The organism is Staphylococcus lutrae, assembly GCF_002101335.1.
Lineage (GTDB): Bacteria > Bacillota > Bacilli > Staphylococcales > Staphylococcaceae > Staphylococcus > Staphylococcus lutrae.
This window is the reverse complement of the sequence record NZ_CP020773.1, coordinates 2,363,116-2,420,786: the sequence shown is the minus strand read 5'-3', so window position 1 is coordinate 2,420,786 and position 57,671 is coordinate 2,363,116. Positions and strand designations below refer to the sequence as shown.

The 57,671-nt window shown below is 37.1% G+C and carries 45 protein-coding genes, 2 pseudogenes and 1 riboswitch (2 of these 48 only partly in view); of the genes and pseudogenes, 22 read left to right on the top strand and 25 right to left on the bottom strand.

Annotated features, from left to right (window positions below; genetic code table 11):
- From B5P37_RS11205 to brnQ3, 13 genes are all read left to right on the top strand, one after another.
- Window positions 1-408 carry the final stretch of a S41 family peptidase gene (locus tag B5P37_RS11205; RefSeq protein WP_240622389.1) on the top strand. 1,020 nt of this gene lie to the left of the window's left edge, so 408 of the gene's 1,428 nt are visible here — the last part of the coding sequence; its start codon lies off the left edge, out of view; it ends in the stop codon at window positions 406-408.
- A gap of 5 nt (window positions 409-413) precedes the next feature.
- A complete protein-coding gene (locus B5P37_RS11200; RefSeq protein ID WP_085238289.1) occupies window positions 414-923 on the top strand; it encodes a GNAT family N-acetyltransferase in 510 nt (169 codons plus the stop codon).
- A 9-nt stretch (window positions 924-932) separates the two neighbouring features.
- Window positions 933-2,003 carry an undecaprenyldiphospho-muramoylpentapeptide beta-N-acetylglucosaminyltransferase gene (locus B5P37_RS11195; protein WP_085238288.1) on the top strand — a complete coding sequence of 357 codons (1,071 nt, stop codon included), beginning with the start codon at window positions 933-935 and terminating at the stop codon, window positions 2,001-2,003.
- An 11-nt stretch (window positions 2,004-2,014) separates the two neighbouring features.
- Window positions 2,015-2,632 carry a phosphatase PAP2 family protein gene (locus B5P37_RS11190; RefSeq protein WP_085238287.1) on the top strand — a complete coding sequence of 206 codons (618 nt, stop codon included), beginning with the start codon at window positions 2,015-2,017 and terminating at the stop codon, window positions 2,630-2,632.
- A gap of 367 nt (window positions 2,633-2,999) precedes the next feature.
- Window positions 3,000-3,677, top strand: a complete 678-nt coding sequence (locus B5P37_RS11185; protein ID WP_085238286.1) for a response regulator transcription factor — start codon at window positions 3,000-3,002, stop codon at window positions 3,675-3,677.
- Window positions 3,674-5,041, top strand: a complete 1,368-nt coding sequence (locus tag B5P37_RS11180) for a HAMP domain-containing sensor histidine kinase (RefSeq protein ID WP_085238285.1) — start codon at window positions 3,674-3,676, stop codon at window positions 5,039-5,041. Before B5P37_RS11185 ends, B5P37_RS11180 begins: the two co-directional genes overlap by 4 nt.
- Window positions 5,042-5,132: 91 nt before the next feature.
- Window positions 5,133-7,922, top strand: coding sequence for a 2-oxoglutarate dehydrogenase E1 component (locus B5P37_RS11175; protein ID WP_103322047.1), 2,790 nt, complete (start codon window positions 5,133-5,135; stop codon window positions 7,920-7,922).
- A gap of 14 nt (window positions 7,923-7,936) precedes the next feature.
- Window positions 7,937-9,190, top strand: a complete 1,254-nt coding sequence (sucB, locus tag B5P37_RS11170; RefSeq protein WP_085238283.1) for a dihydrolipoyllysine-residue succinyltransferase — start codon at window positions 7,937-7,939, stop codon at window positions 9,188-9,190.
- Window positions 9,191-9,369: 179 nt separating this feature from the next.
- Window positions 9,370-10,197 carry a VOC family protein gene (locus B5P37_RS11165; protein ID WP_085238282.1) on the top strand — a complete coding sequence of 276 codons (828 nt, stop codon included), beginning with the start codon at window positions 9,370-9,372 and terminating at the stop codon, window positions 10,195-10,197.
- 3 nt (window positions 10,198-10,200) lie between these two features.
- Window positions 10,201-10,404, top strand: coding sequence for a DUF6501 family protein (locus tag B5P37_RS11160; protein WP_085238281.1), 204 nt, complete (start codon window positions 10,201-10,203; stop codon window positions 10,402-10,404).
- Window positions 10,405-10,496: 92 nt separating this feature from the next.
- Entirely contained in the window at window positions 10,497-11,294 is a 798-nt protein-coding gene (locus B5P37_RS11155) for an ATP-binding protein (RefSeq protein WP_103322046.1), read from the top strand.
- 11 nt (window positions 11,295-11,305) lie between these two features.
- A complete protein-coding gene (locus B5P37_RS11150; protein WP_085238279.1) occupies window positions 11,306-13,198 on the top strand; it encodes a vWA domain-containing protein in 1,893 nt (630 codons plus the stop codon).
- A 117-nt stretch (window positions 13,199-13,315) separates the two neighbouring features.
- Complete coding sequence (brnQ3, locus tag B5P37_RS11145) at window positions 13,316-14,662, top strand: branched-chain amino acid-like transporter carrier protein BrnQ3 (RefSeq protein ID WP_085238278.1); 1,347 nt, start codon at window positions 13,316-13,318, stop codon at window positions 14,660-14,662.
- Between the two features lie 94 nt (window positions 14,663-14,756).
- Here brnQ3 and B5P37_RS11140 read toward each other — a convergent pair whose 3' ends face one another.
- From B5P37_RS11140 to B5P37_RS11130, 3 genes are read right to left on the bottom strand one after another with little or no spacing between them, the layout of a single operon-like run.
- Window positions 14,757-15,905, bottom strand: a complete 1,149-nt coding sequence (locus B5P37_RS11140) for a toxic anion resistance protein (protein ID WP_085238277.1) — start codon at window positions 15,903-15,905, stop codon at window positions 14,757-14,759.
- Window positions 15,902-16,543, bottom strand: coding sequence for a 5-bromo-4-chloroindolyl phosphate hydrolysis family protein (locus B5P37_RS11135; protein ID WP_085238276.1), 642 nt, complete (start codon window positions 16,541-16,543; stop codon window positions 15,902-15,904). Before B5P37_RS11135 ends, B5P37_RS11140 begins: the two co-directional genes overlap by 4 nt.
- Window positions 16,544-16,555: 12 nt before the next feature.
- Entirely contained in the window at window positions 16,556-16,828 is a 273-nt protein-coding gene (locus B5P37_RS11130; protein WP_085238275.1) for an acylphosphatase, read from the bottom strand.
- Window positions 16,829-16,985: 157 nt separating this feature from the next.
- Between B5P37_RS11130 and msaA the strand changes: the two genes are divergently transcribed.
- Together msaA and cspA are read left to right on the top strand one after the other, a co-directional pair.
- A complete protein-coding gene (gene msaA, locus B5P37_RS11125) occupies window positions 16,986-17,294 on the top strand; it encodes a regulatory protein MsaA (RefSeq protein WP_085238274.1) in 309 nt (102 codons plus the stop codon).
- Window positions 17,295-17,483: 189 nt separating this feature from the next.
- Window positions 17,484-17,684 (top strand): cold shock protein CspA, encoded by a 201-nt coding sequence (cspA, locus tag B5P37_RS11120; protein ID WP_014613945.1) that lies wholly within the window; start codon window positions 17,484-17,486, stop codon window positions 17,682-17,684.
- A gap of 293 nt (window positions 17,685-17,977) precedes the next feature.
- Here the strand turns inward: cspA and lysA are convergent, their stop codons facing one another.
- The 8 genes and pseudogenes from lysA to B5P37_RS11080 all read right to left on the bottom strand — a co-directional run bounded on the left by lysA (window position 17,978) and on the right by B5P37_RS11080 (window position 27,137).
- Window positions 17,978-19,243: a diaminopimelate decarboxylase gene (lysA, locus tag B5P37_RS11115; protein ID WP_085238273.1), complete on the bottom strand. Its 1,266-nt coding sequence runs from the start codon at window positions 19,241-19,243 to the stop codon at window positions 17,978-17,980.
- A pseudogene (locus B5P37_RS11110) lies at window positions 19,227-20,320 on the bottom strand (alanine racemase). The gene lysA and the pseudogene B5P37_RS11110 overlap by 17 nt, the downstream one beginning before the upstream one ends.
- The gene (locus B5P37_RS11105; protein WP_085238271.1) at window positions 20,317-21,471 is read right to left on the bottom strand and encodes a M20 metallopeptidase family protein; all 1,155 of its coding nucleotides are present in this window, start codon (window positions 21,469-21,471) and stop codon (window positions 20,317-20,319) included. Before B5P37_RS11105 ends, B5P37_RS11110 begins: the two are co-directional and overlap by 4 nt.
- 67 nt (window positions 21,472-21,538) lie before the next feature.
- A complete protein-coding gene (gene dapD / locus B5P37_RS11100; protein WP_085238270.1) occupies window positions 21,539-22,258 on the bottom strand; it encodes a 2,3,4,5-tetrahydropyridine-2,6-dicarboxylate N-acetyltransferase in 720 nt (239 codons plus the stop codon).
- 17 nt (window positions 22,259-22,275) lie between these two features.
- A complete protein-coding gene (gene dapB, locus B5P37_RS11095) occupies window positions 22,276-22,998 on the bottom strand; it encodes a 4-hydroxy-tetrahydrodipicolinate reductase (protein WP_085238269.1) in 723 nt (240 codons plus the stop codon).
- Window positions 22,995-23,873 carry a 4-hydroxy-tetrahydrodipicolinate synthase gene (gene dapA, locus B5P37_RS11090; protein WP_085238268.1) on the bottom strand — a complete coding sequence of 293 codons (879 nt, stop codon included), beginning with the start codon at window positions 23,871-23,873 and terminating at the stop codon, window positions 22,995-22,997. Before dapA ends, dapB begins: the two co-directional genes overlap by 4 nt.
- A gap of 7 nt (window positions 23,874-23,880) precedes the next feature.
- Window positions 23,881-24,864, bottom strand: a complete 984-nt coding sequence (locus tag B5P37_RS11085) for an aspartate-semialdehyde dehydrogenase (protein ID WP_085238267.1) — start codon at window positions 24,862-24,864, stop codon at window positions 23,881-23,883.
- Window positions 24,865-25,060: 196 nt separating this feature from the next.
- A riboswitch (Lysine riboswitch) is annotated at window positions 25,061-25,240 on the bottom strand.
- Between the two features lie 286 nt (window positions 25,241-25,526).
- Entirely contained in the window at window positions 25,527-27,137 is a 1,611-nt protein-coding gene (locus B5P37_RS11080) for an ABC-F family ATP-binding cassette domain-containing protein (protein ID WP_085238266.1), read from the bottom strand.
- Between the two features lie 253 nt (window positions 27,138-27,390).
- On the opposite strand from B5P37_RS11080, the gene B5P37_RS11075 reads away from it, so the two are divergent.
- Together B5P37_RS11075 and B5P37_RS11070 are read left to right on the top strand one after the other, a co-directional pair.
- Window positions 27,391-28,293, top strand: a complete 903-nt coding sequence (locus B5P37_RS11075; RefSeq protein ID WP_085238265.1) for a CvfB family protein — start codon at window positions 27,391-27,393, stop codon at window positions 28,291-28,293.
- A gap of 275 nt (window positions 28,294-28,568) precedes the next feature.
- Complete coding sequence (locus tag B5P37_RS11070; RefSeq protein WP_085238264.1) at window positions 28,569-31,331, top strand: SdrD B-like domain-containing protein; 2,763 nt, start codon at window positions 28,569-28,571, stop codon at window positions 31,329-31,331.
- A 74-nt stretch (window positions 31,332-31,405) separates the two neighbouring features.
- Here B5P37_RS11070 and pepF read toward each other — a convergent pair whose 3' ends face one another.
- On the bottom strand, window positions 31,406-33,205 hold the full coding sequence (gene pepF, locus B5P37_RS11065) for an oligoendopeptidase F (RefSeq protein ID WP_085238263.1): 1,800 nt from the start codon (window positions 33,203-33,205) through the stop codon (window positions 31,406-31,408).
- Window positions 33,206-33,333: 128 nt separating this feature from the next.
- On the opposite strand from pepF, the gene B5P37_RS11060 reads away from it, so the two are divergent.
- Window positions 33,334-33,654 (top strand): hypothetical protein, encoded by a 321-nt coding sequence (locus tag B5P37_RS11060; protein ID WP_085238262.1) that lies wholly within the window; start codon window positions 33,334-33,336, stop codon window positions 33,652-33,654.
- A 479-nt stretch (window positions 33,655-34,133) separates the two neighbouring features.
- On the opposite strand, the gene B5P37_RS11055 is transcribed toward B5P37_RS11060, so the two are convergent.
- The 3 genes from B5P37_RS11055 to B5P37_RS11045 form a co-directional block, all read right to left on the bottom strand.
- Window positions 34,134-35,393, bottom strand: a complete 1,260-nt coding sequence (locus B5P37_RS11055) for an aminoacyltransferase (RefSeq protein ID WP_085238261.1) — start codon at window positions 35,391-35,393, stop codon at window positions 34,134-34,136.
- Window positions 35,394-35,423: 30 nt separating this feature from the next.
- Window positions 35,424-36,689 carry an aminoacyltransferase gene (locus tag B5P37_RS11050; protein ID WP_085238260.1) on the bottom strand — a complete coding sequence of 422 codons (1,266 nt, stop codon included), beginning with the start codon at window positions 36,687-36,689 and terminating at the stop codon, window positions 35,424-35,426.
- 175 nt (window positions 36,690-36,864) lie between these two features.
- Window positions 36,865-37,899, bottom strand: coding sequence for a M42 family metallopeptidase (locus B5P37_RS11045; RefSeq protein ID WP_085238259.1), 1,035 nt, complete (start codon window positions 37,897-37,899; stop codon window positions 36,865-36,867).
- A 134-nt stretch (window positions 37,900-38,033) separates the two neighbouring features.
- Between B5P37_RS11045 and B5P37_RS11040 the strand changes: the two are divergent.
- A pseudogene (locus B5P37_RS11040) lies at window positions 38,034-39,124 on the top strand (prephenate dehydrogenase).
- 147 nt (window positions 39,125-39,271) lie between these two features.
- On the opposite strand, the gene B5P37_RS11035 reads toward B5P37_RS11040, so the two are convergent.
- Complete coding sequence (locus B5P37_RS11035; protein ID WP_085238258.1) at window positions 39,272-40,534, bottom strand: Y-family DNA polymerase; 1,263 nt, start codon at window positions 40,532-40,534, stop codon at window positions 39,272-39,274.
- Window positions 40,535-40,686: 152 nt separating this feature from the next.
- Window positions 40,687-41,094 (bottom strand): sporulation protein, encoded by a 408-nt coding sequence (locus B5P37_RS11030; RefSeq protein WP_085238257.1) that lies wholly within the window; start codon window positions 41,092-41,094, stop codon window positions 40,687-40,689.
- A 112-nt stretch (window positions 41,095-41,206) separates the two neighbouring features.
- Here B5P37_RS11030 and B5P37_RS11025 point away from each other — a divergent pair, with 112 nt between their 5' ends.
- A complete protein-coding gene (locus tag B5P37_RS11025; RefSeq protein WP_085238256.1) occupies window positions 41,207-41,392 on the top strand; it encodes a 2-hydroxymuconate tautomerase in 186 nt (61 codons plus the stop codon).
- Between the two features lie 253 nt (window positions 41,393-41,645).
- On the opposite strand, the gene B5P37_RS11020 is transcribed toward B5P37_RS11025, so the two are convergent.
- Complete coding sequence (locus tag B5P37_RS11020; RefSeq protein ID WP_085238255.1) at window positions 41,646-42,617, bottom strand: LCP family protein; 972 nt, start codon at window positions 42,615-42,617, stop codon at window positions 41,646-41,648.
- Window positions 42,618-42,755: 138 nt separating this feature from the next.
- Here B5P37_RS11020 and msrA point away from each other — a divergent pair, with 138 nt between their 5' ends.
- Window positions 42,756-43,274 carry a peptide-methionine (S)-S-oxide reductase MsrA gene (gene msrA, locus B5P37_RS11015; RefSeq protein ID WP_085238254.1) on the top strand — a complete coding sequence of 173 codons (519 nt, stop codon included), beginning with the start codon at window positions 42,756-42,758 and terminating at the stop codon, window positions 43,272-43,274.
- Between the two features lie 265 nt (window positions 43,275-43,539).
- Here the strand turns inward: msrA and mprF are convergent, their stop codons facing one another.
- From mprF to parE, 7 genes are all read right to left on the bottom strand, one after another.
- Window positions 43,540-46,056, bottom strand: a complete 2,517-nt coding sequence (gene mprF / locus B5P37_RS11010) for a bifunctional lysylphosphatidylglycerol flippase/synthetase MprF (protein ID WP_085238253.1) — start codon at window positions 46,054-46,056, stop codon at window positions 43,540-43,542.
- Window positions 46,057-46,155: 99 nt separating this feature from the next.
- Window positions 46,156-47,346 carry an AI-2E family transporter gene (locus B5P37_RS11005; protein ID WP_085238252.1) on the bottom strand — a complete coding sequence of 397 codons (1,191 nt, stop codon included), beginning with the start codon at window positions 47,344-47,346 and terminating at the stop codon, window positions 46,156-46,158.
- Between the two features lie 272 nt (window positions 47,347-47,618).
- Entirely contained in the window at window positions 47,619-49,658 is a 2,040-nt protein-coding gene (gene ptsG / locus B5P37_RS11000) for a glucose-specific PTS transporter subunit IIBC (RefSeq protein ID WP_085238251.1), read from the bottom strand.
- 111 nt (window positions 49,659-49,769) lie between these two features.
- Complete coding sequence (gene glcT, locus B5P37_RS10995) at window positions 49,770-50,621, bottom strand: glucose PTS transporter transcription antiterminator GlcT (protein WP_085238250.1); 852 nt, start codon at window positions 50,619-50,621, stop codon at window positions 49,770-49,772.
- Between the two features lie 313 nt (window positions 50,622-50,934).
- Window positions 50,935-52,392, bottom strand: coding sequence for a glutamine transporter AlsT (gene alsT / locus B5P37_RS10990; RefSeq protein ID WP_085238249.1), 1,458 nt, complete (start codon window positions 52,390-52,392; stop codon window positions 50,935-50,937).
- Window positions 52,393-52,496: 104 nt separating this feature from the next.
- A complete protein-coding gene (gene parC / locus B5P37_RS10985; RefSeq protein WP_085238248.1) occupies window positions 52,497-54,908 on the bottom strand; it encodes a DNA topoisomerase IV subunit A in 2,412 nt (803 codons plus the stop codon).
- Window positions 54,908-56,905, bottom strand: coding sequence for a DNA topoisomerase IV subunit B (parE, locus tag B5P37_RS10980; RefSeq protein ID WP_085238247.1), 1,998 nt, complete (start codon window positions 56,903-56,905; stop codon window positions 54,908-54,910). Before parE ends, parC begins: the two co-directional genes overlap by 1 nt.
- A gap of 290 nt (window positions 56,906-57,195) precedes the next feature.
- On the opposite strand from parE, the gene plsY reads away from it, so the two are divergent.
- Window positions 57,196-57,671, top strand: the 5' portion of a protein-coding gene (gene plsY / locus B5P37_RS10975) for a glycerol-3-phosphate 1-O-acyltransferase PlsY (protein ID WP_085238246.1). Its footprint extends 106 nt past the window's final position; only the first 476 of its 582 coding nucleotides appear in the window; it begins with the start codon at window positions 57,196-57,198; its stop codon lies off the right edge, out of view.

The following is a 57,671-nucleotide window of genomic DNA, read 5'->3' as shown; positions in this document are numbered from 1 at the left end:
TTTGATGATGGGTCATTACTGAAATTTACAGAAATGAAATGGCTCACACCTAAAAACCACTACATTCACGGCAAAGGGATTCAACCGGATATCGAAGTGAAGGGGGCAGATTACGAAAATATTTCAGCCATACCTACAAACCAAACTTACCATGAAGGTCAACAAGATAAAATGATTCAATCAATTAAAATTGGACTTAAAGCTTTAGGATACAATGTGGGCGTCGTAGATTCACATTTCGACGCACAATTAACTGAAGCGATTAAACAATTTCAACATCACTATCAACTGACTGAAGAGGGTACATTTAATAAAGAAACAAATCGGGTCTTCACAGAAAAACTAGTCGAAAAAGCATCATCTGATGATCCAATGTTGGAAAAAACATTATCGAAAATACAGGAGTGAGCAGTATGATTAGAAAAGCTTCATTTCAAGATCTCGATATCATTGTAAGTTTAACTGAAGAAGCGAAACAACTCATGATGAAGGATAATCACCTACAATGGGATCACCGATATCCGTTAAGAGAACATTTTATCACGGACCTTGAATCAGGCCATCTCTTTGTCTATGATGAAAATGATACGATAAAAGGATTTATTGTCATTGACCAACTGGCGCCAGATTGGTACGATACATTCAAGTGGCCTGTAGAGAAAGAGAAGGCTTTTGTCATACATCGTTTAGTCGCTTCACCTCAATATCGAGGGATCTCCCATGCTTTGATGCGTTTCGCCATTGCGTATGCTCAGCAGCACAAAATTGATTTATTATTAACTGATACATTCTCACAAAACCAACGTGCTCAAGGGTTGTTTCGTAAATATCACTTTATCAAAGCGGGTGAAATGACGAGTACAGAATTTCCTTTTGATAAGGGTAAACCTTTTTATGCATATTATAAAAAAATAACAGAATAGAGGGTTCTTATGGTAAAAATTGCGTTTACAGGTGGCGGTACTGTTGGACATGTATCGGTGAATTTAAGTTTAATTCCTACAGCAATAGAGCAAGGACATGAAGCTTTTTATATCGGTTCCAAACAAGGAATAGAACGAGAAATGGTGACGTCTCAACTTCCAGAGATTTCTTATTATCCGATTTCAAGTGGTAAATTACGTCGCTATCTTTCTTTTGAAAACGTTAAAGATATTTTTAAAGTGCTTAAAGGCATTGCAGATGCACGAAAAGTGTTAAAACGTGAACGTCCAGATATTGTTTTTTCAAAAGGCGGATTCGTTTCTGTTCCAGTTATTCTTGCAGCCAAAACATTAAAAATTCCAACGATTGTTCATGAATCGGATTTAACACCCGGTTTAGCTAATAAGATTGCCATTAAATTTGCTCAACGGTTATATACGACATTCGAAGACACATTAAAATATGTGCCAAAAGAAAAATCAGATTTTATAGGTGCAACGATACGTGAAGATTTAAAACATGGTGATCGACAAAAAGGATTTGAACTCACTGGTTTCTCTCCAAAGAAAAAGGTGCTGCTCGTCATGGGCGGAAGCATGGGGAGTTTAAAAATAAATGAAGCCATTCGTCGCCATTTAACTGAATTACTAGAGACATACCAAATCATCCATCTCACTGGAAAACACTTACAAGATCAGACGATTCAACATGAGGGATATGTCCAATTTGAATTTGTAAAAGAGGAACTTACACATTTATTAGCGATAACTGATACGGTTGTTTCTAGAGCGGGGGCCAATGCGATATACGAGTTTCTAACTTTACACATTCCAATGTTATTAATTCCGCTTGGTCTTGATCAATCTCGTGGTGATCAGATTGATAACGCTCGATATTTCGAAAAACAAGGTTATGCTAAAATGCTCAACGAATCAGAATTAACTCAAGAATCGTTGATGCTTGCATTGCAAGAAATCGAACAAAACAGACGCCAATATGTTAAAAATATGGCATGTTTTACCGAAAGTTTCACACGTCAAGATTTACTTGAAAAAGTGATAAAGGATGCACTGCATTAGGGGGATGATGTATGTCACATTGGAAAAGAATATCACTATTATTAGTTTTTACACTCATTTTTTCGATAATAGCGATGTTTCATGAATCTCGGATCGGCAAATGGATTGATAACGAAGTATACAATTTTATTTATTCATCGGAAAGTTTCATTAGCACTTCAATCTTTTTTGGTGCGACTCAAATTGGTGAAGTGTGGGCAATGATTACCTTATCTTTAATCATGGTTGCACTTTTGTTGCTCTATCGATATAAAGTCGAAGCACTGTTTCTGGCTTTAACAATGATACTCTCCGGTGTCTCTAATCCCATTTTAAAAAATATCTTTGATCGTGAAAGACCAACATTATTACGTTTAATCGATATTTCAGGGTTTAGTTTTCCGAGTGGTCACGCAATGGGCTCTACTGCCTTTTTCGGTAGTTTGATTTACATTGCACACCGAATTTTAAAAGGCAAATCCAAAACAGTTGTAATGACTTTATGCGTGGTATTCATTATTTTAATTTCTAGCTCGCGTGTATATCTTGGTGTCCATTATCCGACTGACATAATCGCTGGAATAATAGGCGGACTGTTTTGTATTGTACTTACGCAACTTATCTTGCGTCGTCCACTCGGATTAGAATAAAAGCGGAACACCTTTATTCAAGTGTTTTATCTTGAAATGTAGGATTTTGAGGCCATGTCTACTGATACATTCCTGTTACATCGATTTTGAATCCGCAATACGAATAGCGAAAAGCCGCCGCAATGATGCGACGGCTTTTATTTAACGTTTAATATCAACGAATTTTTATACGGGCATATAAAAGGGGATATTCTTGAAAATGACTCAATCATGTTAACGAATTGTAGTGGGGGGTCGTTGGGATTGATAATCATTTTCAATTACATTATAACGTATTGAGAATTATTGTCAATTAAAAACAGGAAATTTTTTAAAAAACTTTCGTGTTTTTAATTTTTATCATATGATTATGACTGAGGTGGCAAATATGAAAAAAGTACTCATAATAGAAGATGAACAAAACTTAGCACGTTTTATCGAACTTGAATTTAAACATGAAAATTATGATGTTGAAGTCAGATATGATGGCATCACAGGTTTAAATCGTGCATTACAACATGATTTCGATCTCATTTTACTTGATTTAATGTTGCCTGAAATGGATGGTTTAGAAGTATGTAAACGATTGCGAACGCAAAAAGATACACCCATTATTATGATTACAGCGAAAGGAGAAATCTATGACAAGGTCACGGGTTTAGATAATGGCGCAGATGATTATATTGTTAAACCTTTTGAAATTGAAGAACTTTTAGCAAGAAGTCGCGCATTAATTCGCCGCTATACAGATGAACATGCCGCTCTCGCTAATGTTGTTGAAATAGATGGCATAAAAATTGATAAAAATGCATTCAATGTCACATATCAAAATGATACTTTGGAGTTAACTAAAACCGAATTTGATTTATTATTATTACTTGCTGAAAATAAAAACCGTGTTTTACACAGAGAGCAAATACTCGACCACGTATGGGGATACGAGTCAGAAGTGGAAACAAATGTCGTTGATGTTTACATTCGATATTTACGCAATAAATTGAAGCGCATCGACAAACAAAAACTGATTGAAACTGTCCGTGGCGTAGGTTATGTGATTCGCCAATGAAACAATCAACATTAAAAACAAAGTGGACTTTTGTAACCACTTTAATTACTTTTTTAATCATTTTCATCTTTTGTTTACTCATTATTTATGCAATTAGTAGCTTGTTAAAGCAAAATGAATTTGAAAAAGCAGAACGCAGCGCTGACGATTTGTATAATTTGCTTGAAACCAAGCCAGTCAAACATATTACAGCGCTTGAATTCAGTTCAGTCATTGACAATTATCAAAAAGTGATTTTATACGACGAAAAAGGCTCTAAAATCTTTGAAAACGTTAACACCACTAATTTAAAGTATACACCACCCTTTCATGCATACGAGACACGTAATATCAAAATACTTCGCACAGATTCCGGATCATTTATTATCGTCTCTAGTCCTGTCAACACCCCTTATTTTAAGGGATATGCTACCGTAGTCCATTCATTAGATGTTTACGACGATTTGCTTAACTTTATTACGTATCTTGCACTGACATTTGGATTGATTGCCTTATTTGTTACTGCGTCACTCAGCTATTTCTTTTCTTCTCAAATTACACAGCCCATTAATATCATTACTGAAAAAATGACCCAGATTCGACGTAATGGCTTCCAAGAAAAACTCGAAGTGCCAACAAATTATGAAGAAACGGATGCCCTCATTGATACGTTTAATAACATGATGGTTAAACTTGAAAATTCATTCAACCAACAACGTCAATTTGTTGAAGATGCATCCCATGAATTACGGACACCTTTACAAATTATTCAAGGTCATTTAAACCTCATTCATCGATGGGGGAAGAAAGATCCTGATATTTTAGAAGAATCTCTTAACATTTCAATTGAAGAGATGAACCGAATCACAAAACTTGTTGAAGAGTTGTTACTTCTAACAAAAGATGATTCTAGAACAACTGAAAATCAAACTGAAAAAGTGAATGTAAATGAGGAAATTAAAAATCGTATTCATGCGTTACAACAGATTCATCCGGACTATCATTTTGATTTTTCCACAAATCAAAATTGTATCAACTTAGTTATTAATTCATTTCATTTGGAACAAATATTATTAATCTTTCTAGACAATGCAATTAAATACGATACGCAAAACAAACACATCACGATTACGACCAAGTTGATTAATAATCAAGTCATCATTACCATTACGGATCAAGGTATGGGCATTCCACAAGCTGACCAAGAACATATTTTTGACCGCTTCTATCGAGTCGATAAATCTCGTTCACGACAACAAGGCGGAAATGGACTCGGTCTGTCCATCGCACATAAAATCGTAAAACTCTATCATGGTCGGATTTCAGTTGAAAGTGAAGTCGGACATTTTACAACTTTCACAATCAGCTTTGATTCCACTTTGTGACTAGAAATATCTCGCTTTTTGCCTTTAAATGTTCACATTTTAATGCTATTATTGACCTGTAAGCGTTTTTATTTTTTTCTGTGGAGGGTGGATTATGAAGAACGATAAACAGGTGACAGAGGCACCTGTAAATTTCGGCACAAACTTAGGATTAATCTTAGAACTATATGATCAATATTTAGAAGATCCGAGTTCAGTGACCAAAGATTTACAAGTACTCTTTAGTACAATTAAAAATGATAAAGCGACGACATCATCAACGACTGAAACGCGCACAGGAGACAGTACGATTAAACGTGTGATGCGTTTGATAGATAATATTAGACAATACGGCCATTTAGAAGCTGATATTTATCCTGTCAATGCGCCACAAAGAACAAATATTCCTAAATTAAATTTAGAAGACTTTAATTTAGATCAAGCAATATTAGAAAACATTTCATCTGAAATTGTCTCTGATCATTTTAAAGATATATACGACAATGCATATGAAGCCATTATCAGAATGGAACAGCGATATAAAGGACCTATCGCTTTTGAATACACGCACATCAACAATAATAAAGAGCGTGTCTGGCTTAAGCGTCGTATTGAAACACCATATAAAGCCAGTTTAAACAAGGAAGAAAAGATAAAATTATTTAAACTTCTGGCACATGTTGAAGGCTTTGAGAAATACCTTCACAAGAACTTTGTAGGTGCAAAGCGATTCTCAATCCAAGGTGTTAATACCCTCGTACCTATGATTACTCAAACAGTCAAACGTGCTGCCGAAGAGCATATAAAAAACATTCAAATTGGAATGGCACATCGTGGTCGTCTCAATGTCTTAACACATGTTCTTAAAAAACCATATGAAATGATGCTTTCTGAATTTATGCACACCAATCCATTAAAATTTTTACCAGAAGATGATAGCTTAAAAATCACTTCCGGTTGGACAGGTGACGTTAAATACCATCTCGGTGGTGTAAAAACGATTAATGATTATGGTTTCGAACAAAAAATTACATTAGCAAACAACCCTAGTCATCTTGAAGTGGTTGCGCCTGTTGTCACAGGACGTACGAGAGCCGCACAAGACCAAACAAACTACTCAGGTAAAGTTCAGACAGATTTCACAAATGCAATGCCGATTATTGTTCATGGAGATGCAGCATATCCAGGTCAAGGCGTTAACTTTGAAACAATGAATTTAGGTAACCTTGATGGTTTTTCTACTGGTGGTACGTTACACATCATCACAAATAATCGTATCGGCTTTACGACTGACCCACAAGATGCACGTTCTACGACCTATGCAACAGATGTAGCCAAAGGTTATGATGTCCCAATCATGCATGTAAATGCGGATCATGTTGAAGCAACCATTGAAGCCATTGATATCGCAATGGAGTTCAGAAAGCATTTCCACAAAGATGTCGTGATTGATTTAGTCGGCTATCGTCGGTTTGGACATAACGAGATGGATGAGCCAACAATGACCAATCCACTTCCATATAAAGCCATTAAAAAGCACGAAACGTCTGAAGTCATTTACGGCAATCAACTCGTTAAAGAAGGCATCATCACTCAAGAAGAAATGGATGCAGTCATTGATGGCGTACAAAAAGAAATGCGTGCAGCGCATGACAAAATCGACAAATCAGATAAAAATAACAACACGGACATGGATATTCCTGAAAGCATTGCACAACCACTGGCGAGCAATGATTCTGAACTTTCTTTTGATCGCTTAAAGAAAATTAACGATGCGATGTTTAATTATCCTGAAGGGTTCAATGTCTATAAAAAATTGAATCGTATTTTGGAACAACGTAAGCAACCATTTGAAAGTGACGAAGGCCTTGTGGATTGGGCACATGCAGAACAGCTCGCTTTCGCAACTGTCATGCAGGAAGGCACACCGATTCGTTTAACAGGTCAAGATTCAGAACGCGGTACGTTTAGTCATCGTCACGCAGTCTTGCATGATCAAGAAAATGGAGATACTTTTACACCTTTACAACACGTACCTGAACAAAAAGCAACGTTTGACATTCATAACTCACCCCTTTCTGAAGCAGCCGTCGTGGGGTTTGAATATGGATATAATGTTGAACATCCGTCATCCTTTAATATCTGGGAAGCACAATTTGGCGACTTCTCAAATATGGCACAAATGTATTTTGATAACTTTATTTTCTCAAGCAGAGCAAAATGGGGGGAATCTTCAGGTTTAACATTCTTGCTCCCGCATGCCTTTGAAGGACAAGGACCCGAACATTCATCGGCGCGCTTAGAACGTTTCTTACAATTGGCCGCAGAAAATAATATGACTGTTTGTAACTTGTCGAGCTCAGCCAATTATTTCCACTTATTACGTGCACAAGCAGCCAGTATAGGCACAGAGGCGATGCGACCTTTAGTCGTCATGTCTCCTAAAGGATTATTGCGTAATAAAACGGTAGCGCAACCTATCAAAGCATTTACTTCTGGTGGCTTTGAGCCTATTTTGCCAGAAGCACATGACAGTGAAAAAATTAAAAAAGTTATTCTTGCATCTGGTAAAATGTTCATTGACTTGAAAGAACAGCTTTCAGAGTCACCAAATGAAGCTATTTTACTCATTGCAGTCGAACGACTTTATCCATTCCCAGAAGAAGAGATTCAATCGATTCTCAAATCTCTTCCGAACCTTGAAACAGTGGCTTGGGTCCAAGAAGAGCCTCAAAATCAAGGGGCATGGCATTATGCCTACCCAATGCTTAAAGACATTGTAGGTGAACAATACACACTTACGTATCATGGCAGAAAACACAGAGCTGCACCTGCTGAAGGTGACGCTGAAATACACAAATTAGTCCAAAAAATGATTATTGAAAATAGTTTAAATATTTAGGGGGCATATAAATAATGGCAGAGGTCAAAGTTCCAGAATTAGCAGAATCTATTACAGAAGGTACCATTGCAGAATGGTTAAAACAAGTGGGTGACACTGTTGAAAAAGGTGAAGCAATCCTTGAATTAGAAACTGACAAGGTAAACGTAGAAGTTGTTTCAGAAGAAGAAGGAACAATTCAAGAATTACTTGCCGAAGAAGGGGACACTGTTGAAGTCGGTCAAGCCATTGCAGTCATAGGTGAAGGAAGTGCAACGACACCTTCAAATGATAACAAAAACTCAAGTGATTCAAAAAAATCTGATGCGTCAAATGTTCAAGAAGAAAAAGAGGCGGATCAAAGCGAAAAAGCGAGTGAGCGTCCTTCATCTAATGAGCGTATTAATGCGACACCTTCAGCGCGTCGTGCTGCTCGTGAAAAAGGAATTAGCTTGAGCGATGTGAGCGCTAAATCAAACGATGTGCTACGCAAAGAAGATATTGAACGTCGCCCACAACAAAAAGAAACATCAGCAAAACAGTCAAATGACAAAGACACACCGAAAGCACCTAAAGTTCCTTCTAAACCTGTCATTCGTGAAAAAATGAGTCGTAGAAAACAAACAGCAGCGAAAAAATTGTTAGAAGTGAGCAACAATACAGCGATGTTAACAACGTTTAATGAAGTTGACATGACAAATGTCATGTCACTGCGTAAACGTAAGAAAGAAAAGTTTATGGAAGATCACAACGGCACGAAACTTGGATTTATGTCATTCTTCACTAAAGCTGCCGTTGCTGCACTAAAAAAATATCCTGAAGTCAACGCTGAAATTGATGGTGACGAAATGATCACTAAACAATACTATGACATCGGTATCGCTGTATCTACACCAGGTGGCTTATTAGTACCGAATGTAAGAGACTGCGATAAGAAAAATTTTGCTGAAATAGAAGAAGAAATTGCAAACTTAGCGATAAAAGCCCGTGACAATAAATTATCCCTTGATGATATGATGAATGGTTCATTCACTATTACCAATGGAGGTATTTTCGGGTCAATGATGTCCACACCAATCATTAACGGAAATCAAGCGGCGATTCTAGGTATGCATTCCATTATCACGCGACCTATTGCAATTGATCAAGATACAATTGAAAATCGACCAATGATGTATATCGCTTTAAGTTATGACCATCGTATTATTGATGGAAAAGAAGCTGTTGGTTTCTTGAAAACAATCAAAGACTTAATTGAAAACCCTGAAGATTTATTGCTAGAATCTTAAGTAATGATTCATGCTCGATGCGTTTTTCTAACCTCTTTTTGGATTGTTAGAAGCTGTCATCGTAAAGATGATCAAACCCATCTCCTATGTGCTGATTCGTATAGGAGATGGGTTCATCATTTTTATCGAAAACACGATTTTATTTACGTTATAATGTATTCGAAAGGGAGTGAAATATTATGGCCTATATCCGTAGCGTCACATTAGCAACTGAAAGTATAGACAAAACCATTGATTTATTTCATAATATGTTAGGTATGACCTATGAGCGACATGAAAATAAGGTTCAATTTGGCGATGGTCAAATCAGCCCAGGCACACGCATTCAATTTGTCGAAACCCACGAACCGATTTCACCGACGTTTCAGCATTTTGAAATGATTGGATTACGGACACCATCAGATGAAGGTATTAAAGAATATATGTCACTTTTACAACATCATTCACAATCATTTCATGGGCCTTTCACTCTGAATGGGCACCCCTATATTTTGTTTTCAGACGATCACTCCCAACATTTTAGTATCGTATCCAATGAACATAACACGGGTGTCGGATTAGGAATACCCAATGAAATGAGTACTGTCAATCCTATCCATCAAGTCCAAGGGCTCGGACCTATTATTTTGAAAACGAATGAACCGATGATTACAACAAGCTTATTAACGAATATATTTGGCCTTCGCATTAAAGCCGAGTACGTTTCACCAGAATCATCCAAACGCGTCATCGTGCTTGAATGCGAAAACGGCGGACTCGGATCGGAAATCCATATTTCAGAACCTGCGTCACCCGTTCAACTCCCTTCTTATGGCATTGTTGAACAGCTTGAATTGACAGCTCAAAATGATAGTGAGTACCGATACGCATTACAACAATTGAACCAACACGGTATTCCATATCAACGACTGAAAAATGAATCCGCACAAACACAATCGTTACGTGTAAATGATATAAGCGGTATATCATTTATACTTACATGGACAGATACGATGAAAGGAAGTTAAGCAATGTTACAAAATACATGGAAAACACAGCAACTGATAAAACAAGTCAAAGTTATTCATACTGACGCCAAAAAATTTACAGTTAGTGATATGTTAACAATAGGTGAAACCTATGCAGTAGTGAATGAGACTGAAGAATACTATCAAATCATTGATAACTCTGGACACGTTGGCGGCTATTACAAAACTTATTTTGAAGAAGTTTAGGACGCGAACAGCTCACACAGAAAAAGAAAAAAGCGGGGGTATTTTCGTACTCACGTCTTTTTTCATGTTTTTAAAATGAAAGGAACATGATTATGGGACAGCAATTAACACATTATATTAACGCTGATGAAAATGTATTGGGAGATGCCATCAAATTATTTGAACTCAATAAAAACATTTTATTGAAAGGGCCTACGGGTTCTGGGAAAACCAAGCTCGCTGAAACGTTGAGCGAATTGACACAATTACCGATGCACCAAATCAACTGCTCCGTCGATTTAGATGCGGAGAGTTTACTCGGATTTAAAACGATCAAAACGTCTGAAAAGGGACAGCAAGAAATCGTATTTATCGATGGCCCCGTAATCAGAGCGATGCGGGAAGGGCATATTTTATACATCGACGAAATCAATATGGCAAAACCGGAAACGTTACCCATTTTAAATGGTGTGCTCGATTATCGCCGTCAATTAACAAATCCATTTACAGGAGAAGTCATTAAAGCTGCCCCTGGTTTTAAAGTCATTGCTGCAATTAATGAAGGCTACGTTGGAACATTACCGATGAATGAAGCGCTAAAAAACCGATTCGTCGTCATTAATGTTGATTATATTGATGGCGCCACATTACATGATGTCATTAAAGCCCAAAGCCTTTTACAAGACGACACATTGATACAACAAATTATTCGATTTAACGCAGATCTACGCACAATGACTCAACAGGGTCAACTTTCTGAGGAAGCAGCCAGTATTCGTGCATTAATTGACATGAGTGATCTCGCTACGGTGATGCCTGTTGAAAGAGCCATTCAGCGAAGTATCATCGATAAACTAGAGGATGAACGCGAACAACAAGCGATAATGAATGCTGTAGAACTTAACTTTTAGAAGGTGATATTATGAGCGATCGCTTTATCATGTTTAATGACGAACAACTTGATGCCATGAAAATAATGATGTTACAAGATCTTGCACGATTGTTACTTAAAAATCCAGAGACACAAGTAAAAGTTCACAAGTTCCCTTATTATGATGCAGTTAATAATACGCTCATATGTAGCTCTTTTTGGAGACATCGACCGGAAAAGACGGAATATATCGGCTTAAAAACAGATGTATTACTAGCGACGTACAGTGATCGCCATATGGATCCAGAAATCGTACGCCTCATTTTGGCAAACGATGAATCTTTTAAACATCCTAAATTATACCGCCAACTGTTTAAAATGATGGAAGAAATGCGTATCTTAAATCTCATCGAACATCAACGCCCCAGTACACACACGATGATTCAGGTAAGAAAAGAAATTCGTCAACAGTACAGCCAATCACAAATCAACGTATATCGGACTAAAACATTATTCACAGATTTATTATTTTTAAATATAGAATATTCATTCTTACGGGATGATTTTTATCACGTTCCCGATATTCATCCAGAATTAGACCCTTTGTTGGCGGTTATATATCAATATTTACCAGATGCATTCCAACTCCAATCGAGTGAGGACACGATGTACCTTACACAAAGGATCATGTTTCAAGTCGACGATTGGCTCGATGAAGATATGTTGAATGAGTATTATCACATCCCTCGCCATGTTTATTCAGCAACTCAACCGCATACATTTGATGCACTAAAAAGAACCGATGCGGCGAATACCGATGGACATCACGATGAAAAAAATGACGATGTGGTGTCAGAACAAATGGAGTCAAAAAACAGAGATAGTGAATCCGCTGGCGGGGCTTATTTAGAGATGGAATTGCACGAAGGCGTAAACAGTGATGTGTTAGGTGATGAATCCCACGCACGTGAAGGCGATTCAACGGATGATATCACTGATATGATTAGCAAAAAAGGAAAGGGAACATCAGCTGCCATACAAAATGAGGAAGGGGGCGAACTAGGCCCATCTCATGCGTTGTTCGCACTCAATGGGATTAATCAATATGTCGATATTCAATGGCATGTCCCAGATATTTTACCTGAATATGTAGAGGCCTATCGTCACGTTCAAAATGCCGTTCAGTACGAAACAAAAGATTTAATACAAATTATAAAAAAAACGATAGACCACCAATTTCAAGATATCCGTCGTCCACTCACAAAAGGGCGTTTGCAACGAAACTTAATCAATTGGTTTATAGATGATCAATATAAATTATTCTATAAAAAAGCAGATCAAAGCCGAACATTCAATGCTACATTTACACTTTTAATTGATGCATCGGCAAGTATGTATGACAAAATGGATGAAACCATTAAAGGTGTCGTCTTGTTTCATGAAACGTTAAAAGCCCTTAACGTCAAACATGAAATTCTCGCCTTTAATGAAGACACCTTTGAAGCCGACACACATTACCAGCCCAATATCATCGACGAAATTATGAACTATCATCAATCTATTTTTAATCACGATGCACCTAGAATTATGTCATTAACGCCTCAAGACGATAATCGTGATGGGGTTGCCATACGCATCGCGAGTGATCGTTTATTAACCCGTCCGGAACAACAACGATTCCTCATCGTTTTTTCTGATGGAGAACCATCTGCATTCAATTATAGTCAAGACGGTATTCTTGATACGTATGAAGCTGTCGAGCAGTCACGAAAACTCGGCATTGAGGTTTTCAACGTCTTCTTAAGTCAAGAACCGATTACAGAATCTATCGAACAAACGATTCATAATATTTATGGGCAATATGCGATTTTTGTAGAAGGCGTTTCACACTTGCCAAGTTTACTTTCGCCGTTATTAAAAAAACTGTTATTGAAGTCGTTTTAGACACATTTTATTTAATTTGTGATAACAATTTTCAAATTTTCAGAAATTTTATAGACGTGTGTTATTTCTTATGATAGAATGAATCATATTTATTTTGGAATTTGAAGGAGCAACATTATGAATAAAAACACTTTGTTTATTGGTTTTATGTTATTCGCCATCTTTTTTGGCGCGGGGAATCTTATTTTCCCACCGAATTTGGGGCTAGCAAGTGGTCAATATTTTTGGCCGTCAATTTTAGCCTTTGTCATTACTGGAATTGGCTTACCTCTAATAGGAATTATGGTAGGGGCTTTAGATAAAGAAGGCTACATCGGTTCAATCAATAAAATACATCCTGCATTCTCAGTTGTATTTTTAGTAGCGATTTACTTAACAATCGGACCTTTGTTTGCCATCCCTCGAACAGCTTCAACATCGTTCGAGATGACTTTAACACCTATTATTCATTCAAGTAGTCCTATCTGGTTATTTGTATTCTCAGTTGTTTATTTTATCATCGTTTTATATTTGTGCTTAAATCCAGGTAAAATTGTTGATCGTATCGGTGCCATTTTGACACCTATCTTGTTATTAACAATTATTGCGATGATTGTTAAAGGGTTTTTTGATTTTGGCGGCAGTAAACAAAATGTTGCTGACCCAGCTGTTTACAGCTCATCATTAGGTGGTTTTTCAAAAGGGTTTACTGAAGGCTATCTGACGATGGACGCAATCGCTGCAATTGCTTTTTCTATGATTGTCGTAAACGCAATTAAAGCAACAGGCATTAAACATGCCAACAATATCTTCAAACAAACTGCGATGGCGGGTGTCATTGCCGCAATTGCTTTAGCAGTGATCTATATCTCATTAGGTTTCATTGGTAACCATATGATTATTTCTGAGGAGACTATGAAACGTTTAGTGGCAAATGATCAAAATATCGGCGTCTACTTACTCATCACAATGGCAGACACTGGTTTTGGCGCTTTCGGTAAATATTTACTCGGCATTATTGTTGCACTCGCTTGTTTAACGACAGCTTGTGGTTTAACAGTTTCAGTAAGTGAATACTTCCACAGCATTTTGCCAAAGATTTCTTACAAAGTTTATGTATTTTTCTTTACTACAATTAGTTTTATTTTATCAAACTTAGGATTAAACTCAGTCATCAAACTTTCAATTCCTGTATTATTGATTATTTATCCTGTTGCGATTACAACTGTATTGTTAATATTAATCGCACGTTTGATTCCAACAAAACCAATAACACAACGTTTAACAGTTGCCGTGATAACAATTGAGTCTATCCTTAGTGTCATTCATGCCAATGGTTGGGCGCATATTGGCTTTATTGATCAATTACCATTACACCAACATTCATTGGAGTGGTTCCCAATTGCAATCGTTACAATGATTATCGGTTATATCATTGGTGCCTTCATGAAAAACTCAAAGATTATTGTATACGAAAAAGAATAATAACAGCGATTGTAAGTGACACATTTAAAAAGCGAGTTTGGAATTTTAATTAAAGTTCCAACTCGCTTTTTTAAGTTTGATTCATTCGATGATTTTAATATTCTTCACCGCGTTGAATTTTCGCAGTCGTTAATTTTGACTTCAAATCAGATTCTAATGCCAACAATTCTTTCTCAGCCTGCTGACGCTTTTGACGACCTTCTTGTTGAATCTGTAACGTTTCTTCAATCGTTTGAATAATATTGTCTTGCGTCGCTTTTAAAGTTTCGATATCGACAATGCCTCTTTCGTTTTCTTCTGCTGTAAGACGTGCATTTTGACGGAGCATCTCGGAATTGCGTAATAAAATTTCATTTGTCGTATCTGTCACTTGTTTTTGAGCCAATGCTGCTTTTTGTTGACGTTGTAATGTCAGCATAATCGCCATTTGATTTTTCCATAATGGAATACTTGTTAAAATCGAGCTCTGTATTTTCTCAGCAAGCGCCTGATTGACATTTTGAATCATACGAATTTGCGGGGCAGATTGTAATGAAATTTGACGTGATAACTTCAAATCATAAATTCGTTTATCTAAACGATCAACAAATTGCTCCATATCGGCCACATCTTGAACAGCCATCTGATCATTCGTTGATTTAACCTTTTGACGCATTTCAGGTAAAATGTGTTGCTCAATTTCCGCTTTCTTTTGTTGTGCTGCTGCAATATAAAGGTTCAACACATCAAAATAATCTTTATTTTGTTGATAAAGTCCATCTAACAGTTGAATATCTTTGACGATCAGCGACTTATTTTTATCCAATTCAATTGAAATACGATCGACTTGTGAACTCACTGACTGCATACGTGAAAAAAGCTGTTGCATCGAATTTTTTGATCGCTTGAATAGTTTCTTCAGCAGAGAGTCGTTTTGTTGCAACAACGCTTCAGGATCCACTTCTTTCAACTTTTTCATTAATTGATTTAACGTTTCACCAATCGGACCGACATCCTTTGATTGAATTTCACTTAACATCTGATGTGAGAAATGAGACAATTGCGTTTGTGCATTTGACCCGAATTTTAATAAACTATCATGATCTAACGGCTCAATTTGTGCCGCTAAGCTATGAATTTTTTGGCGGTCTTGTTCATTAAAGTTTGATTGTACATCCGTACTTGCTTCTTGAGCTGGGGTATTTTGCTCAAAGTCTTTAAAATAATCATCTAATGGATGGGTCTGCATGTCATTTGATTTCATGAATCATTCTCCATTTCTTTAACTTTTCTTTTCTGATACAGCGCATTCAAACGCATTTCTGTATCTAACTGTTGATAATCTGGTGCATTGAGTTGCTTCAAATCCGCAATCAATGTTCGCTTTACCTCTTCTAAAGTAATTCGCGTACGTTGTAGTAATTGATGCTCTTCAGTGGACTTTGAAGGCATCTTAGCAAGCCTTGTATAACACTCCACGAGATTGAGCGCATTATCAATATGAGAATAGTAAAAACTTTCAACATTATAAAACTGGAAAGGGCGTTGTTTTACTACAGCATTAATCGTACGTGTGAGGCGATGAATCTCGTTCACTAACTTAAAATCTTGTACAGAACGCACTTTTATCATTGCTCTTAAAAGTCGTTTGTTTTTATTTTGAACTTGCGCAATTTGATGTTGAATATAATGAAAATCTTTTCGAGTCAAGTTCATTTCTTTTAAATAGGCACGTGAGGTTAAACGTTGTGTTGGTAGATAGCCTAATATAAAACCACCTATTCCAATTAAAAAGTCTAATACAAAAGAGAAATCTAAAGTGAAAATACTAGTAATGAAGGCGATGATGGAAACAGGAATCCCAACCATGACCCCCCAAATACGTGAAAGTAAATATCTCATAAACATCTTCCTTTATGTTAAAGCTCGAAAACTTTTATATTCTTGATTAAGTTCTAATTCATTAATCGTATAATTTGTCACATGTGACGCAGGAGAAGCACCTTGAATCACTGCTTGAGTAAATGATTCGAGTGCTAATGTCTCGCCTTGTGCATATACAACAACATAATCATCTCTATTTTGAACCGTTCCTACAATCTGATATTTCAGCGCTAATCGTTTCGTAAAATAACGAAATCCTACCCCTTGAACACGTCCATGAACTTGGATTAAATAATGTTTCATGTCTTTTCCCCCTCCACTTAATTATAAGTATTTTCAGTGCAAAAGACTAATATTTAAATTTCCTATCACTTATTTTTAAGTCTTTTAACTTGCTTTTTAAAAATAAAGATACTATCTTGTTTATTAAGACTTTTCTACACTTAGGGGGACATTGATCATGTGGGAAGTTGCTAAGATTCGTGCAGACTATGAGGGTTGGTGGTTATTCGATGATTGGCCAGAACACATCATTGATTCATACCAGTTCGATTCATTTGCTACATTTGAAAAAGGATATCAACAATTAATACGGCAAGCTAAAACTGAATATGATAACTTTGTAGTGGGCAAACATAATATTTATGCATTTTACAATAATTGCGATTTGAATTTTTGTGAGCATTGTGATGAAGACTTACAAATTTTTTATAGCTATATCACTTTAAAAAATGGTAGTATTTATTTGAATTCACCAATTATAGACTAATCAATAAATTTTAAATTCTATATTGCAAATATTGCCTATTTACCTTATAATGAGTTTAAGCAATAGCATTATTCCATATTGCAAAGAATATTTTCAATTTTTATTTATTTTTTATAAAGAATGAATCAGTATTTTTTGTAATATGCGAATAACGCATATTGAATTTTAGTCTTGGAGGTTTCACAGATTATGAAACAAGGTACAGTAAAATGGTTTAACGCTGAAAAAGGATTTGGTTTTATCGAAGTTGAAGGAGAAAACGACGTATTCGTTCACTTCTCAGCTATCAACCAAGAAGGTTACAAATCATTAGATGAAGGTCAATCAGTTGAATTTGAAGTAGTTGAAGGCGACCGCGGTCCTCAAGCTGCGAACGTTGTTAAACTATAATAAATAGATGCAATATTGACTTAGAAAAAACAGTGGAGCAACTTCACTGTTTTTTTTGATTTTCATATGCATCCCCATGAAATCACTCAAACACGCCATACTGTAGTGGGGGAGACAACGTTGTCCACTCCGCCCACGCGCAATATGGCGTGTATTTTGATTGATTTTCTATCTCCTTATGTTTCAACCCATTGATCCATCTATTCAACCATGTATTTGGATTTTATCATCCATCTCCAATTCACAAAATCCTCATGCTAACTGCTATCTTTTCGCGCTTTAAACACCCTTTATCATCTCACATCGTTAATAATTAATTGACGCAATGATTGACGTTTTATCACTTCTCTCGCTTTACCCTCATTCACAAAAAAGACAGCAGGTTTTTGTATCTGATTATAATTCGAAGTCATACTATAATGATAGGCACCCGTTGTTAATACGGCGAGATAATCACCGCGTCGCACATTGGATGGGAGAAGTGCCTCATGGATGAGAATATCACCCGATTCGCATAATTTACCAGCAATCGTAACCATTTCATCAGGCGTATCTTGACGATTAACAAGTCGTACCTCATAACGTGCATCATATAACGCTGTTCGAATATGATCGCTCATACCACCATCGACGGAAACATATTTATTTACGCCTGGAATATCTTTAATCGAGCCCACTTCATAGAGCGTCACACCGGCTTCTCCAACAATGGATCGCCCTGGCTCAATACTTAGCGTTGGAATAGGGTAGTTTAAACGTTGACATTCCGTTTTAATCGCTTGCACGATACGCGTAATCCCCGTTTCAATATCAAACGATTGATCACCTTCCACGTATTTCACACTAAATCCGCCACCTAAATTCAGTAAATCAATGGAAATCGCTTGTGTATCTAACCATTGTAAGACACTCTTTGCAGTTTCAATCATACCCGTCGTATCCTCAATTTGTGAACCAATATGAAAATGAATGCCTTTCAGAGACAAATGGTTTGACTGCCGAATTTTCTCGATTGCTTCAAGCGCGAGGCCATGCTTTAAAGATAGACCAAATTTACTTTTCTCTTGGCCGGTTTTAATAAATTCGTGTGTATGTGCCTCTACACCAGGATTGACACGCAGTAATACATCGACGGACGCTGTCGCATAGGCGTCAATTAAATCAATTTCGTCCAAGGCATCGACTACAATATAACCAATTCCGTGCTCTAATGCATAACGAATTTCTTGTTTCGTTTTATTATTCCCATGAAAATGAATTCGCTTTGGATCAAAACCCGCTTCAAGTGCTGTATAAAGCTCTCCTTCCGAAACAACATCGAGCTCAAAATCTTCTTCAGCTGCCAGCTTAACCATCTGTATACAAGTGAACGCTTTAGATGCATATGAAAGGACATAGCCAATATCGTTTTGTTGGAACGCCTGATGATAACGTCTCATCTGTTGACGAATTTGTGCTTCATCGTAAACAATTGTAGGCGTACCAAAGCTTTGAGCTAACATTTTCAAACTCGTTCCCGCCATTGATAATTCTCCATTTTGATTATAACTCACAGTCATTTAAATATACTCCTTTATTAATGAATTCAAATTTAATGCACTCAGCTGTTCAGAGTTTGCGCCGACACCCTTAAATGTATAATCATCAACACGCATGTTTGAATGATAAATCAAAACAATATCTCCTGCATGCACATCTTCATCAACTTCTACAAACATATGACTCATCATTAACGCACGTATCGGATAATGCTTCTCACCAATTAAAACGTCATGTGCCGCTCTCGTCCGAAGAATACCATCTCCATAACCGATATCTACGACAGCCAATCGCGTATGTGGCTGTTCTGCCGTATATGCAAAGCTATAGCCACAATGATCTCCTTGTTGAACCTCACGTACTTGAATGACATGCGCTTTTACAGTTAGCGCTTGTGTAATACAATCGGGTGACAAAGACGAATAAGGGCGTGAACCATACAATGCAATGCCAATACGTGCATGTGAATGTTGTGCCAATACACGCTGTCCTTCTCTGTAGTAGCTCGCACTATTTTGAGCGTGTACCAAATCAAAATGATAACCTTCTTGATTTACAAGGGCCTCGACAATGTCTAACCATGCGCTTCTTTCCGTCTCATACATCGTGACATCAAATTCATCTGCGTAACCAAAGTGTGTCCATAACCCTGTAATTATCATTTTACGGCCCGTATATTGTTGATGTACACGTAATACTTCTTTTAACTCTGACAAATTTTTAAAACCCGAACGATGTAATAGGTTTTCAAATTCCAAATGAACTTTAACACCTGCTAATGCCTCTTGATGTGTGTAATAAAAGGCCAACGATGGTAAAGTCATGTGAATATCATTGTCTCGCAATAAGTCAAAATGTACTGTTGGATTCATTAAAAATATCGTCGCTTCTGGTAGCCATTGACGAATTTGGATGGCTTCCTCAAGTGAAGTCGTACTAAAAGTGTCAATACCTGCTTGGTGGAACATTTGTACAGCAAACTCCAAACCATAATTGTAAGCATTATTTTTAACAACCGCCATTATCGGTTGTTCCTGTACGACTTGCTTTACATTATTCAGAAATTGTGTACGATCAACTTGCCATAATGCTGTCATGCTTCCACCTCATTGTAGTTCATTAACAAACGTTCATAATAGTCAGCCACCCGGATTAACATTCGCTCATTAAAATTAAGTCGCGGGGTATGAAGACCGCTAATCAATTGTTGCGCTTCATTCCGTGTGCCTACAAAAACGAAATAAGATGGTGCGATTTGTGCATAAAAACTAAAATCTTCACCAAACAAATAAGGGAGTTCGTTTTCGATAACTTCAAACTGGTGATGCGTTAAGCTTTCCACTACATATTTTTTTAAAGATGGGTCGTTCATCGTTGGAGGATAACCTTCTGCAAACTGAACATCGCATTGTACACCAAATAATAACGTTGCACTTTCTGCAATTTTACGCATTTGTGACTGGATTTGGTCTAAATCATTCATATCGTATGTCCGTATAGTCCCTTCCAAATAACCATGCGTCGGTACGGTATTAATGGCTTCTCCAGCACGGAAATGACCGATATGAATAATGTTACGCTGCAATCCATTTAAATGATATTGCTGAATTTGAGAAAGTTGTATCATGATATGCTGTAGTGCTTCACCCGCTGATTTCCCTTGCTCTTTATTGGCGACATGACTAGACTGACCTTCAACAAAATAACGGAATTCTGTAGCACTTGCTGTAATTTCATGGTCACGGATAACGACTGCATCTTCATCCACAAAAGGCATAAGGTGCACACCGTAGATTGCCTTAATATGATACTTTGCAAATGCGTTGGCCTTAATCAACAAATTGGCGCCACCACCTGATTCCTCAGCCGGTTGGAAGATAAATACAACATCATGTGGCAATTGCCCTTTATCAAAAAGCGCTTTACAACGTTTTACGAATAACATCAATGCCGTCGTATGCCCATCGTGACCACAAGCATGCATACGACCATCTACTTGACTGCGGTAGGGGATATCGTTTTCTTCGTGAATGGGTAAAGCATCAATATCTGCTCTAAAGGCAAGCGCTTCATTACTTTTCCCTTTTAAATAGCCTATAATTCCTGTTTTTAAGGGCCGTTCATAGGGGACACCTAATTCTTTCAAAAAGGCTTCTATATAAGCCGTTGTTTGATATTCTTCTAGACTCAACTCGGGGTGTTGATGAAGATAACGCCGATGCTGCGTCACAAATTCTAATTCATTCATCATACTTCACTCCTCTATCGATGTATACAAAAAGGGCCAGGAATCTGCCTAGCCCTATTCACATGACTTACTGATTTAATTGACGCAATGCAGCTACAATTTCATGTTTAGAATCTTCAACTTCATGTGCTTGTTTGATGACTCTGGCTGGTGTACCCGCAACAACAGCACCCGCTGGCACATCTTGTGTGACAATTGCACCCGCAGCAACGATAGCACCGGCACCAACCCGAACACCTTCAAGAATCACTGCATTCGCACCAATTAACACATCGTCTTCAATCACAACAGGGGATGCACTTGGAGGCTCAATTACTCCGGCTAAAACCGCACCGGCACCAACGTGAACATTTTTACCCGTCATTGCACGACCACCCAGTGTTGCATTCATATCAATCATTGTTCCTTCACCTACAACAGCACCAATATTAATGGTTGCACCCATCATGACAATTGCGCCATCACCAATGACTGCGTGCTCTCGAATAAAAGCACCGGGCTCAATTCTCGCATTGACATTTGTTAAATCTTTTAACGGAATCGCCGAGTTACGTCGATCCATTTCAATTTCTACCTCTGTGAAAGAGGATTGATTTGCTTCATAAAACGTTTTCCAATCACTCGCTTCACAAAAAATAACTTTTGAGTCTTCTGAACCAAAAACTTTAAATTGATCTGGAAATTGAATTTGATCAAACACACCGTTCACATAGACTTTTAATGGGGTTGATTTCTTCGCATCACTGATATATTGAATGATTTCTTCAGCTGAAAAATTTTTAACCATTTTATTCCGACACTCCTTTATAAGTTATCAAATGTATAATACCCAGGTGGATGATGAATTAACTTCTCTGCCGCACCTAAAGCGCCATTCGCAAAAATATCTTTAGATTGCGCTCGATGCGAAAGTGTAATCGTTTCATCCGTTCCAGCAAACAATATGTCATGTTCACCTACAATCGTACCACCCCGTATCGTGTGGATACCAATTTCATCTTTCGTCCTCTTCATCTCTTGCTCACTTCGGTTATACACCGGTGTGCTCTTTGAACGTAAATCTGCAATGACATCATACAATTTCACAAGCGTGCCACTCGGCGCATCCACTTTATGATGATGATGTGCTTCTGTGAGTTCAATATCAAAATCTTGTAAGAGGGGGACTGCCACTTCTAAAAGCTTCGTCAATACATGGACCCCATAGCTCATATTGGCACTGAAAAAAACTGGCATCTTTTGACTTAATGTTTCAAGTTTTTCAGTTATTTGTGCTTTTTCTCCTGTCGTTGCAACAACTAGTGGTAAATTAAAATCATCCTCTAATAACGGCAGTAACAAATGAGGGTGAGAAAAATCAATCGCCACATCCGCAGTCGCGACTTCGCTAATTTTATCATAAACGGAGTAAGGGATTTTTTGAGTGGTTTGTCTCGCAATAACGCCTACAATTTCATGACCTTGTTCCTCAGCGAGCCGCGCAACCCGTTGATTCATCGCCCCATAACCAATTAATAAAATTTTCATCGATGAACACCTGCTTTAAATTGATGATATGTTTCTTTCAATTGTTGCTGTTCTGCCTCATTCAACGGTAAGAGGGGAAGGCGAACCTCATATTGTCCGAATCCTTCTAACGCTGCTAAATACTTAATTGGAATTGGATTGATATCAACACGCATCGCCTCCAATATAGGGGCAATCGTTTCAAAATGTGCCGCACGATGGCGCGCGTCTGTATAGATCTGTTGAAATGCATTTGGAATGACATTGGCAAGAACAGAAATCACGCCATGGCCTCCACGATTATAATAAGTGACGATATTATCATCATTACCACTATATAAAGCAAAAGTATCTGTATCAATATGCGCTTGAATTTCACGCAAATATTCAAAATCATTCGTTGCATCTTTTAATGCAACAATATATGGATTCTCACTTAATTTCACTAGTGTGTCGATCTCAATCGTACTATTTGTACGTGATGGCACATTATAAAGGACAACCGGAAGTTCGGCAGCATTTGCAATCGCTTCGAAATGGGCAATTAACCCTCGTTGACTCGTTTTTAAATAATAGGGCGTGATGAGCATAATGGCATCCGCACCAAGTTCTTTCGCACGTAAAGACGCTGCAATCGATTGCGCTGTATTATTTGTCCCTGTGCCAACAATAATAGGGACACGCTGTGCATTTTCTTCAATCACCGTCATTAAAATGCGGTCTTTTTCTTCTGATGTCAATGTCGGGTTTTCAGCTGTTGTCCCATTGACCACAATGGATTGAATGCCGTTCTCAATTTGAAAACGCACATGTTTCTTTATCGCCTCATAGTCCACTTCGCCATTAGTAAAAGGCGTTATTAATGCAACACCTGTTCCTTCAAAAATATGTGACATAGCATCATCATCCTTTCAATTTAATGACTTGTTCCAACACTTGAACTGCATTAAGGGCAGCGCCTTTTAATAAATTGTCTGAAGTAACCCAAATGTGAAATGTATTCTCTAGTGAATCATCACGACGAATACGACCAACAAATACTTCATCTTTCCCTGTTGAATGAATCGCTAATGGATACTCATTTTTTTCAGGATTATCAACTAACACGACACGCTCATCTTGATCAAAGAGGGCCTGAATCTCTTCCACAGTGGCCGGCTGCTCAAGTGTGACATTCATATGCACACTATGGCTATCCTGAACCGGTACACGAACGCATGTTGCAGTCACATTCAAATCAGGCAAATTTAAGATTTTTTTTGTTTCATCAATCATTTTTTGCTCTTCTTTCGTGTAACCATTTTCTAAAAAAACGTCGATGTGTGGTAATACATTATTATAAATTGGGTGCGGGTAAGCTTGTGGGGCAATCCCTTTCGCACCGTCCTCTAAGTCCTTTTTACCTTTCATCCCTGAGCCTGAAACAGCTTGATACGTTGTATAAGCCACACGCTTCAATCCGTACCGTTCTTGCAAAGGTTTCAGTGGTACAACGGATTGGATTGTCGAACAGTTTGGGTTGGCAATAATGCCTCTTTTAAAAGTAGGGGCATTCACTTCAGGTACGACTAGATCGATATCTTCAGTCATTCGCCATTGACTTGAATTGTCAATGATGATTGCCCCATGTGATTCAAACAGTGGGGCGAAGTGTGCACTTGTACCTCCACCAGCACTCATAAGTACATAATCGAAATCACCGTCCGTTGCGTCGTCAGTCAATTCTTGCACAATGTATGTTCTATTCTGAAATTGCACTTCTTGCCCTGCAGAGCGTGCAGATGAAAAGAGCACTAATTCATCAAAAGCAATTTGTTTTCGATCAAGTGTTTCTAATATTTTTGTCCCTACTAAGCCTGTGGCACCTACAACTGCTATTTTTGTCATTCCCATTCACTCCATTTTAAATACAAAAATTTAATATTCATATTATTCTAATAATAATTGTTGCACCTGTTTATGTTTCAACTTCGTACAATGAATACGTGTTGAATCAACAGCATACGTGCAATGATAACAAAGCACTTCACATTGAAATAGTTGAAAAAAAACAAGCTCGGCGTGCGAACTTGTTTCTGTTATATACAAGTGATGCACTCCATTATTTTAACAATAATGACAGATTCTCAGCTCTTAACCATAGAATCCAACGAACGCGTAACTGCAATACTGTTCATTTCGGCATCTCACCCTTTCGATATATCATGCTTGCAGACATGACTTCTATATATCTACTTATGATTGATGCGCCTCATCAGTAACTATTCAATTATTATGCATTTCATTATACATAGAAACCCTCATTCTGTAAACAGAAAAGTCAAAAAGTTTAAAAATTAAAAATGCACAGATGAATAAAGAAGGGGAAACAGTGATTAATTTACGCACATCAACAACCATATAAAGTTTGACATTTTAAAGAAAGCCACGGCCAACCCCACAATATGAAAATCATCCATGTCAGAAATTTGGTTTTGACATGGATGTATTCGCACAAGCTTTTTCATTGACACTTATCAGGATTATCATCAGTCATATTGAATGACATGTTACGCTTTTGATTTTAAGATGCCTTTTTCTTCAAGGTATGCCTCATAAGTGATTTCTTTAGATAAACCACTAGGCACATCAATATCGATAACACGATTTGCGATCGTATTGATAAACTCAAAATCGTGAGATGTAAAAATCATTGAACCTTTAAACGATTTTAATCCATCATTGACAGAAGTAATACTTTCTAAGTCTAGGTGATTCGTAGGTTCATCCAATAATAATACGTTTGCACTTGATAACATCATCTTACTTAACATGCAACGCACTTTTTCTCCCCCAGATAACACGCTCGCTTTTTTCTTTACTTCTTCACCACTGAATAACATACGACCTAAGAAGCCACGTAAAAAGGTTTCCGTTTGCTCATCTTCCGGTGCATATTGGCGCAACCAATCGACTAAATTCAACTCTACACCTTCAAAAAACGCCGAATTATCTTTAGGGAAATAACTTTGAGACGTCGTTACTCCCCATTTATAAGCCCCTTCATCTGGCTCCATCTCACCAGCTAAGATTTTGAGTAACGTCGTTTTTGCGATTTCACTCTCACTCATTAGAATGGCTTTATCATTTGGATTCATCGTGAACGTCAATCCGTCCAACACTTTTTCACCATCAATCGTTTTAGACAAGTTTTCAACAAAAAGCAAATCATTTCCAATTTCTCTTTCTGGCGTAAACTTCACAAATGGATAACGACGTGAAGAAGGTTGAATGTCATCTAATTCAATCTTCTCAAGTTGCTTTTTACGACTTGTCGCTTGCTTAGATTTTGAAGCATTGGCAGAGAAACGTGCGATAAAATCTTGTAATTCTTTAATTTTTTCTTCTTTTTTCTTATTTTGATCTTGAGCCATTTTTTGCGCTAATTGGCTTGATTGATACCAAAAGTCGTAGTTTCCAACATAGATTTTAATTTTTCCAAAATCTAAGTCTGCAATGTGCGTACAAACGTTATTTAAAAAGTGTCGATCATGTGAAACGACAATAACAGTATTCTCAAAGTTAATTAAAAAATCCTCTAACCAACTGATTGCTTGAATATCCAAGCCGTTTGTCGGTTCATCCAGTAAAAGCACATCAGGTTCACCAAATAAGCTTTGAGCAAGCAGGACTTTTACTTTTTGGTTATTTTCTAATTCTGCCATTGTTTTATCATGGAGTGCCGTACCGATTCCGAGACCTGATAACAATGTCGCTGCATCAGACTCAGCATTCCACCCATTCATTTCTGCAAATTCACCTTCAAGTTCTGCAGCACGAATACCGTCTTCATCACTAAAATCGGGCTTCATATAAATCGCATCTTTTTCTTTCATTACTTCAAAAAGGCGTTCATGTCCTTTCATGACCACATCTAAGACACGTTCATCCTCATGGGCAAAATGATCTTGCTTTAATACAGCTAAACGTTCATCTTTTCCTAACGAAACATGACCCGTTTGCGAATCAATCTCACCAGATAAAATTTTTAAAAAAGTTGATTTTCCAGCACCATTTGCACCAATCAAACCATAACAATTGCCCGGTGTAAATTTAATATTTACATCTTCAAACAATTTACGGTCACCAAAACGTAAACTTACATCTGTTACTTGTAACATGCATTTTCTCCTTTAATTCAATTATTCTAATGGATGCATTATATCATGAGACCCCTTATAAATCTAATTTCTATCTTAAATTCAATACTTATTCCTATTTTAATTTATTGTCGTGTTTCTCCATATAATATGCCATTTAAATCGTTTAACATGCATACAAATCATTGTCAGTCACTTTTAATTGAAAAATTTCACTGCTTATACTTCTTTAGCATGCTATAATAGAAATAACTTTATTAAAGAGGAGTACGTTATGTCATTTAAAGAAAATGAAATTATTGGGACAATAGAATTTTTAAAAGTGAAGTCACTTGAAGGTTCTACTTATCACTTAGAAGGCCCGAATCAAGAAAAAATAAAATTAAATGCATCTGAAGTTAAAGCAGATGAAACATTAGAAATAGGGGAGTCTTATAGCTTTTTTATATATCCAAACCGTTCAGGCGATTTATTTGCAACTCAAAATATGCCTGATATTACGGTGGGGCGTTACGACTTTGTACGTGTCCTAAGCACAGATCGAGATGGCGCTCGATTAGATGTTGGTTTGCCACGTGAAGTGCTCATCCCATGGGAAGACCTACCAAAAATAAAAACATTATGGCCAGAAAAAGGGGATTACGTATTATGTACACTGCGAATAGATCGTGAGAGACAAATGTTTGCACGATTGGCTTCTGAAACGACTGTCCAACAAATGTTCACGCCCGTAAAAGACGATACATTACGCAATCAGCTGATTAAAGCACGCCCATATCGTTTATTACGTGTCGGTACATTTTTATTGTCAGAAGAGGGGTATAAAATATTTGTCCATGAATCTGAACGTAAAGAAGAACCGCGTCTCGGTCAAGAATTGACAGTTCGTATTATCGGCGTCAATGAAAAAGGAGAATTGAACGGTTCATTTTTGCCACTTGCACACGAACGACTTGACGATGATGGCGAAAAAATATTCGATTTATTAGTCGAGTACGATGGTACGTTACCTTTCTGGGACAAATCAAGCCCCGAAGCCATTAAAGAAGTGTTTAATATGAGTAAAGGTTCATTTAAACGTGCGATTGGTCATTTATATAAACAGCGTCTTATTAATATTGAGACAGGGAAAATAACACTTACTAAAAAAGGATGGGCGCGTCACGATAGTGAATAATACAGCTTAAATGACGTTTTGACACCCTTATACGATAAAAAGCAGATATCAATCAGTGATGTCTGCTTTTTTGTGTTATTTCTATTAAAGTGTAAATTTTCAGAAGTCTCTAACTTTTATTTAAGTGATGCTTATTTAAATATTAACTATAACTTGATATTTATTAACATTCTATTAACTCGAGCTTTTACTGTTGCACTTTGTTTTTCATAAGGATATAATTTCGTCTAGTTAATAAAATTATTGATTAACAAATAAATAATAAGGGAAGAATTATGAAAAAAAATAGACAAATCTACAGTATTAGAAAGCATAAGTTAGGTGTAGCATCTCTACTTTTAGGTGCTACTTTTATTTTGGGAGAAGCAAAAGAAGCACATGCATCCGATGCATCAAACACTGAAAATCAAAGCCAAAATGACACTGAAACAACGGGTCATTCACTTACAAATATAAATGCAACAGAACAAACAACGACGGATGGGCAAGCTATCGTACCATTTAATAAACTATCACAAACACACATTGACAATGAAACATCATTGACACAACAACCTATAGAAGTACGGGCAGAAGACACAAGTCAAAAAGCTATTGATTTAACACCACAAAACAATGTCATCGATCACACTGTTACAACACAAAATACGGAATCCCGCTTACAAGCGCCTATTAATAAGAACATAGTCAATCGAACAAACAATTATCATACTGTTGCTACTAACATTGAAAAAGGACAAAATGTAACAAGCAAAGTGAAAGTTACGAACAGTTCAATCGAAAACCCAAATGAAAAGCAAACAGTAAACCCACACCAGGCACAACGGATAACGTTAAAGTATGAATGGAAATTTGAAGACGAGATCAAACCACATGATTATTTTGAATTCACTTTAAGTCAGAACGTAGATACTTACGGTGTTTCAACAATTAAAAAAGTGCCACAAATTTTAGATAGCAGTAATCAAGTGATTGCCTATGGTGAAGTACTTGATCAAAATCGTATACGCTACTATTTTACGGATTATATGGCTACTAAAAAAGATGTGACTGCAAACCTTTCATTAAACCTATTTATCAATCCGATCCACGTGCAAAAACAAGGCAATATCACTGTCCAATCCACTTTAGGTTCTCATGTCACACAAAACGATCACGTTAATGTTATCTACTTAAACGGTGTAAAAAATGTCAAAAACACAACACTTATTGGTAGAATCGATTCATTATCTAAAGCTGAGCAAACTTTCACACACTTTGCTTATTTTAAACCTTCTTCTACACCGTTAACATCCGTGACACTAACAGGAATGATGAAAAACGGTCAGAATAATGACACAAGTAAAATAGGAGAGGTCGAGTTGTATGAATATCTAGGTACAGAACCACTAGCTGAAAGTGTATATGCCGATGTTAACAATACTTCTTTATTCAAAAAAGTAACGCCTGTGACACAAACTACGACTAATAATGGAAAATCCGTATCCGTGAACTCTAATGGATATACGATGAATATCGATTCCTTCAATGGTAAAGAATATGTTATTCGTTATAAAGGATTTTACAATGGCGATACCGATCAACTGACATTTACAACAAATGCTACTGGATACTATAAATACAACAACGATTCACAATATTATTATTCAGCAACTTCTCCACAATCTTTTAATCTCACTTGGGATAATGGTGTTGTTTTTTACTCAAACAAGGCAAATGGTGAAGGAAAAGACTTGCCAGCGACACCTATCATTGAATTCAGTCCAGTGATTGATACTGTCCAAGATACTGTTGCTCCGGCAGTCACTTATCAAGCGACAGGGACAATAGAAGAACAATATGATAGTCACTTAATCATTTTAAATAGTGCTTCAGGCAATGATTATGGACACGGTCACTATGATGAGATTGAAACAATTGAAGATACAATGGCGTACACAACAGAAAACAATTTATTAGAATTTGATGAAACATTGGAACTTGATGTGCGTGGAGAGCAAATAGGCGTGTTAGAAGAAATTACCGATACACATACCGTTGATACAATCAGTCAATTAGGAACAGAACGTGGTTCACTTGAAGGCACGCAGACCACTATCGAAGAAGACACGCTAGACATCACGCCACCAACGCATCATAGTCGTTCTCCATTGGTTATTGATTTGAACACATCTCAAAAAAATCCTCACGGTAGCCATATGGGCATACAAAGCACAGAAGAAGATTCACCTCGCTACACAATCGGGGATTTTGTATGGATTGACGGCGATCATAACGGCGTTCAAAATGATGGAGAAGTCGGTTTGACTGATGTGCATATCTCACTTGTTGACGAGAAAGGTACAGTGATTGCTACAACAACTAGCGATTCAAATGGACATTATGCATTTCATCATGTTGCGCCCGGCAAATACCAGGTGATTTTTACAACACCAGAAGGTTACGAACCGACAAGTAAACATACGACGGCACGTACGGATAAAGATTCTGATGGTCGCATTGCTAATATTACAGTCACTCAAGATGATATGACCATCGATGCTGGATTCTTCCCACTTAAAAATTGGGGTGGCGAAGAACCTGAAATGCCAGAGCAACCTCAGATGCCTGAAAAACCTGGAATGCCAGAGCAACCTCAGATACCTGAAAAACCTGAAGTTCCAGAACAACCTCAGATGCCTGAAAAACCTGAAGTTCCAGAACAACCTCAGATGCCTGAAAAACCTGAAATGCCAGAACAGCCTCAGATGCCTGAAAAACCTGAAACGCCAGAACAGCCTCAGACACCTGAAAAGCCTGAAGTTCCAGAACAGCCTCAGATACCTGAAAAGCCTGAAACACCAGAGCAACCTCAGATGCCTGAAAAGCCTGAAACACCAGAGCAACCTCAGATACCTGAAAATAAAAAGGCTGATGATGAAAACAAACATGATGTTTTACCAGGTACGGGAGAACATATTTCAACACCATACGTTGCACTTTTAAGTCTCTTATTAGGTGTTGGATTATTCGTTCGACGTAAAAAAGCACGCAAATAAGGCAAATTAAATCGTATAAGGAAAGCAACGCGACTACGTAGAATCGCGTTGCTTTTTATGATTTATAAACTGATTTAAATATCAGTCGAAAGTTTTTCTAATTCGTCAACGAGTGCACCAATATATGCAATAGTATCTTTTAACGGTTGGTCTGTCGTAATATCAATACCCGAAATTTTTGCAAGTTCAATTGGTGAAACGCTACCGCCAGCACTTAATGTTTTCAACCAATCTTCAACGGCAGGGGTACCTTCATTTTTAATACGTTGTGCCATCATCGTACCGATTGTTAAACCTGCTGAATAAGTATAGGAATACAATCCCATATAGTAATGTGGTTGGCGCATCCATGTCAATTCCGCCCCCTCCGTTAATTTGACTGTATCTCCCCAAAACGCTTGAAGCACGCTACGTTTAATGTCATTTAAAATAGGGGCATTTAACGATTCTCCTTGATCCACACGTTGATACACCTCGCGTTGATAAGCTGCCTCTAACAAATGTGTGACCATGTTGTGGTAATACGTACGAGAAATAATAGAAGTAATCGCCCAACGTTTAAAACGCGGATTTTCACTATTTTTAAATAAATAATTGAGCATGAGCATCTCATTCATCGTTGACGGTGCTTCGATAAAGTACATCGAGGCTTCTGATTGTAAATAGTTTTGATGTTTTTGCGCAAAGGTAAAATGTCCTGCGTGTCCTAATTCATGCGCTAATACAAAGGCTTCTGTCATTTTGCCCGTCCAAGAAATAAAAATGTAGCTATGTGACGCATACGGACTTGCACAATAAGCCCCCGTATCTTTTCCTTTGTTTTGTGGAAAATCTATCCATCTATCATCATAAGCCTGATTTAACATCTCCACGTACTCTGGTCCCAGCACATCTAATGCACCAAATATATACTTTTTAGATGCCTCAATTGTTATACTTGGTTCAAACGTAGGATCTAAAGAAACTTTTAAATCTTCAAATCTCAATTCATCTAATTGATGCGCTTGTTTGACTAACTGTGCATACTTACGCATAATCGGTGCCAAATCAGACATAATTAAATCGATTTGACGATGATACATTTCTAACGTGACATCTTGACTTTCTAGTAAATAATCGATAACAGACTTGTAACCACGTAAATCTGCCTCTAACTTTTCACGTTGAACTTGCGCATTATAAACTGCTGCAGTCGTATGTTCATATTTTTTTATCGTATCACTGAAATGTCGAAAACTTGCACGACGTATCGCTGTATCTTCATGATCTTCATAGTAACCTTCAAATGTTGTATAGTCCATATCATATGTTTGACCCTCTACTTCAAAGGTACCAAAGTCAATATCTAGCATTTTTGTCGTACCATAGATTTCACGTGCACTATGTAACGCTGGCGCCATACTTGCTAAGGCTTCTTCAGCTTGAGGATGCAATTGATGAGGTTGTCTTTGACGTAAACGTGTCAAATAGTGTGCATAATCCAATTCTGAAATGGCTTGTTGCATAACAGTATCATCAAGTGTAAGTAATTCTGATTCAACAAATGATAATTGACTCAAAATTTTACCGTAATTTGTATAAAATAGGGCGCTTAAACGTTGGCATTCAGTATCTGAAGTATCGACACTTGATATTAATTCTGCATAGTTGCCTGCACGATCTAATTCGATTAATAACTGCTCAAATCGTTTCAAACCTTTTTCAATCGTTTCTACTGTATTCAGTTGACCTTCAAATTCTTTTTTAAATACCTGTGCGTCTTGATATAACCAGGCTATCGCTTGTTCATAACGCTGTGAATTCGGATATAAATCTGTTAAATCCCATGTTTCTGCAATTACAACTTCTGAACGCTTTGGTAATTTCTGTGACATAATAAAACCTCCTTAATCATATTAAATCTATTATAGCGTTTTTCATCACATTTTCGCATTTAAAGTATTACATGAATGAACTAAAATTTAGTATAATATAGTCTAATAACAAGAAGGAGGGTTCATTTATGGCTATTTTGGAGATGCCAACATATTTATGGACAACACTTCTGATAATGGTTGTTTTAACATTATTTTGTACACTCGTCCTTAATAAATGGTTTTTGACAGCACTGATCATGTTTGTCATGCTTGGTGTATCCGCATTTATTTTGCCCAATTTTTATCCCATCCGTTACGAACCATTATTAGGTTACGCTGCGTTCGTCGCAATTTTGAGTTTGATGCTCAGCTTGATCTTATGGTTTACGACACGCAATTGGCGTAAAAAGAGACAACTGAAAAGACTAGAAAAAGAACGCAGACGCTACGAAAAGTATCACCAATAAACCACACGCGATATGAATGAATCAAACGACCTCAATCATCTGTATGTTACAATGCTAGAATGATTGGGGTCGTTGTGGATAGGTGAAACAAACCTGCTCAATACATAACTTCCTATAATATATATTATGTAAACTAAAAAAAGATTCCGATGCGTCCAGAATTTCGTTTGTTTATATACGTATATTTACGAGTCTGTTTTATATATTGTAACTTGTGCGTTGTTAATGTCATTTGTTTTGTTGATATAGAATGTCACATGAACTTGTTTCTGTACAAATGAACCGTTGAAAGATAGTTACAGAAACGTGGTATGAACGTGCGGAAGCAGTCCTTAAATGACAAGTTAAAAAGAACGTTTACCCTTAAGGTTTACATAACATAAATACGGTAAATATATAATCGGCCTCTTTTAGCATAACAACACAAAATTACCTCTAAAAAAGAGAGTCAGGACGTAGCCTGATCTCTTCTGACTTCATTACCGTTTTATTTTCGTGCGCAGTCGATTTAAAATATCGAATATAAAATACTTCACTTTATGAATCGGTTTGTAAAAATCGCCGACAAGTTCTTCAATTTGTACGTTAAAGCCACGTTTAAAGCGATACACACCGTAATCCTCACTGTTTTCTGTAAAATCACCGGATAAACCATAAAAATTATAGCGTTCGTATCCGTGTTCAAAACAGTAATTTATCATAAACCAATGCATTGCATAAGGCCCCATAAAGTGGTTATATTTTTCACTTGAACCACCTGAAAAGTAATTGATTTCATAAGCGTTTGCAAAATAAACGCCCGCAGCTAAGTTTAATATCGCACCATCTGTTTTACGTAATTCACTTGCTTTTAACAATTCTTTTTGATCATGTTCAATTTGTGTGTCTAATTCTCCAATTTTTTTTATGTGTTTGTCTGATTTGTTTTCGTTAGACATCATTTGATCGCGACGATTTTCTTTATCGTTCAAACTTTCCTGTAAGGACACCATATACTCGTCTAAATCAATATACGCAAGAGGGACTAAAGCTTTGTGACCATAGTGTTCAATAAAGTTTTTGAAATACGCATCCGTTTTAGATACAAACCCTGCACGTTCTTCTGTTTCGCGGTATAACTCTAAAAACAAATCAAATTCATCAGCTTCAAGAAATCTTACTTTAACACCAAAATTGATTGCTTTATTGATGTTTCGTTTGCGTTGACTATCAAATTGTTTCTTCAATGTCTGTGGTGTATGATCCTTTAGGTTTAATACCCCCATCCATCTCACCTGACTTAATGTGTCATAAGACGTTGTAAATCCATGGTGACGATAACCATGTGATTTAAATAATTGAACGAGCTTATCATTCGGTGGCTGTTCGCCTAACGGGTGAATATCTTTATCATATACTTGATAAATCCAATAAGGATCCATTTTGACATATAAACATTTGTTTTTGTTTAAATACATATCTAAACCTTTTAAATAAAAATCAGCCAATCCCAAGTCACTGTAATCCATCACAGGACCACGATTCCCATAATAGACGTAGCTGCCTGCTGTTGGAATTTTGGAAAACAAGCTTGCTGCCAACACTTGGTTATTGTCATCTTTCACACCTAACAGTACAACTTGAAATCCATCCGCTTCTCGTGTGGCTATATTTTCTTTCACTTGAAAATAATGGCTTTCTAAAGCAGGATTTTGAACAAATTGGTCGTATTCTTCAACTGTCAACTCTGTAAATTTCATACCAACAAATCCCCTTCTCTTCACTATATCTTATCTTTTAATCTTCTCTTTCAGTTGTTTTAATTTTGTATAAATCATATAGACCGGTTTTTGAATTGGTTTAATAAAGTCACCTACGTATTCAATCACGTCCGCATTATAACCTTTTTTGAATTTAATCACACCTGCATCTTCGGCTTGATCAGTAAAATCTCCACTAATCCCATAAAAATTATAACGTGGAATGTTATGATTAATCGCATAATTAATCATTTCCCATTGAACAGCGTAGCTTCCAGCAAAATGACGAAATTCATTCGCAGTCCCACCCGCATAATAAACGACTTCGAATGGATTCACTATAAAGAATCCTGCCGAGATTGGCAAAGTATTGCCGTGCTTGGCTTGTAATGTTTCTGCTTCTTCTATTTTTGCTTGGTTGGCTTCTAACTGTTGGGTTAAATTTTTCTTTTTATTAAGCGCTTTTGAATGATCGGGATGCTTGGTCAACTCTTTTTCTGTTTTAGCAATTTGCTTATTCAATGCTTGCTTTTCAGATTGTAGTTCAGGTATATAGGCTTCAAAATCAATATAAGCTAACGGTACGAGAACACGATCTTTATAATGCTTTAAACGATGATAATAAAAGTCATCTTCACGATCAACAAAGTCTTTTGTCTCGGATGTATCCTCCATAAATGATCGGAAAATATGTAAATCATTTTCATCCAAGAAACGAATCTTGACGCCATTTTTCTGTACCTTTTTTGTATTCCGCTTTCTTAAGTTATCCATTTGATTCAGTATATCGTTGGCTGTTTTACCTTCTACGTCTAGTACTGAATGAAATCGAATCTGCCTCACAGTATCAAATCCAGTCGTAAAGCCTTCATGTACAAAATCAAGATTTGCCATTTTATCAAAAAACCAATCATTTTGAAAACGCGCAATGACTTCTCCTTCATGATTACGTTTTAACATAGGAAGATAAGGATCTACTCTTAAATACAATGCATGATATTTTTTTACATACTTTGTTAACTCGTTAAAAAAGAAATGTACGAGTTCTTTATTCTCATAGTCGATAACAGGGCCACGATTAGAATAGAAATATTTAAAAAATTTCATTACCGGTACCGCAGTTAGTAAACATGCAGCCAATACTTGATTATTGTCATCTTTCACACCCACAAGGTGCGTTTCTATACCTTCTGCCACCTTTAACTCGTAGTTCCCTACCATTTGTGTAAAATGACTATATGGCATATTATCAGTGAAATCACCGAATTCTGCCGTTGTTAAATTTGTAAACTTCATTTCAATACTCCTATTTCTCTTTATATCTTTTAGCGATATCTCGATTTCTTTTTTACCTTGAAATTAAATAATGCAAATTACAAGTGAATATTATCCCTTTCCCTCATATGCACCCTTATAGTCTTTCTACATTTTAACTTATTGCACCCGAATTCGCCAATATGACGGCATCGCATCAGACTAATTTTGAAAAACAATACGCTTCTAGTAGCGCTTGTGCCGCCTTAATTGAATCCATATGTGTCCGTTCTAACGCATGAGAAGATTCTATCCCCGCACCAAACAGCCCGTGTTTCACATCTGCCCCAGCTTTCAAAGCCGCTGAAGCATCTGAAGCATAAAAAGGATAAATGTCCACTTTATACGGTATCGCATGGTCCTGACATAAGCGCACAAGATGATGTCGCAATGCTTTATGATATGGACCAGAGGCGTCTTGAGCACAAATTGAAACCGTATACTCATCTGATGCTTGACCGTCACCTATCGCTCCCATATCAAATGCGATAAATTCGACAACTTGTGGATCAATACTTGAATTTGCACCATAACCAATTTCTTCATTGTTTGAAATATAAAATTGCACTGTGTGGGGAAGCAATTGCTTTTGCTTACGATATTTTTTTAGGAACGCTATAATGATTGCGACACTGACTTTATCATCTAAATGTCGAGATTTGATAAAACCCGATGACGTTACCTCTGTACGTGGATCAAAACTAACAAAATCACCCACTTCTATACCTAAAGCACGTGTTTCTGCTTCAGTGGTCACTTTTTCATCAATGCGTACCTCCATATGCGCTTGATCCCGCTTAATCGTATCATTTTGCGCATATACATGTGGAGATGTCTCATGCATCAAAATCGTTCCCCTGTAAGTTTGACCTGACGCTGTTTCAATTGTGCAGTACTCTCCTTCTATCGCATTATAGCGAAAACCGCCGATCAGCGCTAAACGCAAACGACCATTCTCCAAAATTTCTTTAACCATTGCACCTAATGTATCGACGTGCGCTGTAATACACTTTTTCTGTGTATCATCCTCCCCTTTAACTTCTATGAGCAGGCCTCCTTTTCTAGTTTGCTGTGTTGGATATCCTTCCGCTTCCACTGTTTGTTTGACAAAATCAATGGCACGATCTGCATTACCTGAAGGACTGTCGATAGCGGTCAATGCAGTTAAAGTTTTTATGATAGCTTCACTCATTATGACAACCTCCCTTTTCTTCTATTGTACCTGTGATTGTCAAAAATCTCACGTATTCTTGCAAGTCCTATTGCCATGAAACGCGTTAAAATGTTAAACTATGCCATATTTACTAAAAATTAGGCGGTGTTCATATGACTCATGTATTTTTTGTTGGCTTAGGATTAATCGGTGGTAGCTTAGCCAGTAATATTAAATATTTCCATCAAGATGTAACGATTACCGCTTATGATGCCAATGCAACGCAACTCGAACGCGCACAATCCATCGGCATTATTGATCAAGCCACTTCAGATTATGAAGCAACATTGAAAGAAGCTGATATTGTCATTTTTGCGACACCTGTTCAAACGACGGTGCAATATCTTGCTGCACTTCCTAATTGTACGACACGTCCTGGCTTAATCGTGACCGACACGGGGAGTACAAAATCTACCATTCAAGCTTTCGAACGCGATTTACTTGCTTCTCATATTCATTTAATTGGGGGCATCCTATGGCAGGGAGTCATAAATCTGGCGTGTTAAATGCCAAAAAGCATCTTTTCGAAAATGCGTATTATATACTCGTCCACGATTTGGAAGAAAATAAAATGGCAGCCGAACGTATTCAACGACTTCTCGAACCGACACGCGCACGTTTTCTTCATTTAACAGCTGAGGAACACGATCACATCACAGGGGTTGTCAGTCACGTTCCCCATCTTATCGCTTCGAGCCTTGTACATCTGAATGCTTTCTATGCAACAGAATCACCACTCATTCAAGATTTGGCTGCCGGTGGTTTTCGCGATATTACCCGTGTTGCCAGCAGCAATCCTGAAATGTGGCGCGACATTTCACTAGAAAACAAAACACATATCCTCGCATCATTGAAACAATTACAAAAGCAACTCACACAAACCGTATCCATGATTGAAGCAGGTGAACACGACGCACTGTATCACTTTTTTGAACAAGCTAAAAATTATCGAGACGCCCTTCCTATAAGAGGTAAAGGCGCGATGCAAAGCACGTATGATTTGTATGTGGATATTCCGGACAAACCGGGTATGATTTCAACCATTACAGCACGTCTAAGTACGCACGATATTTCCATTCGAAACCTTCGTATTCTTGAAGTGCGCGAAGATATTTACGGTGCTTTACGCATTAGTTTTAAAAGACCTGAAGATCGCGATGCGGCAATTCTTGCACTCTCTGATTTTGATACTTATTTAAGTTAAGTTGATGTTGTCCTTGATTCACATGCATCTGTCTCCCATGTAAAAGTCGAAAATTCATTTCACATCTTTATATGGGAGCTGCCATCATGTTACACGCCTTCACCTCAATGCCTTTTCCCTTTCCACAATGGTTAAGTCGACGCCTCATTACATTTTGTGACCTGCCATTAAACCTAAGCGTCCATATTTTGTGCCTGCTTCTGTCAAAGAAATAGCTCTAGACACAATCCCTTTCCCATATTTTTCTTGTAACATATCAATCGTTTTGGCTAGCCTTTCTTGACGTAACCGTTGAAACTCATCCTCGAACAAATTCAGATTACGTTCACCTTCAGGACGTAATTGCGTCAATGATACGCTTAACGTACGGTATAACGCACTTTGATCACATAGCATCGTTGCCCATCGTTTAATCTCTCTAAAAATATCTTGTTCCAAATTCGTGCCTTCTTGTAACGTGTACTGTTTCATCACCTGTCCCTCTTCTTTATAACCAAACGAAAAATGAATAGTGCGTGCGATTTGCTTTTTGGCTCTCAAACGTTGCGCCACATCTTCAACGAGTTCATACATCACAACTAATGCTTCACCAAACGTATAATCCCTTAACAAAATTTGACTTTTACAAATTGAAGGATTCACAATGGTATACTTTTCATTCATACGACTTTGATCAATACCATGCGCATGTAAATGCCAGTCAACCCCCAGCATACCAAAATCTCTTTTTAAATATTCACATGGATATTGTGCCAATTGACCAATTTTAAATATTCCTCGTGCATTTAATTTTCTTTCTGTTTTTTTACCAATCCCCCAAAATGTACTTAGTGGCGTGATTTCCCACACTTTTTCAGGCACATTTTGATATCGCCATTCCGCTATATAACGCGCACTCTTTTTGGCTTCATGATCTAACGCTAGCTTACTGAGCAACATATTAGAGCCTATTCCGATTGCACAATGGACATGCGTTTCATCATAAATTTCTTTAATTAAGCGTTCACAAAAGCTTTGTAACGTCGTATTAAAACGATAATAGCTTTTTGTAACATCCATAAAAAATTCGTCAATACTGTATTGATGTAAATCTTCAGGTGGAACATAACGCAGTGCAATTTGAGAAATTTGAAGTGAGACCTCTAAATAACGGCGCATACTCGGATTAATAATATAAATATCATTGTGCTGTGGAATCTCGAACAAACGTGAACCCGTGTGTATCCCCATTGCTTTAAGCAGTGGTGTTGCAGCCAATACAACTGAACCCTGACGTTTCGTATCAGCAACAACAGCAAGCTTAGTCGTTAACGGGTTGAGCCCTTTTTCAATGCAAGAAACACTCGCAAAAAAACTTTTCTGATCAATGCATAAAATATCTCTATCCTCTAATAAATGATAATCATACATCCCTTTCACCCTCATTTCTAACGATATATTGTCATTATACAAGAACGTATGTTCTGCAATCAAGATATAAAGGAATGTATGTTCTATTTCTGACTAAGATTAAGGGGAGACCTGTCAGCTGTGTGACAGTATCCCCCCTTCTTTTCTAACGACTAACGACGATATGGAATGACCGCTTCAGTCTCCTCATCCATACCATAATCAATGTAAACATGTGTATGTAAGTAAACATGACTTTTCTCAGATTTGAAGTCTAATGTCTCAGGATGAAAATGAAATGGAATCTCTTTTTCTTCACCGACATCAATTGTAAACATTTCATCTATTTCAAAACGTTTTAATTCATGCGATAAATAGGAAAAGTCGCTTGTCTCATCATCATTAGGATATTTTTCAAGCATTGTTAATGCAATATGCCTTACTTTTTGATCACTTTGACCTGCTTTAAAGACAATACACCCTGAAATGGCATCAGAGACATCAAATTGTTGTTGGTTTAGGCGAATGAATACTTTCATGCCATTAATCCCTAATGATGTTAATATGTTGTCGAAACCCATAATATCCCTCCATGTTTGTTTGTATTTCTTTTATCATAAAGGGTAATGATTCTTTCGTGCAACTATTAACAAAAGTGATATAATGAACATGAAATAAAAGGAGGTTATTATTATGCCAATCGTAACAATTCAATTATTAGAAGGACGTACAGACGAACAATTAAAAGACCTAGTCAAAGAAGTCACAGACGCTGTAGAAAAAACAACGCATGCCCAACGCGACGCCATTTCTGTTATCATTCAAGAAATGAAAAAAGAACATTATGGTGTTGCAGGTGTGCGCAAAGTTGACCAATAAATGATACGCCAAATACTAAAACGTTAGAAAGGTTTTCATGATCAGGCGGCCTCTTAACCCGTTTGAAACATCCACAGTATTCCGTCCCCTATATAAACAGCCAATGATGAACCTTGGTTTTTATATGGGGGACGATGATTGTCTGGACCAAACGATAAAACATCACATTTCCTCTAAAACAACACGCGAAAAAGCTATGAAAGAACGATACATATCGCTTTCTTTCATAGCACTTTTTCACCTATTCAACGCATTACTCATTTAAAAAGGCTTGTATTCTTTTTTTGTTTTCAGCTTTATCAATCCCTAAAGCTGAACCCCCATCATTTGTCGTAATATTTTCATAGCTTCCTTTAACAGGGACGCTGAGGGTTTTGATATCTTTATCACCACGAACAATAAAACTAAACCCTGTTTGATAAATTGCTGAATCAGGCATATCGGTGCTGACGTAGCCTCTCATAATACCCGCAAGTTTTGGCGCTTTGAAAATAGATGAAGGTTGAACGAGTTCTTGTTTTAATGCAGTCATCACTTGCTGCTGTCTTCGCACACGACCAAAATCACCTTCTGGATCATTACGGAAGCGCGCATAACCGAGAAGTTCTTTACCATTTAAGCGATGATAACCTTTTTTTAATGAAACACCAATTTTTTCAGACATATCTTTTTCTACATTAATCGGTATCCCACTTGGCGCAAGCTCATCAATCATTGCTTCAAATCCTTTAAAGTCTAATGTTGCGTAATATTCTACATCGACACCTAAATTAGACTTCAATGTTTTTCTCAGAAGCTCTGGTCCACCTAAAGAATAAGCGGCATTGATTTTATAACTGTTGTATCCCGGAATATCCGCATAAATATCACGCATGATAGAAATGATTTTCATATCTTTCTTAATATAATCATATTGCGCAATCATAATGGAATCCGTACGGGATACGCCGCCATCTTCACGGTCCGCGCCTAAAATAAGAATTGTCGCCTTCCCATCATTTTTAGATACACCATTAAATTGATGCAATTTAGGCGCTTGATGTTTACTTGTTGCCACTTCAAGTCCGGATTTGTAACTCGAAATACAATACATGACAATAACAAGAAGGACAAGGATCAACGCCAAAATGATAAAAGGCCATTTTCGGATTTTCCTTTTTTTTCCACGTTTCAAAGTTTTCTCAGAAGCATTTGCGGCGCTACGTTTTAATTTGTTTTCTCTCATCTTATCAACCTTGTATCTTCAAAATTATGTATTTATGTATTATAATAAATACACACTAACGTTATATAAAATTATTTTAAAAATCAAGCAAAAACAATAAAAATGGTACGAAGGTCTTAAAAAGGGAAGGATGTTTATATGAATATCAATACAGCATATTTTGCGGGCGGTTGTTTTTGGTGTATGACTCAGCCATTCGATCAAAATGAAGGCATCGAAAGAGTAGTGTCAGGTTATATGGGGGGACATGTCGATCATCCCACATATGAACAAGTGAAATCGGGAGAAACAGGGCACTATGAAACAGTAAAAATCGAATATGATGTCGCCCTTTTTTCTTACCAAAAATTGTTAGAAATTTTCTTCTCTGTCATTGATCCCACAGATGACGGAGGACAATTCCAAGATCGTGGTCCACAATACCGCACGGCAATTTTCTATACTAATGAAGATCAACGTAAAGTAGCAGAAGCGTATGTTGCCTCGCTTGAAGGGACATTCAATCATGAGAAAGCGATTGCGACAAAAATCTTACCTGCGACACAATTCTATGAAGCAGAAGCCTACCATCAAGACTTTTATAAAAAGCAACCCGAACGATTTGCCCAACAAGAAGCAGAACGTCTCGCTTACGCTCAAGCACATCAAATCCAATAATATGAGACGACGCTTAAAACAAACAATCCCCAAAACATGGGAACCATTCACTTTTCACACTTTAGAGGCAAGGTATACAAACCTTGGCCTCTATTTTATATGTCCGCACCTATGATCCTCTATTGTTATTGTTTTCATTAGTCATAATGATACAGGAGCCGCCCATGAAAAACAACTCCCTCCCTCCTCAATCATGTAAAAAAGCCCGTCCAGTTATAACTTAGACTGAACGGGCGATAGACCACTACACTTAAGATACACTTTATTATTTTTTACGAATGACACGCGTCACTTTTATCAAACTTTCCCATGCACTTTGACCTCGATGATAAATTAAATAGCGGGACTCCCAATCTGGATTAAATTTACTTTTATATTGACGCAAACCTTGGAAACTATATAATCCATTGAAATGTTCATAAAAGCGTCCTGCAAACTTCTCTCTCAAATGACCATATGGCACTTGTCCGACATTAGACAAAGTCGCCATTCCCATATTAAATCTGTCATAGCCATTTTCTTGAGCCCATAAAATCATATTCAAGTACAGTGCATCCATAAATGGTAATCCTAACGACTTATCCCAACGTATTAAATCAACTGAGACGGTTGTTGAGCCTTCTATAGGCATCAATGTACAAAAAGCATCAATTCTGCCACGCTCATTTTTTAAAACTGCAACAGGCGCTGCATTGACATAAGACGGTGTGAAGCGGCCAACAGAAAAGTAAAATTCCTGTTGTTTACCTAACCATTCATGACTGATTTCTTCCAATCGCTCATATACTGCTGGCTTGAGTGGTGTTTCTAAAATTTCAAACTGATATCCTAAAGATTCCAGTTTATTTAAAGTGGCACGGAAACCACGACGCTTTTTACCAGCTACCGTAAAATCAGTCACAGGGATTAACGCTTCTTCACCCAGTTTAAAGAATTGATTTCCGAAATCATGATATAACGTTAAATAATCTTCTGAAACTTGGTAGAATATGACGTCCCCACCCAAGTAAGTCGCATACTCGTAAAATTCCGTGAGTAATGTATGAAAATCAGATGTTACACCGATAGGATCTCCCAGTACAATAAAAGAACTACGATCTTGTCGATACATCACAAAAGCTGTTTTTTGTTCATTTACAAAGACTTGTTTATCACCGCTATAGAGCAGATGACTCAACAAATGTCCGCCGTGCGCTTTCAGTATCTCACTTGCCACTTGATTATCATGCAACTTTCTTGGCCGGCGATAATTCCATTCGAATATATAAATCAACACAACAACAATAATCGTCATCCCAATAATCGACAACCAAAAAGTCGAACGTAATAAGAAAAAGTCGACTTTAGGTGGTAATACATCCAATAGTTGCAAAAACTCTTTGACGATTAATTGGTTAAAATATAAAATGATGAAACTGATAACGACCATACTCAAAATATTCTTCATTCGTACAGGCCGTTTCAGCACACGCGATTTACGATAAGCAAAAATCAACGCTGCCAGTATGAGTGTAATGACTAAAGCTAATAACACCAATCCATACACGTAAAGATTAGAAAGTAATAAAATCACCAGAGCGACAATCGCAAATAAAATCGCACGCTTACTTCTTGCGATAATACCGCGTAAATTCAACAATAGAATCAAACTCGCACTCACATTAATAATATATAATAAAGTGAAAATCAAATGATGTTTTGCTTTAGACGCATCAAAAATAATCGAAAAGTTATTAAGTAATAAAATAATGCTCATCATTAACACTAAAATACTTAAAGCAAGTGAAGGAACTAAGCCCACCAAGTCTTTTTGAAATGATTTCAAGAAACCAGATAATTCTTTGGCAGGTAAAAAATACTTAGACTCTGTCACATATTTTCTAGCCACTGTTCCAAACTCAAATACAGTTAAAACGAGCGCAATAAATAACGGGAAGAAGTAATAAGCAAAACGATATAACAATAACGCTAAAACCACTTTCTCCTCTGCAACACCTAACTGTTGAAACCCTAATAAAACCACTAAGTCAAATGCGCCAAAACCACCAGGGATAAATGAGAGGAGTCCTGAAATGGCTGCCACGATAAATATGCTGAGGATAACCGGGAATGACACGTGATGCACACCGACAAGTTGGAATGCACAATAGAGCACAATACTCGCAAACAACCATTCCACACTCGAAACGACTGTAAACACGGAGCCTAACCAACGTGCTGAACGATCGACCGGCCATACCCATGAAATGACAATAAATACTGGTAGTATAAACGCGACTGCATATAGAAATAGCGTAAACCAAACGGAAGTCTTATTTAAAAAACTAACGTCTAAAATATGCGTCACGATTAACAATGATAAAAAGCTTAAACCCGTCAACATCGATGTCAGCATATATGAAATAAATTTCACAAGTTTTTTACGTTCTGACGTATAACTACTGTAAAAGCATATTCTGACCGTTGCACCGATAAAGCCACCAAAACCAATAATATTATTAAAAGCATTGATAATGTAGCCGACGCGTAACGCTTTGAATTGAGACAACTTTAATTTAAAACGGGTCGTCAAAATCACATCATATAATGATAATAAAATGACAGAACTTCCTCCGAGTAAGAAGAGGCTGATCATTTCCATTCGGCTAATCCGATTAAACAATAAAAAGACCCGTTTAAAATTGATGTGCGCTAATTCACGCCCCAATACAATGGAAATTGTCAAAATTAAAAATATAATAAAGGCAATCTTAAAATACTTCAACACTTGATGTTTTGCCATAATGCTGTTCCTTTCTCACTTAGTTTGCGCTTCATCTCTCCTATAATGCTGAATATTCACATACACCTTATTTATCTCTGCAATCCAACTTGTATCACGTTATTCATCTTTCGACATGTCATATGGTCCAGAATCATCTGCGTAATACTTATTGTAACGACGCTTAAATAATAAGAAAATGTGCGATACTAGAACTTTTAAAATCGCATAAGTCGGTATCCCTAAAATCACACCGACGATACCAAGTAAATTCCCCGCACTTAATAAAACAAAGATAATCGTCAAAGGATGAATTTTGAGTGTTTTCCCCATAATATTTGGTGAAATAAAATGTCCTTCAATAAATTGAACTGCGGTCCAAACAATAATTAATTTAATCAACATAAATGGTGACGTGATAATCGAAATAATAATTGCAGGTGATATGGCAATAGTTGGTCCTAAATATGGAACAACACTTGTCACTGCAGCAATACTCGCTAAAATCAGCGCATAATCTAAACCGATAATGGAGTACCCGATAAATAATAAAAAGCCGATACAAAATGACACGATAATTTGTCCTTGAATATATGAACCCACTTGTTCACTCATTTTATCTAACAAGTCGTGGACATCTTTACGAAACTTTGGCGGTACAATTTTATTGATAAATTCTTTAAATCGGTGCCCATCTTTTAACATGAAGAACAATACAAACGGTACTGTAATAATAACGACCGTTACATTCACCACGGCTTCCGCAAGCACGCGCAACTTTGTACTTAAACCATTCGCAAATGTAGGTATCTTCTCTTGCAAACCTACAACAGCTTTTTCAATTTGTGAATAATAATCAGATAGTATAGGGACATGCATCATATTATTCGCAAACGAAGTAATCTTGTTCAAATAATTTGGGAAGTTTGCCATCAAACGTTCAAATTGAACAGACACAAGCGGAATGAGTAAATTGACTGCAATGGCAATGATACCCGCAATCCCTAAAAATAAAATTGTAATTCCCCATACGCGGTTAATATTATAGCGTTCCATTAAATTAATAATCGGGTTGAATAAATAATATAAAATCAAAGCGATAATAATGGGCGCTGCAATCGTATTAAAAACAATAATAATAGGTTGAAAAATGTAGGATACACGATCGAATACAAAAATAACAATCCCTATTAAGATAAAGACTAATAATGCAAAAATTAAATCTTTCCCACCAAAAAATTTCATAAAACGACTTTCTTTAATATCAAGATTTTTTGGATTATCTTTTGATTTGATTGGTTGTTCGGACATCAATTTCACCACGCCTTTTAGAAATTACTTATAGTTTATCTTTTTTTCCAACAGATTTAAACTTAAAACCTATTATAGCAAAGTTTTTAAATTATATAATAAAGGTTGCTAAAATTTCTAGACACCTACGATATACACATCTTTTATGATATAAGAAATCGAAAAAAACGAATCGAATGTACAGGATGCTTTAGAACATATCACGAGATGGCACGAAAGAGCCAAAAAAGCGGGATCACCATTAATAGTGATTCCCGCATTCATCATTCATATTATACTTCAAATAATTTTTGACCGTGTGTCACTTCAGTCGCATCCGTCATTTGTAATGAGGTAACTTCTGATTGTGTCACGATAATCGGTGTAATATCACTTTTAGCTGTTGCTCGAATAATATCTAAATCGACAGTCATTAAATGATCGCCTTCTTGAATCGTTTGGCCTTCTTCAACATGCATCGTGAAACCCTCACCATTCAATTTTACAGTATCTAAACCAACATGGATGAGCAATTCTAAGCCCGAATCAGAAACAAGTCCTAGCGCATGCTTAGTTGGGAAAATCATTTGAATTTTACCGTTGAATGGTGCATAAACTTCTCCACTCACCGGCCGAATCGCAATCCCTTCACCCATCATTTTTTCACTAAACACTTGGTCCGGTACTTCTGACAACGGTACAATTTCGCCATCCATTGGTGCAACAACATATTTTTGGATTGTATCTGAAGCTTGAGACGCCGCCTCAGGTATTACAACTGCTTCGTCTTCATTTTCATCAAGTGATACTGGATGTTTTACCACTTTCCCATCCATAATTTGTTGCATTTCATGTTTGATTTGATCAGATTTTGGTCCGAAAATGGCTTGCATGTTATTACCAACTTCTAACACACCAGACGCCCCTAGTTGTTTCAAACGTGCAACGTCTACCTTAGATTTGTCGTTAACTTCAACACGTAATCTCGTAATACATGCATCTAAGTGTTTAATATTTTCTTTTTCACCCATCGCTTCTAACACAGCATATGGTAAGTCACTCGCTGATGTCGTTACCGTTTCAGCTTGTTTATCCTCACGCCCCGGCGTTTTAAAATTCATTTTTAAAATCAGGAAGCGGAAAACGAAATAATAAATCACAGCGTACACGAGTCCAACTGGAACCACGAGCCACCATTTCGTTTGGTTCGGTAACACACCTAGTAAGAAGAAGTCGATAAAGCCACCTGAGAACGTATAACCGAGATGTAAATCAAGTAAATACATAATCAAGAATGCTAAACCATCTAAAACCGCATGAATAAAGAACAATAATGGTGCAACGAATAAGAATGAAAACTCTAATGGTTCAGTAATCCCTGTAAGGAATGAAGTTAACGCTGCTGATCCCATCAAACCAGCAACGACTTTTTTATTTTCAGGCTTAGCTGTATGATAAATCGCTAATGCCGCTGCAGGTAAACCAAACATCATGACAGGAAACTCACCTTGCATAAACTTACCTGCTGTTAAATGTGTTCCTTCTTTAATTTGCTCTATAAAGATACGTTGGTCACCATGGAACACTTCTCCAGCCATGTTCGTATATGAACCAAATTCAAACCAGAACGGTGCATGGAAAATATGATGCAGACCGAACGGAATAAGTAAACGCTTAATAAAACCAAATAAAAAGACAGCTAAACCTGTATTGGAATCTAATAATCCTTCACTGAATGCGTTTAAACCATTTTGAATCCATGGCCAAATCAAAGCCATCGGAAATGCAAGTAAAAATGAAGTTGTCGCCATCACAATCGGTACGAAACGTTTACCCGCAAAGAAACCTAAATAAGATGGTAACGAAATGTTATAAAATCTATTATAACACCACGCTGCTAAAGCCCCGATAATAATACCACCGAAAACACCTGTTTGTAATGTAGGAATCCCTAAAACGCTAGCATACCCTTTTGCAGCATCTTTCACATTTTCAGGTGTCACACCTAAAAATTCACCCATTGTTTTGTTTAAAATGATAAAACCTACAAATGCAGCAATTGCCGCAACACCATCACCACCAGCTAAACCGATAGCAACCCCCATCGCAAAGATAATCGGCAAGTTTTCAAAGATGATACTGCCGGCTGCCGTCATCATATGTGCGACATTTTGTACACCACTCGCTTGGATGAACGGTAAATAAGATTGTAACTGCTCACCTTGTAATGCTGCACCAAAAGCGAGTAATAACCCCGCAGCAGGTAAAATTGCAACAGGTAACATCAGTGCCTTACCTATCCGTTGCAATTGTCCAAATAGTTTCTTTCTCAAATTAAGCCCTCCTATTTTGTTGATACAAACACAAAAAAGCATGAGTAATAAACTTGTGAATGGGTCATCCACAAAGTTAAACTCATGCCTAATCTCACTTAGTAACACGTTTTATGTTTGATTTTGAGACGCAAAAGATAGCTGCTGAATATGCATTGTTAAATATGCAATTTCTGCTTCATAAACTTGTACATCTATTTGTGATTGTATCATCTTAACTATTTTAACAGCTATATTGTAGCACAATGGATATTGTGATTTCAATAGGTTTTCAAAAGTTAATTCAATTGTAGCACGTTCACCTTTTTTTAATCGTTGTAATAAAAAATGCACATGTCGTACGAAACGTTGATACTGAATGGATGCCACGGGAATTTGAATACCTAGGTCGTATTCTATCATACGTATGGCATTGTTAATCAATTTAGGTACATTTTGCATTTCGCTTAAATCAATATCATTTGTCTGAGAAGCAATATGCAAGGCAATAAAACCGACTTCGTCTTCTGGAAAATCAGTATTCAATTGGAGATTAATCCGTGTTACCACTTTTTTAGCAATTTTATAAGCTTCAGGGTAACTATACTTCGTTTCACTTAAAAATGGATTAGTGATGAATTGTCCTTTTTCTAAACGCTTCAGTGCAAAAATCAAGTGATCCGTTAAAGAGACAATAAACGATTCTTCATGCTGTAGTTCAAAATAGGTCATAATCAACTGAACGGAATCAATGACAACACGTAAAATTTTATCATCTGTATCCGCCACTAACATTTTATAATGAGCCTGTTCAGATTCACTTTCTAATTTAAACACCTTTTCAATCGTTGCAGAAGGATTAATTTTCATTCCGGGCTTTTGATTAAAACCAAGTCCTTTCCCGATAATGATGACTTCTGATTGCTGATATTCACAAATAAGCACGTTATTGTTGAGGACTTTTTTTATCGTATATGGTTTCACTATTCTGTCACCTCTTCAAAGTTCACTTCAAATCATATAACGAAATGAATGGAATTAAAAGCATTTAAATTTAATTTTCCACTTCACTTTTTTCTCTCAAACATCTTAAATTTTGATATAAAAGATTCCTTTTATTAAAAAATGACATTGGAAGCTTCCGAAAATACACCCATGAGAACGAATGTCCGTTTAATGCAAAGCGCGTCGACCTTCTATCTGCATCAAACAATCATTCCTGATACGACAACGATTCATCAAATTGAAAACAAAGAGCTGTAGACATCATATGCCTCAGCCCTATTTCAAATAAACTTTAGTCTTTCTTTTTATGTGCCGCATTGCCCCAAGATTCAATACCGAACAAGTTGATTTCCAACTCTTCTGGTTTGAAAATAGGTCGTTTACCAGCTTTACGTTGTCGTTGATAGTCTTTCATCACTGCAAAAGCAATATTCGACAGGCCGACAATCGCAATAATATTAACAATCGCCATTAAGCCCATAAAGACGTCTGCCGTATTCCAAACCGTTTGTGTCTTTACAACTGAACCTAAAAAGACAAGCAATACAACTAAACAACGGAAAATGAACAATACGACTTTATTTTTTGATAAAAACTCAATATTAGACTGTCCATAGTAGTAATTACCAATGACAGATGAGAATGCGAATAACGCGACTGCAATAGTAAGGAAGACCCCACCAGCACTACCGAGATGCTCATTTAAAGCGGATTGTGTTACCGCAACACCTTGCGATTCACCTTCACCGAATTTTAATCCAGAATACAATAAAATCATAATTGCTGTTGCTGTACAAACTAAAATTGTATCAAAGAACACACCAAGTGATTGAATCAAACCTTGTTTCACTGGGTGAGAAACAGCCGCAGTAGCAGCCGCATTCGGCGCAGAACCCATCCCCGCTTCATTGGAGAACAAGCCTCGTTTAACACCTTGCAATATCGCAAAACCTACAGCACCACTAGCCGCTTGATCAATGCCAAATGCACTCTTGATAATCGTTGAGATCATCGGCACAATTTGATCGATATTTAAAACTAATATAACGAGCACCATTAAAATATAAATAATTGCCATAAATGGTACGATTACAGATGATAATGTCGCAATACTACGTACCCCACCAAAAATAACCACTGCTGTGATAATGGCTAAAATGATGCCTGTTACTACAGGGTTTACATTGTATTGTGTATTTAATGATTCCGCAATCGTATTAGATTGCACTGTATTAAAAACGAAAGCAAAAGTAATTGTAATCAGAATTGCAAACAAAATACCTAACCAGCGCTGATTAAGACCTTTCGTGATATAGTATGCTGGACCACCACGAAAGCCCCCTTCCTCATCTGGCACTTTATAAACTTGGGCCAACGTCGCTTCGACAAAGGCACTCGCTGCCCCAATAATTGCAATCACCCACATCCAAAAAACAGCGCCTGGACCACCAAGCACAATCGCCGTTGCAACACCCGCAATGTTTCCTGTTCCCACACGAGAACCTGCACTAATTGCAAAAGCTTGGAAAGACGATATCCCTTTTTTACCACTATCTAAAGTTTCCGATTTGTCAGTTAACGCTCTAAACATTTCAGGTAACCAACGAATTTGGACAAACTTGGAACTAATCGAGAAAAACAACCCCACTGTTAATAGCAATCCGATCAAATATTGTGACCAAATCAATTCATTACCTATTTCAATAAAAGCTTTAAACCAACCTGGAATTAAACTATCAAAATCTCTCACTCGAACCCCTCTTTACTCTTCATTTTAAATGTCAATGTATTTTTGTATACAACTAGACCCATTTTATCATTTATATACTCAAGTGACTATCTAAAATTTTAACACTATTCAATATAGAGTCCTTGAATCTCTCCAAAAGTATCGATATCAACAACAAAGCTTCCATTCGTATATTGCTCTGATAAGTGAATATCTTTAATCTGACCCATCACTTCATCCTGTTGTGATATCAAATGATACTGGGTATGATCAGGACGACAGACGCATGCAGCGACGACTCTATGGGGTTGTTTTTTTAATTCTTTCAAGAGTGTAATCCCACGTTGTGCCCTTTTGGCAACTTGTAACACTTTATAAGGAATACGTTTTAAAGCCCCCCGCTGAGTCGCAATTAAAATCGTATCCTCAGGTTGGACCGTATCCACCATAACCACATGATCTTTGTCTTTTAAATTAATCGCTTTAATACCTGACGCTCGTAGACCTGTATCTGGGAGTTCATCAAGCGCATAAGTTAAAGACATTCCTCGGCAAGTTAATAATGTGAGCAATTGTGTCGACACATGCGCCGGTAACAACATGACCGAAATTAATGCATCATGATCTTTAACTTTCATAGCAACGAGCGGTTTTGATGTTCGTGTCGATTTAAATCCAGACAATAAACTTTTCTTAATCATACCTTGTCGTGTTGCTGTCACAATCGCCATATCATCATCAAATTGAGTAACAGTGTGACAATCAACAACATATTCTCCTTCATCAAGGGGCACAATCTGTGATACATGTTGACCTAAATCTTTCCATTTGATATCTGGCAATTTATGAACAGGAATGAGCAAGTATCGGCCTTTATTCGTAAAAACCATCACATAATCTTGAGTATTCGATTCAACAATTTTCAAAACTGTATCTCGCTCTTTTAAACCGATTTCTTCTCTACCACTTGCATTAAAGCTTCTTAAAGAAGTACGTTTGATATAACCTTCTCGTGTCAAGCTGAGCATCACTGTTTCGCTAGGGACAATGACCTCTTTATCAATTTTAATTTCAGCAATTTTCTCTTCAATCACTGATAAACGAGGTGCTTTGAATTGTTTTTTAATCGCCGTTAATTCCTCTTTAATCACATTCAGCAATGCATCATGATGATCTAAAATGTGTTTCAATGCTGAAATCTTTTGTTTTAGTTCATCGTGCTCTTCTTGCAATGCAACAATGTCCGTATTCGTCAATCGATATAACTGCAACATCACTATCGCTTCGGCTTGTTCCTCTGTAAAACGATAAGTAGCCACTAAATTTTCTTTTGCATCACGTTTGTTTTTAGAATTTCTAATTAATTCGATGATTTCATCTAAAATGGAAAGTGCTTTCATTAAACCTTCTACGATGTGCATCCGCACTTCAGTGTGTTCAAGCTCAAAGCGCGTACGACGTGTAACTACTTCGATTTGATGGTTTAAGTAACTGCTAATCATCGGTTTGATCCCCATCAATTGAGGACGCCCTTCAGTAATCGCTACCATGTTAAAGTTATAAGCGATTTGTAAATCTGTATTCTTAAATAAGAAATTCAAAATTGACGTGGCATTGATGTCCTTTTTCAATTCTATCGCTACACGCAAGCCACTTCGATCAGTCTCATCCCTGACTTCGACAATGCCTTCTACTTTTTTATCCGCACGTAACTCATCAATTTTTTTAACAAGATTGCTTTTATTGACTTCATAAGGAATCTCTGTAACGATGATTTGACTGCGACCATTGCGCAACGATTCAATGTCTGTTTTAGCCCGCACAACGATTTTCCCTTTTCCTGTTTCGTATGCTTTTTGAATCCCTTCGATTCCTTGAATAATACCCCCTGTAGGAAAATCCGGTCCGGTGATATACTTCATCATTTGCTTCACCGTCATATTCGGGTTATCGATGTATTTCAAAGTTGCCGTAATCACTTCGGCTAGATTATGAGGTGGAATATCCGTTGCGTAACCGGCTGAAATCCCTGTTGATCCATTAACTAATAAGTTAGGGAAGCGCGCTGGTAAAACCATAGGCTCCATTTCAGTGTCATCATAATTCGGTACAAAATCCACCGTTCCTTTGTTAATATCACGCAATAACTGTTCTGATAATTGACTTAATTTCGCTTCAGTATAACGCATCGCTGCTGGCGGGTCATTATCAATACTCCCGTTATTACCATGCATTTCAACTAATACATGACGTAATTTCCAATCTTGACTGAGACGAACCATCGCATCATAAACAGAACTATCTCCATGCGGATGCAATTGACCAATAACATCCCCAACCGTCTTAGCACTTTTACGAAAATGCTTATCATACGTATTGCCATTCGAATACATTGAATATAGAATTCGGCGCTGAACCGGCTTCAGACCATCTCGTACATCTGGCAATGCACGCTCTTGAATAATATATTTACTGTAACGGCCAAAACGGTCTCCAATCACATCAACTAAAGGTAAATTTTGGATGCTCTCAACCATTATGCGTCCTCCTCTATCATAGAATCGTCAGATAAAATTTGAATGTCATCATTTTCTAAAATATTTTGGTCTTCTTGCATCCCAAATTGAACATGTTTTTCAATCCACTCTCGACGCGGTGCCACTTTATCCCCCATCAACGTTGACACACGTTGAGATGAGCGCACTTCATCATCAATTTGGACACGAATCAACGTCCGAGTTTCAGGATTCATCGTCGTCTCCCACAATTGGTCTGGATTCATCTCACCTAGACCTTTATAACGTTGTAAAGTAAATCCTTTACCCAATTCATCTTGTAACTTCACCAATTCTTCATCTGTCCATGCATAGGCAATTTTTTTGTTTTTACCCTTACCTTTTTCTAACTTATAAAGTGGTGGTAAAGCAATATACACACGACCTGCGGCAACAAGTGGGCGCATATATTTAAAGAAAAATGTGAGTAACAACACTTGTATATGTGCACCATCCGTATCCGCATCAGTCATAATGATAATCCGATTGTAATTGCTATCCTCTAAATTAAAATCATTCCCCACACCTGCACCGATCGTGTGAATAATCGTATTAATTTCCTCATTTTTAAAGATGTCTTCTAATCGTGCTTTTTCTGTATTAATGACCTTACCTCTTAACGGTAATATCGCTTGAAATTTACGATCTCGACCTAATTTCGCCGATCCCCCTGCTGAATCACCTTCGACAAGGTATAATTCATTTTTGTCCGTGTTTTTACTTTGTGCAGGCGTCAACTTACCTGATAGTAAAGTGTCTTTACGTTTATTTTTTTTACCAGAACGTGCATCTTCTCTCGCCTTACGTGCCGCTTCACGCGCCTGTTGTGCTTTAATCGCTTTTTTTACGAGCGATTTCGATAATTGTCCTTTTTCTTCTAAATAGAATGGTAATTTTTCAGCAACAATGGCATCAACAGCACTCCTTGCTTCTGGCGTACCAAGCTTTGATTTCGTTTGGCCTTCAAATTGTAGCAAATGCTCCGGAATACGTACCGAAATAATCGCTGTTAATCCTTCACGAATGTCATTACCTTCTAAATTTTTATCTTTCGCTTTTAAATCTCCAATACGACGTGCATATTCATTAAAAACACGTGTCATGGCCGTTTTAAAACCTACTTCATGTGTACCACCGTCTTTTGTACGCACATTGTTAACAAAGCTCATAATACTTTCCGAATATTGATCGTTATATTGAAAAGCGACATCGACTTCAATTTCATTGGAAATCCCCTGAAATAATGCCACATCGTGAAGGACTTCTTTGCCTTCATTTACATAGCTGACAAATGCTTTAATACCTTCTTTGTAATGATAGACTTCTTGTCGTATTTTTCCTGGTCGTCGATCTTCAAGTGTAATCTTTAAATTTTGTAATAAAAATGCCGATTCTTGCAAGCGCTCACTCAGTGTATCAAAATTAAAACTCGTTGCTGTTTTAAAAATTTCAGGGTCTGGCTTAAACGTCACTTTCGTCCCTGTTCGTGTCGTCTTGCCTTTCTTGGCTAATTTTGTTTGTGGTACACCGCCATGTGCGAATTGTTGTTCAAATATTTGACCGTCTCGATGTATTTCTACAGTGAGCGATTCACTTAAAGCATTAACAACAGAAGCACCGACACCGTGAAGACCGCCTGATGTTTTGTAACCCCCTTGTCCAAATTTACCCCCGGCGTGCAACACTGTAAAAATAACTTCAACAGTGGGTTTACCTGAACGATGTGTCCCTGTTGGCATACCCCGACCATTATCGGCTACTGTAATACTTTCATCTTCATTGATCGTGACATTAATCTCATTACCGTACCCATTCAAAACTTCATCCACAGAATTATCTACGACTTCGTACACTAAATGGTGTAAGCCACGCTTATCTGTAGAACCTATGTACATGCCTGGTCTTTTACGTACTGCCTCAAGCCCTTCTAATACTTGAATGGCATCATCTGAGTAATTATTAACCTTTTTTGCAGACACTCAATTCCCCTCCTACAAACATATGTTCGTTCATCAAACTATACAATAGATATTCTTATATAAATCAAGGTAAAATGCAAGCCTGAATCTAAATAGCAACAAAAATAAATATAATTTTTATCTGACGAACCTATTGATTATGAATCGCTCTATATGTAAAATCAAAATAACAATTTTTCCTATCCCTACATTTCAAAAATCAAAAGTACCACCTTGAATATAGAAATATCGATCATTCTAACTTGAATTATGTTAAAATAAGACTAGGTACTAAAAGGATGTGAATATTCATGATGTTAATCCTGCTATTCATTGTTAGCTACTTGATTGGTTCTATCCCAAGCGGCTATTTAATTGGTAAGATTTTCTTCAAAAAAGATATTAGGGAATATGGAAGTGGAAACACAGGAGCCACAAACAGTTTTCGCGTACTAGGGAAGCCTTCTGGTTTTGCTGTGACATTTTTTGATATATTTAAAGGCTTTATCGTAGTGTTTTTACCCGTTGTGTTTAATGTTGACATTCACGGGTTACTCGTTGGTATTTTTGCAATTATAGGCCATGTTTACCCTATTTATTTAAAATTCCGTGGTGGTAAAGCGGTCGCAACAAGTGCAGGTGTGATGCTTGCAGTCAACCCTATTTTATTGTTAATCCTCGCCGCTATATTCTTTGTGATTTTAAAATTGACTAAATACGTTTCATTATCAAGTATTATCGCCGCGATTTGCTGTGTGATCGGTGCATTTTTCGTTAGTGACTACGT

Excerpts from the sequence above, each read along its gene's own strand:
- B5P37_RS11190 (WP_085238287.1), top strand. The coding sequence starts at position 2,015 with ATGTCACATTGGAAAAGAATATCACTATTATTAGTTTTTACACTCATT.
- dapA (WP_085238268.1), bottom strand. The coding sequence starts at position 23,873 with ATGTCACATATTTTTGAAGGAACAGGTGTTGCATTAATAACGCCTTTT.
- B5P37_RS11060 (WP_085238262.1), top strand. The coding sequence starts at position 33,334 with ATGGCTATTTTGGAGATGCCAACATATTTATGGACAACACTTCTGATA.
- dapD (WP_085238270.1), bottom strand. The coding sequence starts at position 22,258 with ATGGTTAAAAATTTTTCAGCTGAAGAAATCATTCAATATATCAGTGAT.
- B5P37_RS11050 (WP_085238260.1), bottom strand. The coding sequence starts at position 36,689 with ATGAAGTTTACAAATTTAACAACGGCAGAATTCGGTGATTTCACTGAT.
- msrA (WP_085238254.1), top strand. The coding sequence starts at position 42,756 with ATGAATATCAATACAGCATATTTTGCGGGCGGTTGTTTTTGGTGTATG.
- B5P37_RS11070 (WP_085238264.1), top strand. The coding sequence starts at position 28,569 with ATGAAAAAAAATAGACAAATCTACAGTATTAGAAAGCATAAGTTAGGT.
- B5P37_RS11195 (WP_085238288.1), top strand. The coding sequence starts at position 933 with ATGGTAAAAATTGCGTTTACAGGTGGCGGTACTGTTGGACATGTATCG.
- B5P37_RS11130 (WP_085238275.1), bottom strand. The coding sequence starts at position 16,828 with ATGAAACATTATTTAATCCAAGTTCATGGACGTGTTCAAGGGGTAGGA.
- B5P37_RS11035 (WP_085238258.1), bottom strand. The coding sequence starts at position 40,534 with ATGTATGATTATCATTTATTAGAGGATAGAGATATTTTATGCATTGAT.
- B5P37_RS11140 (WP_085238277.1), bottom strand. The coding sequence starts at position 15,905 with ATGAAATCAAATGACATGCAGACCCATCCATTAGATGATTATTTTAAA.
- cspA (WP_014613945.1), top strand. The coding sequence starts at position 17,484 with ATGAAACAAGGTACAGTAAAATGGTTTAACGCTGAAAAAGGATTTGGT.
- B5P37_RS11075 (WP_085238265.1), top strand. The coding sequence starts at position 27,391 with ATGTCATTTAAAGAAAATGAAATTATTGGGACAATAGAATTTTTAAAA.
- B5P37_RS11105 (WP_085238271.1), bottom strand. The coding sequence starts at position 21,471 with ATGAATGAATTAGAATTTGTGACGCAGCATCGGCGTTATCTTCATCAA.
- B5P37_RS11155 (WP_103322046.1), top strand. The coding sequence starts at position 10,497 with ATGGGACAGCAATTAACACATTATATTAACGCTGATGAAAATGTATTG.
- B5P37_RS11045 (WP_085238259.1), bottom strand. The coding sequence starts at position 37,899 with ATGAGTGAAGCTATCATAAAAACTTTAACTGCATTGACCGCTATCGAC.
- msaA (WP_085238274.1), top strand. The coding sequence starts at position 16,986 with ATGTGGGAAGTTGCTAAGATTCGTGCAGACTATGAGGGTTGGTGGTTA.
- parC (WP_085238248.1), bottom strand. The coding sequence starts at position 54,908 with ATGGTTGAGAGCATCCAAAATTTACCTTTAGTTGATGTGATTGGAGAC.
- mprF (WP_085238253.1), bottom strand. The coding sequence starts at position 46,056 with ATGGCAAAACATCAAGTGTTGAAGTATTTTAAGATTGCCTTTATTATA.
- B5P37_RS11135 (WP_085238276.1), bottom strand. The coding sequence starts at position 16,543 with ATGAGATATTTACTTTCACGTATTTGGGGGGTCATGGTTGGGATTCCT.
- B5P37_RS11025 (WP_085238256.1), top strand. The coding sequence starts at position 41,207 with ATGCCAATCGTAACAATTCAATTATTAGAAGGACGTACAGACGAACAA.
- B5P37_RS11055 (WP_085238261.1), bottom strand. The coding sequence starts at position 35,393 with ATGAAATTTACAGAGTTGACAGTTGAAGAATACGACCAATTTGTTCAA.
- B5P37_RS11185 (WP_085238286.1), top strand. The coding sequence starts at position 3,000 with ATGAAAAAAGTACTCATAATAGAAGATGAACAAAACTTAGCACGTTTT.
- sucB (WP_085238283.1), top strand. The coding sequence starts at position 7,937 with ATGGCAGAGGTCAAAGTTCCAGAATTAGCAGAATCTATTACAGAAGGT.
- B5P37_RS11150 (WP_085238279.1), top strand. The coding sequence starts at position 11,306 with ATGAGCGATCGCTTTATCATGTTTAATGACGAACAACTTGATGCCATG.
- B5P37_RS11085 (WP_085238267.1), bottom strand. The coding sequence starts at position 24,864 with ATGACAAAAATAGCAGTTGTAGGTGCCACAGGCTTAGTAGGGACAAAA.
- B5P37_RS11005 (WP_085238252.1), bottom strand. The coding sequence starts at position 47,346 with ATGTCCGAACAACCAATCAAATCAAAAGATAATCCAAAAAATCTTGAT.
- B5P37_RS11030 (WP_085238257.1), bottom strand. The coding sequence starts at position 41,094 with ATGGGTTTCGACAACATATTAACATCATTAGGGATTAATGGCATGAAA.
- pepF (WP_085238263.1), bottom strand. The coding sequence starts at position 33,205 with ATGTCACAGAAATTACCAAAGCGTTCAGAAGTTGTAATTGCAGAAACA.
- dapB (WP_085238269.1), bottom strand. The coding sequence starts at position 22,998 with ATGAAAATTTTATTAATTGGTTATGGGGCGATGAATCAACGGGTTGCG.
- brnQ3 (WP_085238278.1), top strand. The coding sequence starts at position 13,316 with ATGAATAAAAACACTTTGTTTATTGGTTTTATGTTATTCGCCATCTTT.
- B5P37_RS11080 (WP_085238266.1), bottom strand. The coding sequence starts at position 27,137 with ATGTTACAAGTAACAGATGTAAGTTTACGTTTTGGTGACCGTAAATTG.
- B5P37_RS11160 (WP_085238281.1), top strand. The coding sequence starts at position 10,201 with ATGTTACAAAATACATGGAAAACACAGCAACTGATAAAACAAGTCAAA.
- B5P37_RS11020 (WP_085238255.1), bottom strand. The coding sequence starts at position 42,617 with ATGAGAGAAAACAAATTAAAACGTAGCGCCGCAAATGCTTCTGAGAAA.
- B5P37_RS11165 (WP_085238282.1), top strand. The coding sequence starts at position 9,370 with ATGGCCTATATCCGTAGCGTCACATTAGCAACTGAAAGTATAGACAAA.
- B5P37_RS11180 (WP_085238285.1), top strand. The coding sequence starts at position 3,674 with ATGAAACAATCAACATTAAAAACAAAGTGGACTTTTGTAACCACTTTA.
- lysA (WP_085238273.1), bottom strand. The coding sequence starts at position 19,243 with ATGACTGTGAGTTATAATCAAAATGGAGAATTATCAATGGCGGGAACG.
- B5P37_RS11200 (WP_085238289.1), top strand. The coding sequence starts at position 414 with ATGATTAGAAAAGCTTCATTTCAAGATCTCGATATCATTGTAAGTTTA.